The 57274-nt window shown below is 60.9% G+C and carries 48 protein-coding genes and 1 tRNA gene (1 of these 49 cut by a window edge); 21 read left to right on the top strand and 28 right to left on the bottom strand.

What is annotated here, in order from left to right; translation table 11 throughout:
- Window positions 1–536: the 5' portion of a DUF1499 domain-containing protein gene (locus EDC38_RS12860; RefSeq protein ID WP_123638993.1), read on the bottom strand. Its footprint begins 199 nt before the window's first position; 536 of the gene's 735 nt are visible here — the first part of the coding sequence; it begins with the start codon at window positions 534–536; the stop codon falls past the left edge of the window.
- A 107-nt stretch (window positions 537–643) separates the two neighbouring features.
- Between EDC38_RS12860 and EDC38_RS12855 the strand changes: the two genes are divergently transcribed.
- Complete coding sequence (locus EDC38_RS12855) at window positions 644–1360, top strand: DUF6445 family protein (protein ID WP_123638992.1); 717 nt, start codon at window positions 644–646, stop codon at window positions 1358–1360.
- A 104-nt stretch (window positions 1361–1464) separates the two neighbouring features.
- Here the strand turns inward: EDC38_RS12855 and EDC38_RS12850 are convergent, their stop codons facing one another.
- Window positions 1465–2997, bottom strand: a complete 1533-nt coding sequence (locus EDC38_RS12850; protein WP_123638991.1) for an alpha-N-arabinofuranosidase — start codon at window positions 2995–2997, stop codon at window positions 1465–1467.
- Window positions 2998–3143: 146 nt separating this feature from the next.
- A complete protein-coding gene (locus EDC38_RS12845) occupies window positions 3144–3923 on the bottom strand; it encodes a 4'-phosphopantetheinyl transferase family protein (RefSeq protein ID WP_123638990.1) in 780 nt (259 codons plus the stop codon).
- Window positions 3924–4062: 139 nt separating this feature from the next.
- Between EDC38_RS12845 and EDC38_RS12840 the strand changes: the two genes are divergently transcribed.
- From EDC38_RS12840 to EDC38_RS12830, 3 genes are read left to right on the top strand one after another with little or no spacing between them, the layout of a single operon-like run.
- Window positions 4063–5175: an S-(hydroxymethyl)glutathione dehydrogenase/class III alcohol dehydrogenase gene (locus EDC38_RS12840; RefSeq protein ID WP_123638989.1), complete on the top strand. Its 1113-nt coding sequence runs from the start codon at window positions 4063–4065 to the stop codon at window positions 5173–5175.
- 10 nt (window positions 5176–5185) lie between these two features.
- Complete coding sequence (gene fghA / locus EDC38_RS12835) at window positions 5186–6025, top strand: S-formylglutathione hydrolase (RefSeq protein ID WP_123638988.1); 840 nt, start codon at window positions 5186–5188, stop codon at window positions 6023–6025.
- A 21-nt stretch (window positions 6026–6046) separates the two neighbouring features.
- Window positions 6047–6541 (top strand): YgjV family protein, encoded by a 495-nt coding sequence (locus EDC38_RS12830; RefSeq protein ID WP_123639264.1) that lies wholly within the window; start codon window positions 6047–6049, stop codon window positions 6539–6541.
- 16 nt (window positions 6542–6557) lie between these two features.
- On the opposite strand, the gene EDC38_RS12825 is transcribed toward EDC38_RS12830, so the two are convergent.
- The 5 genes from EDC38_RS12825 to EDC38_RS12805 all read right to left on the bottom strand — a co-directional run bounded on the left by EDC38_RS12825 (window position 6558) and on the right by EDC38_RS12805 (window position 14990).
- Window positions 6558–8417 (bottom strand): DUF3413 domain-containing protein, encoded by a 1860-nt coding sequence (locus tag EDC38_RS12825; RefSeq protein ID WP_123638987.1) that lies wholly within the window; start codon window positions 8415–8417, stop codon window positions 6558–6560.
- A gap of 185 nt (window positions 8418–8602) precedes the next feature.
- Window positions 8603–10012, bottom strand: a complete 1410-nt coding sequence (locus EDC38_RS12820; RefSeq protein WP_123638986.1) for an efflux transporter outer membrane subunit — start codon at window positions 10010–10012, stop codon at window positions 8603–8605.
- Window positions 10005–13142: an efflux RND transporter permease subunit gene (locus EDC38_RS12815; RefSeq protein ID WP_123638985.1), complete on the bottom strand. Its 3138-nt coding sequence runs from the start codon at window positions 13140–13142 to the stop codon at window positions 10005–10007. The genes EDC38_RS12820 and EDC38_RS12815 overlap by 8 nt, the downstream gene beginning before the upstream one ends.
- 3 nt (window positions 13143–13145) lie before the next feature.
- Window positions 13146–14306, bottom strand: a complete 1161-nt coding sequence (locus EDC38_RS12810) for an efflux RND transporter periplasmic adaptor subunit (protein ID WP_211331128.1) — start codon at window positions 14304–14306, stop codon at window positions 13146–13148.
- A gap of 69 nt (window positions 14307–14375) precedes the next feature.
- A complete protein-coding gene (locus tag EDC38_RS12805) occupies window positions 14376–14990 on the bottom strand; it encodes a TetR/AcrR family transcriptional regulator (protein ID WP_123638984.1) in 615 nt (204 codons plus the stop codon).
- A 377-nt stretch (window positions 14991–15367) separates the two neighbouring features.
- Here EDC38_RS12805 and EDC38_RS12800 point away from each other — a divergent pair, with 377 nt between their 5' ends.
- A complete protein-coding gene (locus EDC38_RS12800; RefSeq protein WP_123638983.1) occupies window positions 15368–15643 on the top strand; it encodes a hypothetical protein in 276 nt (91 codons plus the stop codon).
- A 631-nt stretch (window positions 15644–16274) separates the two neighbouring features.
- Here EDC38_RS12800 and EDC38_RS12795 read toward each other — a convergent pair.
- A tRNA-Ile gene (locus tag EDC38_RS12795) sits at window positions 16275–16351 on the bottom strand.
- 194 nt (window positions 16352–16545) lie between these two features.
- Between EDC38_RS12795 and EDC38_RS12790 the strand changes: the two genes are divergently transcribed.
- From EDC38_RS12790 to EDC38_RS12775, 4 genes are all read left to right on the top strand, one after another.
- The gene (locus EDC38_RS12790) at window positions 16546–17424 is read left to right on the top strand and encodes a DUF3014 domain-containing protein (RefSeq protein WP_123638982.1); all 879 of its coding nucleotides are present in this window, start codon (window positions 16546–16548) and stop codon (window positions 17422–17424) included.
- 227 nt (window positions 17425–17651) lie between these two features.
- The gene (gene nagK / locus EDC38_RS12785; RefSeq protein WP_123638981.1) at window positions 17652–18551 is read left to right on the top strand and encodes an N-acetylglucosamine kinase; all 900 of its coding nucleotides are present in this window, start codon (window positions 17652–17654) and stop codon (window positions 18549–18551) included.
- Between the two features lie 38 nt (window positions 18552–18589).
- On the top strand, window positions 18590–19930 hold the full coding sequence (locus tag EDC38_RS12780; protein ID WP_425462032.1) for a sugar MFS transporter: 1341 nt from the start codon (window positions 18590–18592) through the stop codon (window positions 19928–19930).
- A gap of 72 nt (window positions 19931–20002) precedes the next feature.
- Window positions 20003–21094 carry an acyltransferase family protein gene (locus tag EDC38_RS12775; RefSeq protein WP_123638979.1) on the top strand — a complete coding sequence of 364 codons (1092 nt, stop codon included), beginning with the start codon at window positions 20003–20005 and terminating at the stop codon, window positions 21092–21094.
- A 78-nt stretch (window positions 21095–21172) separates the two neighbouring features.
- Here EDC38_RS12775 and EDC38_RS12770 read toward each other — a convergent pair whose 3' ends face one another.
- Window positions 21173–22144 carry a DUF4382 domain-containing protein gene (locus EDC38_RS12770; protein WP_123638978.1) on the bottom strand — a complete coding sequence of 324 codons (972 nt, stop codon included), beginning with the start codon at window positions 22142–22144 and terminating at the stop codon, window positions 21173–21175.
- Between the two features lie 209 nt (window positions 22145–22353).
- On the opposite strand from EDC38_RS12770, the gene EDC38_RS12765 reads away from it, so the two are divergent.
- Window positions 22354–23241, top strand: coding sequence for a DUF6502 family protein (locus EDC38_RS12765; RefSeq protein ID WP_123638977.1), 888 nt, complete (start codon window positions 22354–22356; stop codon window positions 23239–23241).
- Window positions 23238–24731 (top strand): DUF5666 domain-containing protein, encoded by a 1494-nt coding sequence (locus EDC38_RS12760; RefSeq protein WP_123638976.1) that lies wholly within the window; start codon window positions 23238–23240, stop codon window positions 24729–24731. The genes EDC38_RS12765 and EDC38_RS12760 overlap by 4 nt, the downstream gene beginning before the upstream one ends.
- On the opposite strand, the gene nagA is transcribed toward EDC38_RS12760, so the two are convergent.
- From nagA to EDC38_RS12725, 7 genes are all read right to left on the bottom strand, one after another.
- Window positions 24732–25874, bottom strand: coding sequence for an N-acetylglucosamine-6-phosphate deacetylase (nagA, locus tag EDC38_RS12755; RefSeq protein WP_123638975.1), 1143 nt, complete (start codon window positions 25872–25874; stop codon window positions 24732–24734).
- A 54-nt stretch (window positions 25875–25928) separates the two neighbouring features.
- Entirely contained in the window at window positions 25929–26975 is a 1047-nt protein-coding gene (locus EDC38_RS12750; RefSeq protein WP_123638974.1) for an SIS domain-containing protein, read from the bottom strand.
- Window positions 26976–27133: 158 nt separating this feature from the next.
- A complete protein-coding gene (locus EDC38_RS12745) occupies window positions 27134–28174 on the bottom strand; it encodes a LacI family DNA-binding transcriptional regulator (RefSeq protein ID WP_123638973.1) in 1041 nt (346 codons plus the stop codon).
- A 108-nt stretch (window positions 28175–28282) separates the two neighbouring features.
- Window positions 28283–29566 carry an ATP-binding protein gene (locus EDC38_RS12740; protein WP_123638972.1) on the bottom strand — a complete coding sequence of 428 codons (1284 nt, stop codon included), beginning with the start codon at window positions 29564–29566 and terminating at the stop codon, window positions 28283–28285.
- 27 nt (window positions 29567–29593) lie between these two features.
- Window positions 29594–30292 carry a winged helix-turn-helix domain-containing protein gene (locus tag EDC38_RS12735; RefSeq protein ID WP_024462448.1) on the bottom strand — a complete coding sequence of 233 codons (699 nt, stop codon included), beginning with the start codon at window positions 30290–30292 and terminating at the stop codon, window positions 29594–29596.
- 31 nt (window positions 30293–30323) lie between these two features.
- Window positions 30324–30701, bottom strand: coding sequence for a DUF3019 domain-containing protein (locus EDC38_RS12730; RefSeq protein ID WP_123638971.1), 378 nt, complete (start codon window positions 30699–30701; stop codon window positions 30324–30326).
- A gap of 40 nt (window positions 30702–30741) precedes the next feature.
- The gene (locus tag EDC38_RS12725) at window positions 30742–31734 is read right to left on the bottom strand and encodes a MipA/OmpV family protein (RefSeq protein WP_170162926.1); all 993 of its coding nucleotides are present in this window, start codon (window positions 31732–31734) and stop codon (window positions 30742–30744) included.
- A 293-nt stretch (window positions 31735–32027) separates the two neighbouring features.
- Between EDC38_RS12725 and EDC38_RS12720 the strand changes: the two genes are divergently transcribed.
- The 3 genes from EDC38_RS12720 to EDC38_RS12710 all read left to right on the top strand — a co-directional run bounded on the left by EDC38_RS12720 (window position 32028) and on the right by EDC38_RS12710 (window position 35874).
- Window positions 32028–34112 (top strand): beta-propeller domain-containing protein, encoded by a 2085-nt coding sequence (locus EDC38_RS12720; protein WP_123638969.1) that lies wholly within the window; start codon window positions 32028–32030, stop codon window positions 34110–34112.
- A 16-nt stretch (window positions 34113–34128) separates the two neighbouring features.
- On the top strand, window positions 34129–34578 hold the full coding sequence (locus EDC38_RS12715; RefSeq protein WP_123638968.1) for a DUF6174 domain-containing protein: 450 nt from the start codon (window positions 34129–34131) through the stop codon (window positions 34576–34578).
- Window positions 34579–34749: 171 nt separating this feature from the next.
- Window positions 34750–35874, top strand: a complete 1125-nt coding sequence (locus EDC38_RS12710) for a hypothetical protein (RefSeq protein WP_123638967.1) — start codon at window positions 34750–34752, stop codon at window positions 35872–35874.
- A 108-nt stretch (window positions 35875–35982) separates the two neighbouring features.
- On the opposite strand, the gene EDC38_RS12705 is transcribed toward EDC38_RS12710, so the two are convergent.
- The 3 genes from EDC38_RS12705 to EDC38_RS12695 all read right to left on the bottom strand — a co-directional run bounded on the left by EDC38_RS12705 (window position 35983) and on the right by EDC38_RS12695 (window position 41669).
- Window positions 35983–38322, bottom strand: a complete 2340-nt coding sequence (locus EDC38_RS12705) for a TonB-dependent receptor (protein WP_246004438.1) — start codon at window positions 38320–38322, stop codon at window positions 35983–35985.
- Between the two features lie 354 nt (window positions 38323–38676).
- A complete protein-coding gene (pgmB, locus tag EDC38_RS12700; RefSeq protein ID WP_123638966.1) occupies window positions 38677–39333 on the bottom strand; it encodes a beta-phosphoglucomutase in 657 nt (218 codons plus the stop codon).
- Window positions 39330–41669, bottom strand: a complete 2340-nt coding sequence (locus EDC38_RS12695) for a glycoside hydrolase family 65 protein (RefSeq protein ID WP_123638965.1) — start codon at window positions 41667–41669, stop codon at window positions 39330–39332. The genes pgmB and EDC38_RS12695 overlap by 4 nt, the downstream gene beginning before the upstream one ends.
- Window positions 41670–41938: 269 nt before the next feature.
- Here EDC38_RS12695 and EDC38_RS12690 point away from each other — a divergent pair, with 269 nt between their 5' ends.
- Window positions 41939–43177: an MFS transporter gene (locus EDC38_RS12690; RefSeq protein ID WP_123638964.1), complete on the top strand. Its 1239-nt coding sequence runs from the start codon at window positions 41939–41941 to the stop codon at window positions 43175–43177.
- Between the two features lie 102 nt (window positions 43178–43279).
- Window positions 43280–44296 carry a LacI family DNA-binding transcriptional regulator gene (locus tag EDC38_RS12685; RefSeq protein WP_123638963.1) on the top strand — a complete coding sequence of 339 codons (1017 nt, stop codon included), beginning with the start codon at window positions 43280–43282 and terminating at the stop codon, window positions 44294–44296.
- A 100-nt stretch (window positions 44297–44396) separates the two neighbouring features.
- Here the strand turns inward: EDC38_RS12685 and pal are convergent, their stop codons facing one another.
- From pal to EDC38_RS12655, 6 genes are all read right to left on the bottom strand, one after another.
- The gene (gene pal, locus EDC38_RS12680; protein WP_024462459.1) at window positions 44397–44870 is read right to left on the bottom strand and encodes a peptidoglycan-associated lipoprotein Pal; all 474 of its coding nucleotides are present in this window, start codon (window positions 44868–44870) and stop codon (window positions 44397–44399) included.
- Between the two features lie 254 nt (window positions 44871–45124).
- Window positions 45125–46405 carry a glutamate-1-semialdehyde 2,1-aminomutase gene (gene hemL / locus EDC38_RS12675; RefSeq protein ID WP_123638962.1) on the bottom strand — a complete coding sequence of 427 codons (1281 nt, stop codon included), beginning with the start codon at window positions 46403–46405 and terminating at the stop codon, window positions 45125–45127.
- Entirely contained in the window at window positions 46402–47037 is a 636-nt protein-coding gene (gene thiE, locus EDC38_RS12670; protein ID WP_123638961.1) for a thiamine phosphate synthase, read from the bottom strand. The genes hemL and thiE overlap by 4 nt, the downstream gene beginning before the upstream one ends.
- Before the next feature lie 95 nt (window positions 47038–47132).
- Window positions 47133–47966, bottom strand: coding sequence for a bifunctional hydroxymethylpyrimidine kinase/phosphomethylpyrimidine kinase (gene thiD, locus EDC38_RS12665; RefSeq protein ID WP_123638960.1), 834 nt, complete (start codon window positions 47964–47966; stop codon window positions 47133–47135).
- 34 nt (window positions 47967–48000) lie between these two features.
- Window positions 48001–48426 carry a protoporphyrinogen oxidase HemJ gene (gene hemJ, locus EDC38_RS12660; RefSeq protein ID WP_024462463.1) on the bottom strand — a complete coding sequence of 142 codons (426 nt, stop codon included), beginning with the start codon at window positions 48424–48426 and terminating at the stop codon, window positions 48001–48003.
- A gap of 47 nt (window positions 48427–48473) precedes the next feature.
- On the bottom strand, window positions 48474–50246 hold the full coding sequence (locus tag EDC38_RS12655; RefSeq protein ID WP_123638959.1) for a chloride channel protein: 1773 nt from the start codon (window positions 50244–50246) through the stop codon (window positions 48474–48476).
- A 122-nt stretch (window positions 50247–50368) separates the two neighbouring features.
- Between EDC38_RS12655 and argC the strand changes: the two genes are divergently transcribed.
- Genes argC through erpA form a run of 4 tightly spaced genes read left to right on the top strand, consistent with a single transcriptional unit; the run spans window position 50369 to window position 53071 of the window.
- Entirely contained in the window at window positions 50369–51415 is a 1047-nt protein-coding gene (argC, locus tag EDC38_RS12650; RefSeq protein ID WP_024462465.1) for an N-acetyl-gamma-glutamyl-phosphate reductase, read from the top strand.
- A 46-nt stretch (window positions 51416–51461) separates the two neighbouring features.
- Window positions 51462–52202, top strand: coding sequence for a DUF6776 family protein (locus EDC38_RS12645; RefSeq protein ID WP_123638958.1), 741 nt, complete (start codon window positions 51462–51464; stop codon window positions 52200–52202).
- 39 nt (window positions 52203–52241) lie between these two features.
- Complete coding sequence (locus tag EDC38_RS12640; protein WP_024462467.1) at window positions 52242–52658, top strand: bactofilin family protein; 417 nt, start codon at window positions 52242–52244, stop codon at window positions 52656–52658.
- 56 nt (window positions 52659–52714) lie between these two features.
- On the top strand, window positions 52715–53071 hold the full coding sequence (erpA, locus tag EDC38_RS12635) for an iron-sulfur cluster insertion protein ErpA (protein ID WP_123638957.1): 357 nt from the start codon (window positions 52715–52717) through the stop codon (window positions 53069–53071).
- Here the strand turns inward: erpA and EDC38_RS12630 are convergent.
- Both EDC38_RS12630 and EDC38_RS12625 read right to left on the bottom strand, forming a co-directional pair.
- A complete protein-coding gene (locus EDC38_RS12630) occupies window positions 53064–54215 on the bottom strand; it encodes an anhydro-N-acetylmuramic acid kinase (RefSeq protein WP_123638956.1) in 1152 nt (383 codons plus the stop codon). The genes erpA and EDC38_RS12630 overlap by 8 nt on opposite strands.
- Window positions 54215–55633, bottom strand: coding sequence for a peptidoglycan DD-metalloendopeptidase family protein (locus EDC38_RS12625; protein ID WP_123638955.1), 1419 nt, complete (start codon window positions 55631–55633; stop codon window positions 54215–54217). Before EDC38_RS12625 ends, EDC38_RS12630 begins: the two co-directional genes overlap by 1 nt.
- A 211-nt stretch (window positions 55634–55844) precedes the next feature.
- Here EDC38_RS12625 and tyrS point away from each other — a divergent pair, with 211 nt between their 5' ends.
- On the top strand, window positions 55845–57152 hold the full coding sequence (gene tyrS / locus EDC38_RS12620; protein ID WP_123638954.1) for a tyrosine--tRNA ligase: 1308 nt from the start codon (window positions 55845–55847) through the stop codon (window positions 57150–57152).
- Window positions 57153–57274 lie beyond the last annotated feature (122 nt).

Genomic DNA, 57274 nt, shown 5'->3' with positions numbered 1-57274 from the left:
TCGTCGAGCTGTTCGGCGCCGGCCAGATCCCAGGCCTGACCTTCCACAACCGCTTGGGCCGCTTCGAACACGTCGGCCACGGGCCGCTCGACGATCAGGGGTTGCAGTTCAGGGTAGGCCTCACGTTGCTGCTTGGCCGTCTTCTCGCCAGCGTACTCCGCCGGGTTGGGGGCGTTTTCCCGCAAGGGCAGTATCGCCACAAACGCCGGCGGGTTGTCGAGGTCGGTGGTGATGTCGTGAATCGGGGGCACTGACTGGGCGGTCTGCCACTGGCTGAACGGCAGGTAAAAGCTGAACAGCCCCACCACGGCGGAAATCGCCAGAGCTGAGGTGAATCGTCCTTCGGGCTTCCGCCAGATCGCGTAGCCGATGATCAGCGGCACGCTGGCAATACCCACATAGGCACCCCAGCGCAGCAGGGTAAACGCCTGCCCGAGATCCAGCCAGCCATTGCGAAAGCTCGGGCCGGCGATGAATACCAGAAACAGCGCCGCAAAGCCGCTTGAGAGTGCCACGATACCGAGTAGTTTTTTCATAGAACCGCCCTGTTGTTGTAAGAGGTGTTGTCCGGATCAAAGACCACGTAAACTGTTCCGGTAAATACGGAGAGCCCCTATTTTCGATCACAAAGCGGATGGCGTCTATGGCTGTGTCCCCGGAACCCTCAGTACAGTTTAACCCCGAAGCCCGGATCAGAGTGGACCAGGTGGGTGCAGAGCGTCAACCCGTGGTCTGCATTGATGATTTTCTGTTGGGCGCCGGGGCGCTTCGCGAGGACGCGGTGGCGAAAAAGGGCTTCGACAACAACACCGGTTTTTACCCCGGCCTGCGCGCCGCGGCGCCAGGTAGCTACTATCAGGCATTGCAGAACAGCCTGCCGGGGCTGATTGAGCGCGTGTTCGGCATTCACTCCGGGCAGATTGCCAGTGTCGAGTGCTCCTACTCTCTGGTGACCACCCGGCCGGATGATCTGCACCCGGTGCAGCGTATCCCGCACTTTGATTCCAATCGGCCCACCGAGCTGGCCATGATTCATTTTCTGTGTGGCCCGGAACTGGGCGGTACGTCGTTTTACCGCCACCGCGATACCGGTTTTGAATATGTGGACGCGGGCCGTCGGGAGTCTTTTCTGGGGGCGCTGGAAGCGGATGCCAAAGCCGGGCGGCTGCCGCCACCGGGTTATATCAACGGCGATACCGATCAGTTCAAGCGCATTGCGTCTTATGAGGCGGCGTTCAACCGGCTACTGTTGTACCGGTGCACGAGTCTGCATTCGGGGAATATTGCGGCGGGGTTCGATTTTGACACCGACCCCGTGAAGGGCCGGTTGTCGATCAATACGTTTTTGTTGAATGGGTAACGGCGGATGCGCCTTCGGCTTATCCGCCCTACGGCCGAGCGCAGCGGTATAAATGCGCGTAGGGCGGATAAGCGCAGCGCATCCGCCGTCACCCAAGTCTGACGTTACAGCTCCAGGGTCACCAACGACTTCGCCGGCATCTCCACAATCAACTTGCCTTTCTCAACCCGGGCGCCGTCAAAGCTTACCGGTACCAGATTGTTCGGGTTGTCGAAGGTGTTGTGGGCGTTCATCGCCTCGGCGGTCAGAATCCGGCCGAACTTCACGGCACTCACGTCCATCCCTTTCAGATCGATCTCAACGGTGCGTGCCTCATTGGGATCAATGTTGGTCAGGCTGATGTGGGTGCGGCCGTCTTTGTCCCGCGACGCGGTGGCGCTCAGAGCCGGGAGGCTCTCACCCTCGTAACGGTACTTGCCTTTGTTCAGCTTGATCGGCAGAGCCACCGCATCCCGATGTACCTTGTACATGTCGAACACATGGTAGGTCGGGGTCAGCAGCATTTTCTCACCATCGGTCAGAATCATCGCCTGAAGGACATTCACGGTCTGGGCGATGTTGGCCATCTTCACCCGGTCCAGGTGCTGGTGGAAAATGTCCAGTGTCACCGAGGCGGTCAGCGCGTCGCGCAGGGTGTTCTGCTGGTACAGGAAACCCGGGATGGAGCCTTCTTCCTGCTCGTGCCAGGTACCCCATTCGCCCACGATCAGCCACACACGCTTCTCGGGGTCGTGCTTGTCCATCATCTTCTTGTGACCGGTGATGATCTCGTCCATTTCGATGGCGCGGTCCATCAGCTCGAACCAGTCGCTTTCATCAAAGTTGACGGCCTCACCTTTTTTGGTGGTCCACGAACCCTGGATGGTGTAGTGGTGCAGGTCGAGCCCGTCGATCATGTCACCGGCGCGCTCCATGACCACATCCGTCCAGTTGTAGTCGGCCCCGGCGGCGCCAGCGGCGATGCGGAAGGGCTTTACGTTTTCATAGGGGTGCAGGAAGGTGGCAAAGCGCCGGTAGAGGTCGGCGTAATACTCGGGGCGCATGTTGCCGCCGCAACCCCAGCTTTCATTGCCCACGCCCCAGTACTCGACGTTCCAGGGTTCGGCGCGGCCATTCTCGGCGCGCAGCTTGGACATGGGGCTTTCGCCCGGGTGGTTGACGTACTGCCACCAGTTGGCCATGTCTTCCACTGTGCCGCTACCGACGTTGCCCACCACAATGGGGTCGGTTTCCAGCTCGGCCACCAGGTCCATGAACTCGTGGGTGCCCACGGAGTTGTCTTCGGTCACACCACCCCAGAGGTTGTTCACCACTGAGGGACGCTGCTCTTTCGGGCCGATGCCGTCCTCCCAGAAGTAGTAGTCGGCGAAGCAGCCGCCGGGCCAGCGCAGGTTGGGGATACCCAGGTCTTTCAGGGCATCGATCACATCATCGCGGATGATGTAGTCGCCGTTTTCATCCTGCTTCCAGAGACCATCGTAGATGCCCCGGCCCAGGTGTTCGGCGAAGTGACCGTAGATGTGTTTGCTGATGATGCCCGCGCTTTCGTCGGTATCGACAGACATTTTATGGGTGCTGACGGCGACCGCTGGCATGGCCAGGGTGGCGGACAGCAGGAAAGAGCTCAGGAGTTTCATAGGCTATCCCTTGGGCTATTGGTTATGGTCAGAGGGTTATAGTCAATCTATAATAAAGTATCATACGACAAAAGGCCTTGGCGAGTCTTTACGGTCCTTTACACCCGGAGTCGCCCCCGGAATTCCGGGGCGTCGGGTTTTGTGTTTTACTGAATCTGTATCTGGTGGCCGATGCACTCCAGTGGCTCGACATGACCGCCGGGAATGAGCTTGTAGAAGTGGGTCGATGCGTCCTGGGCCCGGTGTTGCTTCAGGGCGAGGGACAGACAGTAATCATCGTCCAGTTCATAGTGGTGGAACTGCCAGTCATGAGGGTCATCTTTCAGACTGTCGTCAAATTCCGCTGTAATCAGGCCGTTGTTGTCGATGTGAAAGCGGGCCTTGTCCAGACCGTGGGCGATGCCCAGCCCCCGGGCTTTCAGGTACGCCTCCTTGAGGGTCCAGAGCCGAAAGAAGTGCTCGCTTTGCCGGGGTTCGGGGAGGTTGGCCAGTTCCTCGGCCTCGGGTGCGGAAAAGAACCGCTCAGCCAGCTCGGTCAGGGGCTTTTGATGGTGCCGCAGCTGCAGGTCCACACCAATCAGGTTGTCGACCGTGATGCCGATGGCCAGCCAGTCGCCGCTGTGGCTGAGGTTGAAGCTCAGCTCGGACATGGGCGAGTCGTCGCTCAGTCGGGGCTTGCCACGCTCACTACGCTCGAATTGCCAGCGTTTGGGTGGAATGCTGTCGGAGTATTGGGAAAGACTGCTGCGCAGCCCCGCACGGGTAATCAGTTGCTCGTCACGAAGCTCGGGGCGGGAATAGTGTTTCAGGCCATCGAGCTCGTCCTCACTCAACCATTGCTCAAAGGTGTCTCGCTGGTCATCCAGGTGAACGCTGCGTTGATCAATGAGCCAAAGGTGAACAATGTTGTGGGGCTGCAGAATCATAGACTCAATCCGTGGGTGGGTTACCTGTTAACGTTATAGGAGCCTAACACGGCAATAGCAACCGTTACCGGGGATTGAGCGTAATCCCTCGGGTAAAAATACCCAGTAATACCCCGAATCATCCATTTTGGAGGAAAGCATGATCAAATCTCGCGCTGCCGTGGCCTGGGGCCCCGGCAAACCCCTGACGATTGAAGAAGTCGATGTGATGCCGCCCAAGGCCGGCGAAGTTCTGGTGCGGGTGGTCGCCTCCGGGGTGTGCCACACCGATGCGTTTACCCTCTCCGGGGAAGATCCAGAGGGCAACTGGCCGGCCATCCTGGGCCACGAGGGCGGCGGCATTGTGGAGCAGGTCGGTGAGGGCGTGACCGGCATCGCGGTGGGCGATCATGTCATCCCGCTCTACACCCCGGAGTGCGGCGAGTGCAAATTCTGCAAATCCGGAAAAACCAACCTGTGCGGCAAAATCCGGGCAACCCAGGGCAAAGGGGTCATGCCCGATGGCACCTCCCGGTTCTACAAAGACGGCCAGCCGATCCATCATTATATGGGGTGCTCCACCTTTTCCGAATACACTGTGTTGCCGGAAATTTCCCTGGCCAAGGTCAACAAGGAAGCCCCTCTGGAAGAGGTGTGTCTGCTCGGCTGCGGTGTGACTACCGGTATGGGCGCGGTGCTCAATACCGCCAAGGTGGAACCGGGCTCGACGGTGGCGATTTTTGGCCTCGGCGGCATTGGCCTGTCGGCCATCATCGGCTCGACCATGGCCAAGGCCGGGCGGATCATCGCCATCGATATCAACGAGCGGAAGTTCGAGCTGGCGAAAAAACTCGGTGCCACGGACTGTATCAACCCGAAAGATTACGATAAGCCCATTCAGGAAGTGATTATTGATCTGACCGACGGCGGTGTGGACTACTCGTTCGAGTGCATCGGCAATGTGAACGTCATGCGCTCGGCGCTGGAGTGCTGCCACAAGGGCTGGGGTGAGTCGGTGATTATCGGTGTTGCCGGTGCCGGCCAGGAGATCAGTACTCGACCGTTCCAGTTGGTCACCGGCCGGGTATGGCGCGGCTCCGCCTTTGGTGGTGTCAAGGGGCGCAGCGAGTTGCCGGGCATTGTCGAGCAGTACATGCGCGGCGATTTCAAGCTGGATGACTTCATTACCCACACCATGCCGCTGGAAAAAATCAACGACGCCTTTGATCTGATGCACAAGGGCGAAAGCATCCGCAGCGTCATTCACTTTTAAGGAGCTTGATATGACATTGGAGCGGCTCAGTAGCAACAAGAGTTTCGGCGGTTGGAACCAGCAGTACAGCCACGCCTCCGAGGTACTCAACTGCACTATGCGCTTTGCGATCTTTCTGCCGCCCCAGGCCGAGGAGCGCAAAGTGCCGGTGGTGTACTGGCTGTCGGGTTTGACCTGTACCGATGAAAACTTTATGCACAAAGCCGGCGCCCAGCGGGTCGCGGCCGAGCTGGGGGTGGCGATCGTCGCCCCCGACACCAGCCCTCGTGGCGAGGCGGTGCCGGACGACCCCGAGGGCAGTTACGACTTCGGGTTGGGCGCGGGCTTTTATGTCAACGCCACCCAGGCACCCTGGAAAACGCACTATCAGATGTACGACTACGTGGTGCACGAGTTGCCGCAGCTGATCGAGCGTGAGTTTCCGGTCACGGACCAACGCGCTATCAGCGGTCACTCCATGGGTGGCCACGGCGCGCTGGTGGTGGGGCTGCGCAACCCCGAGCGGTATAGCTCCATCTCCGCCTTTGCCCCGATCAGCAATCCGATCAATTGTCCCTGGGGACAGAAGGCCCTCGGTCGGTATCTAGGCGACGACGAGTCGACCTGGCGTGAATACGATGCCAGCGAGCTGCTCAAAGCCAAAGGCTGCGCGCTTCCCCTGTTGGTGGACCAGGGGGATGCGGACAACTTTCTGCAGGAGCAGCTAAAGCCTGAGGCGCTGGAAATTGCTGCTGAAGGGGCGGGCGCTCCGCTTACGATGCGGATGCAGCCGGGCTACGATCATAGCTACTTCTTTATCGCCAGCTTTATTGAAGATCACCTGCGCTTTCATGCACAGCTGTTTGATTAAGGTGCCAGGCCCTTGGGTGATGTGATCTATACCGTTGGCCAACTGCTCGGGTTGGTCAGCTATGGCTTGGGCGTCTACTGTTTTTTTCAGAAAGACGATCGCAAGCTGAAAGTGTTCATGTTCGTGCTGCAGTTCAATAATTGCCTGCACTTTGCGCTGATCGGTGCGCCAACGGCGGTACTGAGCTCATTTTTGTCGGTGGTGCGCACCGGACTGTCCCTGAAAACGAGTTCGCGTTTGGTGGCGTGGCTGTTTATCGCCTTCAGTGTGGCGCTGGGGTGGTGGCTGGTCGAAAAACCACTGGACTGGCTGCCGGTGATTGGCGCCTGTATCGGCACCTATGCGCTGTTCTGCCTGACCGGTATTCAGATGCGCCTGGCCTTCCTGGTGGGCGCCTGTTTCTGGTTGGCCAATAACATCGCGGTCGGCTCGATTGGGGGCACCCTGCTGGAAGTGACGCTGATCAGTGTCAACTCCAGCACCATCATCCGCTTGTGGTTGGCCAAACGTCGGTAGCTCCAGGCCTCGTGGTTCAAGGGTAAAACCGGGACTGCTCCTTCAGCGCCCGTTTGATCAGCTCCATCGGTAAGGGGGCATCGTCTATCGGCTGCAGCTGGGTGCTCAGCATTTCCATTCCGCCCGACGGGTAACTCACCAGCTGGAGCTCCTCGGTCAGAAAGGCCGCGTTCATGTAACTGTGCGCGATACTCCATTTTTTGTCGTGAGGGGTATAGAGGTGTTCACCGCTCGAATAGCTCTCGGTCGCACTTTGGGAACACCCGAGCACGTCGGTCAGCAGGGTGGGCGCGAGGTCGAAGTGCTCGGTCCGGTGTTCAACGACACTGGGCGCCTTGCCGGGCCAATGGATGACCAGTGGAACCTGGAGTTGGTAGCGTGAGAAATTGCTGCCGTGACCCCAATAGTTCATCCCGTTGTCGTTAAATTCCTGACCATGATCTGAGGTGATGACGACGAGGGTGTCTTCCATGAGCTGGCGTTTTGACAGGTCGGCCAGAACCCGATGAATCTGGTCGTCGACAAAACGTACCGTGGTTTTGTATACGTTGAAATAGGGTTCGGGGTCGAATTCATCGTCCAACGCCAATTGGTTTACGGATTCCCAGTAAGGTTCGATACGCGGGTAATCGGGCGGGACCTGATAGGAGTGCGGCGCATCGTAGAACAGGAACCCGAAAAAGGGTGAGCTGTTGTCATGGGACGAACGCCTGTCGAGAAAATCCAGCCAGTCTTGAGTGATCTGTTGATCGCGCTGCCAGGAAGTGTCCCCCGGTGTTTTCAGGCGGAGTTCTTTAATGGATGAAAACACATTACGGTCGAAGGCCGGGCTCACCAGCGTGGCCGAGCTGAGTATTTGGGATTGGTACCCGAGGGACTGCATGCGTTGAATCAATACTGGCGGGACCTGGTGGGCGGAAAACGCGTCCCAATAGCTGGCCGGTAACCCGTAAAACAGGGTGAATATGCCCGGCTTGGTGGCGTTGCCATTGCTGTAGTGATCAGTGAATACCTGTGCCGACTCCGCAAAGCGGGTGGTGTTGGGCATCCAGCGCGGATCCAGCATATCCCAGCGCAGGGAGTCCACGGCAATCACCAGGATGTTGGGGAGCTGCTCGGGTGTCGTGCACTGGAGCGCTGCCGTTGGATAGTTCAGTGCGCCCCGGCCGTCGGGTGCACTCATTTGTTCGACCACCGCAGCTTCCCGCACGGCCTGAGGGTCAACCCAACCGTGGCGGGCAAAAAAACGCTTGGCGGTCGCTGCGTGATAAAGCGGCAAATGGCGCGCGACGCGGGTGATGCGATGATCGTAGTGGGCATCCGCCCAGGCATTCCAACCGTGAGCCAGCAGTTGGCTGGTTACCAGTAGGGTGAGAGGTACCCAAAGATAGCGGCGTGGCGTCAAAATCCAAAAGCGACGAGCCAGACTCCATTGCAACAAAGCGAGCGCGACAATGGCGATGCCGCCCACCGCCCAGGTCTGCCAGGAAAATGAAAATATTTCGGTGCCACCGCCAACAATCAGTTCGAACACAAAACCCGACAGGTGAAAACGGAATTGGTGGTAAACCACGGTGTCGAGCAGCAGCAAAGCAACGCCAGCGGTGCCGATGACGATGGCTGTCGGACGCAATAATGACTGCGGCAGAATCAGTGTCAGCAGGAGCAGCGGCAGACCAAACAGCCAGGCCAACAGGGAAAACTGGGCAATCATCGCCAGGGCTACGTAGAGTCCGGTGGTGGTGTCCGCCACGGTCATCCAGGGCAGATAACGAAAACCGATCAGCAACGCAATCAGGCTGTTGGCGACAATAAACCAGCCCGCCCATCGGACGCGTTCGCGCAACGGACGGCGGTATCGGAAGAGGGATGGCACGTAAAGCTCCTTGCTGTATGCGGCGGTTTTCTTCAGGAGGGTCGTTTACAATTCAATCTAACAGAAAGCGCAGAATGCGATCGTAAAAAAGTGTATGGGGTTACGGCGGATGCACTGCGCCAACTGCGGTTCTATCCGTAGGGCGGATAAGTGCGAAGCACGCATCCGCCGTTACCCAAACTTCGTTACGACCGCGGCATACTCCAACCGCCCCCCATCGCTTTAAACAACGTCGCCGTCGCCGCCAGCCGGTCACTCATTGCCTGACTCAACGTCAACTCCGCGTCGAGCAAACCGCGCTGTGCGTCTAGCAACTCGTAAAAGCCGATACTCCCGGCTTCGTATTGCAACTCCGCCAGCTCAAGCGTTTCCTCGATCGCTTCGGCCTGGCGACGCACCGCCTCTACACGACGGTCGGAGGTTTGATAAATGACCAGGGCATCCCGGGCGTCACGAAAGCCATTGGTAATCGCCAATTGGTATTGCGCTTCGGCCTGGGCAAGTTGCGCCTCGGCGCTTTCTATCCGCGAACGGGTGCGGCCAAAATCAAACAGTGGGCCGGCGAGGTTGGCGCCCACACTCCACATTTCCGCGGGCGCGGTGAACAGGTTGTCGCTGTCGAGCGCTACGCTGCCGCCCAACGCCTGGAGGTTGAGACTGGGAAAACGCTGGGCTTTGGCCACACCCACGCGGGCATTGGCCGCCACCAGGGCCTCTTCCGCCGCGCGAATATCCGGGCGACGTTGCAGCAACTCTGAGGGCAATACCGCCGGTACGCTGTCGGGCAGCTCGATTTCGGTCAACTTGGCGTCACCGAAATTCAGTTCACTCAACAACTCCCGGGGACTGTAGCCCACCAGCATGGCCAGGGCACTGCGCAGCTCGTGTACGCGCTGCTCCTGCTGTGGCAGGCGGGCGCGGGTACTTTCCAGCGAGGCGCGCGCCTGGCGAATGCTCAGTGGGTTGCTCGCGCCACTTTCATAGCGCACTTCTTCCAAAACGAGTGTTTCCTCGCGCGTTCCCAGTGTTTCCCGGGTGATCGCCAGTTGCTGCTCGGCGGCGCGCAGGTTGAAGTAGGTGGTGACCACGTCGGTGATCAGGTTCAGGCGTACCGCTTCGGTGCCAAACACCGATTGCGCCAGCAGTGCGCTGGCCGCTTCGCGCTCGCGCGCCAGACGGCCCCACAGGTCCAGCTCGTAACTGAGTACGCCGTTTACGGCGTACCTTTCGCTGATGTATTCAGTGCCAGTTTGTGACACCGTTTCCGGCGTTCGCTCGCGGGTGGCGTTGGCCTGAGCGCTCAACGACGGCCAGCGATTGGCGTTACTCAGTCCCAGTTCGGCCCGTGCCTGCTCTATCCGCTGAATCTGCACTTGCAAGTTGAGGTTGTCATTCAGCGCTCGCTCGACCAGCGCATTCAGCGTGGCGTCGTCGAAGCGGGTCCACCACTGTTGCCAGTCGCCGGTGTCTTGCCCGAGCAACTCGTGCTCGGGCCACTGATCGGGCAGGTCCGGTGTCCGGGCCTGATAATCCGGGCCCAGTGCGCAGCCGGTGAGCAGGGCGATGGCAGCGGCCAATGAGGTGAATTTACGCATTGTGCTCACCTCCATTACGTTGTTTGCGGTTTTCATTCCAGGTCACCAGATCTTCCAATACTTTGTACGTCAGCGGTACGAACAGCAGCGCCAGCGAACTGGCCAGCACCATCCCGCCGACCACGACGGTACCGATCTCCTGGCGACTTGCGGCGCCGGCACCGGTGGCGAATACCAGGGGCAGCGAACCGATGATAAAGGTCGCGGCGGTCATAATGATGGCGCGGAAACGCTGCCGGGCGGCGGTCATGGCCGCTTCGGTGGAGCTCATGCCTTCACGGCGGTTCTGCGCGGCGAACTCGACAATCAGAATGGCGTTCTTCGCCGCCAGACCGATCAGCACCAGCAGACCCACCTGGAAGTAAATGTCATTCGGGTAGCCGCGCAACAGCGATGACAGTGCCGCTCCGAGAACCCCGAAGGGAATGGCGGTAGCCACGGCAATCGGCAGCGTCAGACGCTCGTACTGTGCGGCGAGAATCAGAAACACCATCAACAGCGCCATACCGAAGGCGGCGGTGGCGGAACCGGCGGCGGCATCCAACTGGTAGGCCTCGCCGGTCCAGCCAAGTTGAATGTTGGCGGTCTGACCGATGTCGTTCACCACCGCTTCCAGAGCGGTCTTGGCCTGGCCGGTGGTAAAGCCCGGCGCCGGGTCGGCCATCAGTTTGGCCGCCGGATAGATGTTGAAGCGGTTGATGATATCGGCCCCGGCGGTGCGCTCCAGAGTAACCAGCGAGCTCAGTGGAATCCGCTCGCCACTGTTAGAGCGCACGTAAATATGACGCAGGTCGTCGGCCTGGTTGCGGTACTCGCCCTCGGCCTGCATGTTCACCCGCCACAGACGCCCCTGATAAGAGAAGTCGTTGATGTAAGAGGAGCCCATGGTCGCCTGCAGGGTGCTGAACACTTCGTTTACCGGCACGCCCATGGCCCGGGCTTTCTCCCGATCCACTTCGGCGTGGAAGCGCGGAATGCTGGTATCGAGCGTGCTACGGGCGTTGGTCAGCTCCGGACGCGCATTGGCGGCAGCGATGACTTGTTGGGCCAGTTCGTTGATGCGTTTCGGATCGGAACTGTCCCGCACCTGCAGATAGCCTTCGACACCGCCGGTCAGCGATAGCCCCTGAATCGGCGGCGGGGTAAAGGCAATCACATTGGCTTCCTGAATACCCATGCCCATGCCGATCACCTTGCCGGCGATGTCGGAAGCGGCCTGGCCTTCCCCTTCCCGTTCATCCCAGGGAGCCAGGTTGATAAAGCCCGCCATGGCATTGCTGCGCAGGGAGCCCGCGACAATGTCGAAGCCGGCGAAGGAGGTGAACTCGTTCACTTCGTCCAGTGCAATCAGTTGTTTGGCCAAACGGTCCCGAACCTCTTCGGTGCGGCCGAGTGCGGAAGCCGGCGGCAGGTGAGCCACAGCGAGTGCCACGCCCTGGTCTTCCTGGGGCACCAGGCCCGAGGGCAGACGACCGATGGCGAACACAGTCAGGGCGCAGAACACGGCGAGCATTCCCAGCCCGATAACCCAGTGCTTCACCAGCTTGCCCACCAAGTTGACGAAACCGTTGGTCAGGCGCTCAAAGGCGTTGTTGAACAGCTGGAAGGGCTTGCTGACATCGTGGGGTTCTTTATCCAGCAGCAGAGCGCACATGGCCGGCGTCAAGGTCAACGCCACCACACCGGATACCACCACCGAGACCGCAATGGTCACCGCAAACTGTCGGTACAGCTCACCGCTGAGGCCACCCAGGAAGGCCACCGGTGCGAACACCGCCACCAGTACCAGCGTGGAGGAGATCACCGCACCGGAGACCTGCTTCATGGTTTCGATGGAGGCATCGCGGGCTTTCATCCCCTGCTCGACAATCAAGCGCTCAACGTTTTCCATCACGATAATGGCGTTGTCCACCACGATCCCGATGGCCAGCACCAACCCGAACAGGGTCAACATATTTACCGAGAAACCCATCGCCTGCATACCGGCGAAAGTGCCGATCAGCGAGACCGGAATGGCCGCCACAGGAATCAGGGTGGCGCGAATGTGCTGCAGGAACAGGAAGGTCACCAGAACCACCAGCACCACCGCGATCAGCAGCGTCAGAATCACCTCGTTGACCGACACCTGCACAAACTCCGTGGTGTCGTAGGGCACTTTGTAGGCCATGCCGGCGGGGAAATCATCGGCAATGTTTTCCAGCGCCGCGTGCACGCGCTCGGCGGTTTCCAGTGCGTTGGCGCCCGGTTGCAGATAGATGCCCATGGGCACCGCCGCTTCCCCGTTGTAGGTGGCGGAGAAATCGTACCGCTCAGAACCGAGCTCCACGCGCGCCACATCCTTCAGGCGAAGGCTGGCGCCCTGGCTGTCGGTGCGTAGCGCGATCTGTTCAAACTCCTCCGGTTCCACTAACTGGCCACGGGTTGAAACACTGAAGGTAAAGGCCTGATCCTCCGGGGAGGGTTCCGCCCCGATCCGTCCCGCCGCATACTGCGCGTTCTGATCACGAATGGCGTTGGCGACCTCGGCGGTGGTCAGGTCGTATTCCGCCAGTTTGGCCGGGTCCAGCCAGATGCGCATGGAATAGTCCTGGGCACCAAACAGCGAAGCGTCGCCCACCCCTTCGAGGCGAACCAGCTCGTCCAGGACGTTCAACAGGGCATAGTTACTGATATCCAGCGTGCTCTGGCTGCCGTCCGGGGAGTGCAGTACCGCCACCATCAGGATGTTGGTCGAGCGCGATTCCACCCGCACACCCAGGTCGCGCACGATCTGGGGCAGGCGCGGCGTGGCGGCCTGTACGCGGTTGTTGACGTTGATCGCCGCCTGGTCCGGGTCCGTGCCCATGGCAAAGGAAATGGACACCTGCAGGGTGCCGGCATCGGTGCTGGTGGACTCCATGTAAATCATGTCGTCCACACCGTTGATTTCCTGCTCCAGCGGGGCCGCCACTGACTCGGCCAAGACTTCGGCGCTGGCGCCGGGGTAGGTGGCACTCACCACGACTTGGGGCGGTACCACGTTCGGATACTGCTCAACCGGGAGTACCCGCAGCGACACAATCCCCGCGATGATAATGATGATCGAAATGACCGACGCGAAAATCGGCCGGTCAATAAAGAAGCGCAACATCAATTAACCCTCCTGGTCGCTGGCATTGTCGTCGGCATTGGTGACTTGCACGGCGGCGCCGTCACTCAGTGCCACCTGACCATTGATCACCAACTGGCTGCCGGCCTCGAGTCCCTCAAGGATGAGTTGGCGACCATCGATTACCGGGCCCAGCTTCACGGTGTGGGCGGCGGCGGTGTTGTCTTCACCGATGGTGAATACTTGAGGGCCTTCCGGGCCCTGGCCCACGGCGGTGGGGTCCACCAAGATGGCGTTGTCGTAGTCCGCCAGAGCCAGGCGAATGCGCACAAACTGGCCGGGAATCAGCTCGCTGTCCGGGTTGGGGAAAACCGCACGCATCTGCACACTACCGGTCATCGGGTCGATGCGACGATCGGCGAAATCCACTTGGCCGGCGCGGGCATACTCACTGCCGTCGGGCAGCACCAGGCGGGCCTCTCGCTCGGACTCGTCGTCCCGGAGCGCTTCACGGGCGACGCGCTGGGCGATGGCGTCTTCCTCGGGCAGGGCGAAATAGATGTGCACCGGGTCGTGCTGAACGATATGGGTCAGAACGGTGCCGGCCTCTACCAGGTTGCCCTCGGTGAGCGCCTCCATACTGGTCAAGCCTGACACCGGCGCTTCTACCCGCGAGTAGCGCAACTGGCGACGGGCATTGCTCAGGGCGGACTCGGCCGCTTCCAGGCGGGCATTGGCGGCGCGGCTGTCGGCGCGGGCCTGATCGCGCTCGCGCTCACTGACCGCATTGCGCTCGAACAGACCTTTCACCCGCTCCCATTCGCGCTCGGCACGCAGTTGCTGAGCCTCGGCACTGGCCAGCTCGGCTTCGGCGGCTTTTACGGCGTCCTGATAGGTGTCGGGCTCGATCTGAAATAGCGTCTGCCCGGCTTCCACCGCCGTGCCTTCTTCATAATTGCGCGACTCCAGAATGCCGGACACCCGGGCGCGCACGCTCACTTCGGTGGCGCCGTGCACTCGGCCCGGGTACTCCACCTGATGTTGCGCCGCTTGCGCCTGCACTTCGGTGGTGGTCACCGGTGACGGTGGCCGCTCCTGCTGGCCGCCCTGCTCGGAGCTACAGGCACTGACCAGCAGGGCAAGCGCGGACAGGGCCAGGCCCCGGCGCAGTAATCCGGCGGACGGACGGGAAGTGGGGTACATCATGGTAATAAGCTCCGTTTGATAACAGCGTTAAAAACAAAAAGGTAAAGAGAGTGGCGCCAGTAACGGCGGTCAGTGCTTGAGAATGCCGTGCAGGTAAATATCGAAAATCCGGTCAAAGCGCTCACTGAGCGGTCGACGGGGCAGGGGCGTGTGGCTGAGCACCACCGCTCCGTGCATCATGTCCCCGCACACCTCCATCCACTCCTGGGCGTCGATATCGCGCACCGGGTGGCGCTCGGCGATGCGCTCGAACATGGCGACCCAGTCCTCGCGCCCGGCGAGCATGTAGGAGAAGTACAGGGAGTTCTGACATTCGGTGCGAAATTCCGCCCGCTCCTGAATGAACAGCTCAATCAGCTCCGGGTTCTTCTCGAAGTACAGCAGGTAGGCGCGCATGCCTTCGCGCAGCTGCTCCAGCGGATCCTCGGGCTGCTCGCGAGCGTGCTCGATGGAGGCCTTGAGGGTCTCCAGATTAAAGCGAAGGGCCTCGGTAAACAGCGCCTCTTTGGTGGGGAAGTAACGGTAGACCGTACCTTTCCCGACCCCGGCGGCATCCGCCACGGCCTGCATATCGGCGACCTGGTAGCCCCGCTCGGCAAAAATACGGGTGGCCACGGTCAGAATCTCTTCGCGCCGCTGCTCGGCGGATTTGTGCACGCGTTTGGGCTTTTCCGGTTCGGTCATGAGTCTCTCGATAATAGGACGGACTGGTCAGTCCGTTAATGATACGAGCCAGCACGACTCCGGATCAATCAAAGGAGTGTCAATAAACGTTAAGTCTGGGGGAGTGGTGGGCCCAGCAGGGTGTAGCCGAGCGTTCGGGCGCAGATTTGGTGCTTCCGGCGGATCCGGCGAGGTGGCTTCTATCGGACAAATGGCTGTGTCGACCATTCAAGGCGCTTGAGTGCGCGGTTTGAGGTCTTATTGGCTCCTAAACAAAACAGAAGCGAATGAGGAGCGACTAAGTGCGCTGAAGTAACTGCTCAAGATAATTGCACTGGTGTGTATTACGGGTAAGACTGTGTTTAATCTTGAGTCCACAGTATTGGCTGAGGTTTTTCATGGAGTTTCACAAATCATATTCGTTTTGGATTATTCTTGTCAGCGTTTTAGTAGCTTTAATTGGAGTCATTACCAGTGATGAAGACTGGATTTTCAGAACGGTTGCGCTGGTAGGGATCCCTTTGTCCGTAGCTGAGATCTGTAAATTTTTCCAAGGGAAAGATATGTACATCCCAGGTGCCGTTGCTCACCCAGATGAAAAGTTATACAGATTCATTGCGCTTTTTTTCAACTCTGTCTTACTCGTTGGGTTTTTATTAGTGTTATATCAGTAATTACCCAACACCGGGCCCCGTTAACTCGGCCTAGTCCGCCTCATCAGCGGTCGATCCCTAGACCTTGTGAGTGATTGGCGGTAGCTGCTTCCTGCCCATGTCAACACCCGCCTATTCTTTCCGCGGTTGAGGGTGTGAGGATGAAGCTCAGGCAGGAGATAGAGAGCAGCCAACCTACCTCTCGGGAGGCTCCCACAGGGGATGCTTGGCGGTTGGTAGCGAATGAGGCGGCTTCAACGTCCACAAACGTAACCTCTCAACCAGCGCTGTCAGGGAGCTTTTCTTCCGTGATGTGCAGCGAGAATTGGAGGGGCTCCAGCGGCACAGGCCGAGACTGTCTCGAGTGCGCGACTCATTTATACGCCAACTTCAGGTCGGTTAGAGTTTAATCGGGGGCGCCTGCTGGCGCTTGTGAGCGAGAGGCCTAACCCAAGCGCGATCGGTTGATTGCGGTGACCCTACGGGGCTTTGGCGGAGTCATAAAGGCTGTAGCCCGCGTCAGCACTGGCTTAGGACTGTAGTGTGAAATACTTTTCGGGGTGGCCAAAATAGCTGTACTAGTACACCATAGTTTGGCCAAAGTGGCCAAGTTATGGTGTCAAGAACAAGGATCAGCACGACCGTAAGGGAGTGGTGGGCCCAGCAGGACTTGAACCTGCGACCAATCGATTATGAGTCGACTGCTCTAACCAACTGAGCTATGGGCCCGAAAGGGAGGCCGGCATTATAAAGACAAGGGGCGAGTGTGACCAGCCCATAGCGGGTCGTTTGATCTGCTTGTAGAGCCGGGACGGATACTGTGCTACAAATAAAGGAGACGAATGAACTGGCGGCGGTATCCTCCAGTCCAAGAACGGACCACGCAGGTGCAGCCTGCGGGCATTAACCAGAAAGGTGGGAATATGGCGAACGATGAGCATTCAACACCGGAAGCACAGCCGGGTAATCGAAAGCCCACCGCGACTATCGCCCTGGTCGTTATTGTCGTGGTGGTGATTGTGGCTCTGAGCCTGTACTTGTTTGGCCGGGAAGATGAGCCGGAACCGACACCGGAGCCGGCCCCTCCGGTTCAGCAGCCCGAACCGGAGCCAGAGCCCGAGCCGGAACCTGAGCCGGCACCTGAACCCGAACCCGAGCCGGAACCCGAGCCCGAACCGGAACCGCTGCCGGAGCTGGACCAGAGCGATGAGCCAGCACTCAATGAGCTGGAAGAGGCCACCGGCAATGACGACGTCGAGCGTCTGCTGGTCAACGAAGAGTTGATCCGCAAGGTGGTACGTGCCGCGGCGGCCGCCCGTGATGGCAAAGTGGTGCATGAATATCGTCCGGTGGTATCGCCACCGCCGCCCCTGGCCGTGGCAAAGGTCGGTGAAGCCCGTACCGACGCCGAGCAGGAATATCGACTGCTCGAAGAGAACTTCCAGCGCTATGATGCCTACGTCGCGCTCTTGACCGAGAGCGATCCCGAGCAGGTGGTGGGCTGGTACCAGCGCTACCGCCCCTTGCTGGAGGAGGCGTTTGATGAGCATGGCGTCAATAATGGAACCTTCCACGAGGTCGTGCTCAACACCATTGATGAGCTGTTGGAGGCGCCTGAGCCCCCCGGCGATATTCGCCTGCACCGGCCCAAAGTTTTCTACGAGTACCGGGATCCCGAGCTGGAGGCGCTGACGGACTTGCAGAAATTGATGATTCGCATGGGGCCGGAGCATCACCGGGCCGTCAAGCAGGCTCTGCGGGCCCTGCGCGATGAACTGGAGGCGCTGCCGGAGTCTGAGTGACCGGCTGGGCATGTTGGAAGAGCGGACCGGGCCGATGTCGCATCGGCCCGGTTTTTTTGTGGTCAGGGAAGGCAAAAAATTTGTTTGACAACGTTGTCCCGAGCAATTACAGTGAGTCTTCCAGTATTGTTCGCTGGAACTCTCTCTCACCTCTTGCGGGGTCGGCGGCGAAGCCCGCCCCCGCTTTTTTCAGCGGTGGGTTGTGATACAGAATAAGAGGTTGTTTTATGGTCAGTGCCCCAACCAATGAGCACTACTTTCTGGGAATTGATGGTGGCGGCAGCAAGTGCAAAGCCAGCATAGCGGATGCCAGTGGGCGGGTCCTTGGCAGTGCTCTGGCGGGGCCGGCCAACCCCCTGCACGGCGTGGAGCAGACGCTGCAATCCATCGAGAGTGCGGCGCGCCGAGCGCTTAGCGATGCTGGCCTGCCAACTGAAACCCTCGGCCGTCTGGTGGCGGGCGCGGGGCTGGCGGGGGTGAATCTGCCCAGTCTTTATCGGGTCATCAGTGACTGGCCCCACCCCTTTGCGGCGCTTCATCTGACCACGGATTTGCGTATTGCCCTGCTCGGTGCCCATCAGCAAGACGAAGGGGCGGTCATCGTCACCGGGACCGGGTCTTGCGGTTATGTCCGCGCCGCCGGCGTGGATCACCTGTTGGGTGGGCACGGCTTTCCCTATGGCGATCAGGGAAGCGGCGCCTGGATGGGACTGGAAGCGATCAAGGCGGTCCTGCTGGCGTCCGATGATCTCGGACCAGAAACCCAACTGATCGAGAGTGTGGCGGAGCTGCTGCAGGCGCGGGGCCTGGCAATTGTCGAGCGGATGTCCGGCAAGCCATCCAGTGACTACGCCCGCCTGGCGCCGCTGGTCTTTGACGCCGCCGAGGCCGGCGATCCGGTGGCGCTGGATATTCTTCGCAGCGGCGCGCGCTACATCAGTGCCATGGCGCGCAAGCTACTGGCGTATCAGCCACCGCGGCTGTCACTGATCGGGGGGATGGCCGAGCGCCTGGAGACCTGGCTGGATCGGGATGTGGCCGAGCAATTATCCCGCCCCCTCGGGCCACCGGAAGCGGGAGCGCTGTTGTTTGCACGCCAGCAGAGCGCACTGGCCAATACCGCCTGAACGCCATCAACACAATACGATAACAATTCTGAACGTCGATTCGCGAGGCTGCTATGACCACTGACACCACTGCCCGGGCTCCGGCCACTTCCAGTGCCCTCATTCCGATGACCATTATCGGGGTGTTGTTTTTCGTGTTTGGCTTTGTCACCTGGCTGAACGGTGCACTGATTCCCTTTCTGAAAATCGTCTGTGAGCTCAATGAGTTTCAGGCGCTGTTCGTCACCTTTGCGTTTTATATCGCCTATACCGTCATGGCGCTGCCCGCCGCGTTGGTATTGCGCCGCACCGGGTACAAGACCGGGATGGTCATCGGGTTGGCGGTGATGGCGGTGGGCTCGCTGGTGTTCATTCCCGCCGCCCAGTCCAGTCACTATGCCGTGTTTTTGTTGGCGCTGTTTATTCTGGGCACCGGGTTGACCTTGCTGCAGACGGCCGCCAATCCCTACATTGTGTGTATTGGTCCGCGCGAGAGTGCCGCCATGCGGATGAGCATCATGGGGCTGTTGAACAAGGCCGCCGGTGTGGTGGCTCCGGTTGTGTTTACGCTCTGGGTACTGACCGGCATGGACCAGTTCGATGAGGATGTGCTGTTGGCATTGAGCGCCGAGGCGCGTGCGGAACGCTTGGCGGAGCTCTCGAATCGCCTCGTGGTGCCCTATCTGTATATGGCCGGGGCGCTGCTGGCCTTGATGCTGTTTGTGCAGTTCTCATCCCTGCCGGAGTTGAACGTCGACGCCGAAAGTGACGATGAGGCCGGCGATAAGTTGGGCATCCTCAATCATCCCCAGGCGATTCTGGGTGCGATCGCGCTGTTCATGTACGTCGGGGTGGAAGTGATCGCCGGCGATACGATCGGGCTCTATGGGCGGCGAATGGATGTAGCGCACTTTGGTTCACTGACGGCCTACACCATGACGTTTATGGTCATCGGGTATGTGGTCGGCGTGCTGTGCATTCCCCGTTTTCTGAGTCAGGCCAGGGCGCTGACCGGGTCCGCCATTTTCGGTGTGCTGTTTACCGTGGGGGTACTGACCGGGTCCGGTGAAAGCGACTGGATTGCGTCAATTCTTTTCGGCTGGTTGGGCATTCCCACGGTGCCCAACACGGTCATGTTCCTGGCGCTGCTGGGGCTGGCCAATGCCTTGTGCTGGCCGGCGATCTGGCCCCTGTCGCTGGCGGATCTGGGTAAGTACACCAGCGTCGGTTCGGCGCTGCTGATCATGGGGATTGCCGGCGGTGCGGTGATCCCGCTGCTGTACGGCCATTTTGCGGAAAGCACCAGCAATCAGGCGGCCTACTGGGTCATGCTCCCCTGCTACGCCTACATTCTGTTTTATGCCCTGAAAGGGCACAAGCTGCGCCGCTGGAAATCCTGAGCGGCGCTTCCCCCTCTCCTCTGCTTGGCCGGTCCGCACTGTCGCGACCGGTCACTTTTTTGAGGTGTCTCTATGTCTGAAACTTCTGCCCATCGACGTTTTCTGGCTCTGGATGTCATGCGCGGGCTGACCCTCGCACTGATGATTCTGGTCAACACGCCCGGCTCCTGGAATGCGGTGTACGCACCGTTACTGCATGCCGACTGGCACGGTGCCACGCCCACGGATTACATCTTTCCCTTCTTTCTTTTTATCGTCGGTTCGGCCCTGTTTTTCTCGAGCCGTTCACGTACCGCGCAGCCGGTGTCGGCGCGGTTGCTGAATATTGTGCGCCGCAGTGCCCTGATTTTTCTGATCGGTGTGTTGCTCAACGCGTTTCCGTTTACGGAAGGTGTGGCGACGCTGCGCATTCCGGGCGTGCTGCAACGAATCGCGCTCGCGTACCTGTTGGCCGCACCGATTGCCCTATTTGTGCCGGGGTTGTGGCGGGGCGGGATCATGGCGGTCCTCTTGCTCGGTTACTGGGCGATATTGCAGTTGGGGGAAGATCCCTACAGTCTGCAGGGCTCGGTGGTGCGTCAGTTTGATCTGTGGGTATTCGGCGCGGAGCATATCTGGCAGGGCAAGGGGCTGGCGTTTGATCCGGAAGGCTTGTTGTCGACGCTGCCCTCGGTGGTGACGGCGCTGCTTGGCTTTGAGGCGACGCGCATTCTGGTGCTGGGTGCCTCGCGCTGGCGCAGTCTTGGGTTACTCGCTCTGGGCGGAGTGGTTCTGGTGTTGCTGGGCCTGGTCTGGCATCCGTGGTTTCCGATCAACAAATATCTGTGGACCAGCTCATTCGTGTTGCTGACCGGGGGCACCGCGCTGTTGGTGTTGGTCGCCCTGGTGTTGCTGGAGTCATGGCCAGCGGTAAAGCCCGTGTATCGCGGGTTCGCCATGCTGGGTAAGAACCCGCTGTTTATCTATGTGTTGTCGATCGTCCTGGCAAAAACCCTGTACCTGATTCCGGTGGGGGAGGGGTCGGCCTATCAGTGGTTGTATGCTTCCCTGGCGCAATGGTTCAGCCCCACCAATGCGTCGCTGTTGTTTGCCCTCCTGTTTGTCGCCGTGCACTGGCTGGTCGCCTGGTGGCTTGAGCGCAAGCGCATCGTCATTTCTATTTAAAACGGGCACGCAAAAAAAAGCCGCGAACCCCCAGAGTGTGGTTCGCGGCGCAAGCGGCGCGTCAGGCCAAAAAAAACGTCAGGCGTCAGTCTGTTCTTCAGTCTGCTCTTCGGTGGTTTCGTCTTCTGCCTGGTCGATGGTGAAGTTCACCTCGGTGGTGGTATCGGCTTCAACGGTGGCGTTGGCGGTACCGAAGAACACCAGTTCATCGACGGATTCCGGATCGTCATCAACGGCACCGCAGGTGTAGGCCAGGGTGTAATCACCCTCGGACACAAAGCCGACTTCATAGCGGTATTCACCGTCCACATCAGACACCAGAGCGGTCGTCAGCGGGTCGGTTTCGGCACCGGATACATCGGTGGGGGTGGCATCGGCACCGGAGTACACGTAGACCGAGCCGGTCTGGTTGGCGGGGTCGGCGCACTGATCGACCAGTACCTCGGCGTCGACCTGTCCGGCAATGGTGCCCACGGCGGCGTTGTCAATCAGGCGCAGCGCCGGCTTGAGGAAGGCGCCCGCCTGGCCGCCCGGCATGACCACTGATTTGCGCAGGTCAAAGTCAATGGTGAAGTTGGCGGTACCGCCGGCAACCACAGTGAAACCGCTGACCAGTTTCAGGCCGGTCTGGCTGCCACTGGGAACCCGCAGCTCCGGCATGGTGCCGTCATCCAGCTCAATGTAAGAGTCCAGCACGCCATCGTGCTCGGCATTCACCGCCAGGCGGATCCACTCGTAGTCGCCAGCGGGCACGGTTTCATCGGTCAGCAGTGACTCGGAAGCAGAGCCCTGAAGAGACAGCAGATCGATGCTCTTGGGTTCGTCGAAGGTGAATTCCAGCGCTTCGCCGTCGGCGGGTTTCAGGGAGACGCCGGAAAATTCCACCACCACCTGGGCGGCGCTGTCGATGGGAGCGTCGGTCACGTTCAGGCTCAGGCGACCTTCGTTGCTGCCGGCGCTGTTGTCGTTGGAGCTGCCACCGCAAGCCACCAGGGTGGCCAGGGATGCGGCGAGCGCCAATTGCAGTGGACGTTTTTTGAACTGTGTCATCGATATCACCTCGTTAGGGTTGATGGAATCAAAGCCTTAATGCTGATCCGGGGAGTGCCAGGCAGGCCCCAAAAGGGAGCGCTCTGTTGCTCTGCGTCTCACCCGGATCGTCTCTGATGCCGTTTTTTGACACTATAGTCCCAAAAGTGGATTATTCAATGTGATTCGTATCACATTTTTTGAATGTTTTTTGACGCTATAATCCCAACATGAGCGATAGAACCCAAAAAGCCCTGATTCGGGCGCTTTATCGAATGCTGCGTCCGATGGTGCGGTTGCTGTTGCGCCATGGGGTGTCTTATCGCCTGTTCGCCGATATCGCCCGCCATGTGTATGTCGATACCGCCCGGGAGGACTTCGCGATCCCGGGGCGCAAACAGAGCCTGTCACGCATGGCGGTATTGACGGGCATCAATCGCAAGGACATCGCCAAGCTCCAGGAGCGCTCCCATCCCCTGTCCGATGCCCCCGCCGAACAACCGACGCCCGCCGCCCGGGTTATCACCGGCTGGCTGAATGACGTACGCTTCCACACCCCGGCCGGCGAGCCGGCGATGCTTCCGGTAGAGCGGGAAGATGCTGGGCCGAGCTTTACGGCGCTGGTGCGTGAATACAGTCGCGATGTCCCCGTGCGGGCCCTGCTGGATGAGCTGGAGCGCATCGAGGCGGTGCGGCGTACTGGTGAGGGCGTGTCGCTGTTGGCGAGAGGCTATATCCCCCTGGAAGACATGCAGGAAAATATCCGGATTTTTGGGACCGCGGCGGCAGATTTGATGGCCACCATGGATCACAATATTGCGAAACAGGCACCGGGGCCGTTTATTCAGCGGACGGTCTCCTACGTCAACATCCCGGAGGAGCTGCTTGAACGCATTCGCGAGCGCAGCGCCCGGGAGGGGCAGGCCTTTCTGCTCCAGGTGAATGATTGGCTGGCCGAGTGTGATCGAGACCAGTCCCCGGAGCTTGCGGGCTCCGGCCAGGTACGGGCCGGCATTGGCCTTTACTATTTTGAGCAACGAAATGACGAGCGTTCATTTCCGGGTACCGGAGTCATCTCCGGCCAGGAAAATGCGACGCCCAGAGAGGATGATGCATGAAGCGGCTTGGTGTGGTCAGTGCAACACTGGGAGCCCTGATGATGGCGGGGTGCCTGAGCGACAGTTCGTCCGTGGCGGGGATTGAGGGTACCGGCAGTCCGACCACCGTCAGCGGCAGTGTGACTGCCTATGGCAGCGTCTACGTCAACGGTCTGCACATCGAGATCGATACCGCCGACATCTCCGTGGACGGTCAGCCGGCCGGGGTCGATGACATCACCCTGGGCATGGTGGTGGATGTCGAGCTTGACCAGTTGCAGGGGCAGGATGCGGTTGCCGCAGCGGTCCGCTATAACCGCACCCTGCGCGGTCCGGTGGACGCTCTGGTATCAAGCAGCGATGTCCGGCGTGAAATTCAGATTCTCGGGCAGACTGTGGTGGTATATGACGATGTGCGCTTCGATGGCATTGCCTTTGACTCGCTGGAGCCTGGGGCCTACCTCGAGGTGAGTGGTCTGGTGGCCGCCGAGGGACAGTGGCGGGCGACCAAAGTCGCCAGTGCCGATCGGGGCCCACTGACCGCTCAGGGCCGGGTAGAAACCTGGCGAGCGGATCAGCAGCGCTTCCAGCTCGGAGAACAATCGGTGGACGTCTCGCAGGCTCAGGTCAGTGGCGATCTGGCTGAGGGGGACACGGTAGTCGTGCGCGGCGGCGAGCGGCGCGGCGAACTCTGGTATCCGGATCGCATTGAGTTGATCGAGCCGGCCATACCTCAGGAGGGAGGACAGTGGTACCAGGAAGGGGTTATTGAGCGGTTTGTTTCACGGGAGGCCTTCGAGGTGAACGGTATCCCGGTGGATGCCAGCGGCGCCCGAGGGCTGTCGGACCAGGTCGAGCTCGGAGACGGCGTTCGGGTGATGGTGAGCGGTACCCTGCGCAATGACAGCCTGGCCGCTGAGCGGGTACAGGTGTTGCGCCCTGGGATCAACCGGATCCGCGCCAGGGTGGATGCAATCGATCCGGACCGCGGAGAGGTCGTGTTACTCGGCGGCCGGTATCAGCTAACGGACCTGACCGCGTTTGAAAACCCGGCCGGTCGCGGCAACCCACGTGAGGGTGTCAACCTGAACAGCCTGCGGGTCGGAGAGTGGTTGGAACTCTATGCCTACTATGAGGGCGAGTCCCAGGTGGTCACGCGAGTCCAGCGGCAACCGGGCTATGTTGATACCGTCGCTCTGTCGGGCCCCGTAACCGCGATCGACCGGGATAACCGGTGGCTGACGGTGCTCGGGGTGACCGTGGCCGTTGCCGGGGCCGACGGTGAGGCGCTGTTCGATGAGTTGTCGCTGGGCGATTCGGTATCGGTGACCGGGGATGCGTCGGGCTCCCATGTGACCGCGAGGTCGCTGAGTCGCCGCGATGTGCCGGAGGATGTGCGGGGCTGTCCGCCGCCCCTGCCCGGTCAGTGCGCCGCGGCGGCGGGGCAGTTGCCTACGGCGCAGTCGACTACGGGGGCGGCCGACGCGGAGCTGCTGCAGTTCCGGTTCTGATCAGAACTGCTGTGCCGCCCCGTCAATCCAACTCTGTTTGACTCGCAGCTGGTCGTCGACGGCCAGCAGGCTGGCCCGGCACCCCGGTGCCAGCCGTCCCAACTCCCGATCCAGTCCGAGCATCTGCGCCGGGTAGAGACTCGCCATTCGCAGGGCTTCCTCCAGCGGCTGTTCCAGCTGCGCCACGGTATTGCGCACCGCGCTGAGCATATCCAGATCCGAGCCCGCCAGGGTGCCATCGGCGGTGGCGCAGCGGCCGTTGTCGGCGTGAATGGTCTCGCCCTTGAGGGTGAACTGCTTGTGCTGCGCGCCGACCGTCGGCATGGCATCGGTGACCAGTACCATTTTGCCCAGACGCTTGGCGGCGAGCGCCACTTTAAGCGTGGCGGCGTGCACGTGATAGCCATCGACGATCAGGCCACACCAACTGTCGGGATCCTCCAGCGCGGCGCCCACCACGCCGGGTTCCCGGCTGGTCATCGGGGTCATGGCGTTGAACAGGTGCGTGAAGCTGCGTACCCCGGCGGCCAGGGCGGTGCGAGTCTGCTCGTAGTCGGCGGCGGTATGCCCGGCCGCCACCATGACTCCCCGCTGACTCAAGTCGCGAATCAACTCCGGTGTGGTCCGCTCTGGAGCCAGGGTGACCAGGGTAAACCCGTTATCCAGTGAGCTCAGCAGGTCCACGGCTTCGGGGGTCAGGCGGCGGAACTTGCTCTCGTCGTGAACCCCCTTGCGGGCCGGATTCAGAAAGGGGCCCTCCAGGTGAATACCCAGTACCCCGGGCACACCTTCGGCGATGGCCTGATGGACCGCCGCAATGGCCCGGGCCACGATGTCCAGATCATCACTGATCAGGGTCGGCAGAAAGCCGGTGGTGCCGAACAGCCGGTGGGCGGCGCCAATGGTGCGCAGGGTGTCGATGGTGGGGGCATCGTTGAACAGGGCTCCGCCGCCACCGTTGACCTGGGTATCAATCAGGCCGGGAATCAGTCGGGTTCCGTGCAGGTCTTCCACCCGGTAGTCGGTCGGAACCTGATCCTCGGCGACCAGCCCCTTGATGAGGCCGCCGTCGAGCAGCAGGGCCCGGTGCTCCAGCCACTCATCACCGGTAAATATCGGAGCGCGGATCAATGCCTGCTTCATGTCGGGTCTCTCCTGGGCTTACCTTGTGCGCTTGGTGTTGTACCTTGCGCTGCGTTAGACGGTTTCCGTTACTTTGTTCAGGTGCGGTGGTTCATCGGGATGATACCCGCGCGCGATGGCCAGTGCATTGGCCATGCGGTAGAAACTCTGGATCGCCAGGATGGGGGCAATCACCGGGTGAGCCTCGGGGACCACCGGCAGCGTGTCGGCAAGGTCCGCCTCGCCGGCCACCAGAACCCGGGCGCCACGCTGGCGAAACTCCTGAACCAGTGATTCAGTGCTCTCGCGGGTCTCGTCCTGCTGGGCGAAGACCAGCACCGGAAAGTTTTCGCCCACGATGGCCATGGGGCCGTGCCGGACTTCGGCGGCGCTGAAGGCCTCGGCGTGCAGGCCACAGGTTTCCTTGAGCTTCAGGGCGGCTTCCTGGGCAATGCCAAAGCCGAGCCCCCGCCCGATCACAAACAGGTTGTGCACGGGGGTCAGCGCCTTCACGGCATCGGACCAGTCGAACGACCAGGCCCGGGCAAGCGCCTCGGGCAGTTGGCGCAGCTCCGTGCGCAGTGCCTCGCTGTCCGCCCACTCGGTGACCAGGTGAAGGAGGGCCGAGAGGCTGGCGATAAAGGATTTGGTGGCAGCGACACTCAGCTCCTGACCGGCCTGCAGAGGCAGTACCAGGTCAGCCATCTGCGCCAGGGGGGAGTCGGCGACGTTGACCAGCGCCAGGGTCAGCGCTCCGGCGGCCTTGGCGCGCTCGACATTGGCGAGCAGGTCCGGGCTTTTCCCGGACTGGGAAATGGCGATGTACAGCACGCCGTCGAGTTGCTGCGGACGCTGGTACACCGATCCGACCGAGGGCGCGGCGGAACAGGTGATCAGGCCGAGCTGGGTTTCGATCAGGTATTTGGCAAAGGTGGCCGCATGGTCCGAACTGCCCCGGGCGCAGGTGACCACGGCGCGTGGACGGTAGGCGCGCAGACGCTCGGCGGCCGCCTTGACCCGAGAGGCGTTGTCGCTGAGCTGGTGACTGACCACGGCCGCGGCTTCGCCGGCCTCGCGGTGCATCAGAGTCTGGTCCGGAGCGGGTAATGAGGCGGTGTTCATGGAAACTCCTGTCTTGATCCCGGCATGGGTCCCGGTAATCCGGTAAGCCATCACGGGATGAATGATGAGTAGTAGATGGTGTTAGACAACGTTGTCTTTTGGGGTATTCTGCACGCGTCGAGGAGGAAAGTAAAGCGGTTTGCCCAGGGTGGCCGGCGTCAGGAGGACGCCGGGGTGCGAGACGGGGGCGGACAGGTGGAGTCACGCACCACCAACTGGGGGTAAAACCCTTCGCTGTCGGTGGGTTTGTCGCCCTTGCGGTGGCGGATCTGATGGACCAACAGCTCCGCGGCCGTGCGGGCGATATCCGCATTGGGCTGACGGGCCGTGGTGAGGTTGGGCCAGGCCTGGCGCGAGAAGGGGCTGTCTTCAAAGCCCACGATGGACAGGTCCCTGGGTACATCCACACCCGCCAGACGGGCCGCGAACAGGGTGCCCGCGGCAATTTCATCGTTACAGGCAAATACCGCGGTGGGCCTCGGGGTCAGGGCCAGCAGTTGCCGGGTCCGCTTGACCCCGGATTCGAAGGCGTACTCACCCTTGATGATCAGCCTGGGATCGGCGTCAATCTGGTTTTCCTTCAGGGCCTGCTGGTAGCCCGCGAGACGTTCGACGCTGGATTTGTGCGCCTCTTCCCCGCCCAGAAACGCAATGTGTCTGTGCCCCAGGTCGATCAGGTACTGGGTGATGTTGTAGGCCGCCGTGCGGTCATCCACAAACACGCAGGGTGAAAGAGTGTCAGGCGGCTGGCTTCCCGACAGTATCCGCACAAAGCGGATGCTGCGCTCGGTCAGGGCTTCCAGAACCTCGGGCATCTCGGACATGGGGGGAGTGAGCACCAGCCCGCCCACGCGGCTGCGGTCCACCATGCCAAAAATTTCCTCCAGCAGCTCCGGGGACTTGGCGTCGCAGGGGTGGATCACCAGCTCGTAATCCTGGCGGCGGCACTCATCGAGAATACCGCGCTGCATTTCGATCACATAGTTGCTGTTGGGGTTGTCATAGATGAAGCCGATGGAGGAGGCGGCGCCGCGCAGTACCCGCGCCGACAGGTTGGGCTGGTAGTTCAACTCCTTGATGGCCTTCCAGACCTTGTCCTGAAGCTCCTGGCCGACCGTGCTTTCCCGGTTGATAACCCGGGAGACGGTTTTAAAGGATACGCCGGCGCGCTTGGCAACGTCTTTGATGGTTGGCTTCATTACCACAGAAATCCGCTTGGCTGGGTGGAGACGGCCGTCGTGGGCGGCCAAAGCCGGGCACTATATCATATCCGACAATGGCTTGATCCCGGCCCGCCCATGGCGTTGTTACGCTCCACCTTGAGGGGGCCAGTAAAGCGTGAAGCGGGCACCGCCGGTGGTGGCTCTATCCACCCGCACGGTGCCGTGGTGCCACTGCATCACCCGGTGCACGATGGCGAGCCCGAGTCCGAACCCGGCACTGTGCAGCTCCGGGGCATCGCGCAGGCGGACAAAGGACTCGAAGATCCGCTCCCGCTCTTCCTCGGGAATGCCCGGGCCGTCGTCCTCCACTTGAACCTGGGTGCCATCGGCGGCCGTAGTCAGGGTGATATCAATCCGCTCTCGGGCGTAGCGCAGGGCGTTCTGCAGCAGGTTATGCAGGGCGCGCTCCATCAGCGGCCAGTCGCAGGTCACGGGGGGTGGATGGGCCGCCGTGTGCAGGTAGAGGCGTGGCGGATGCTCCAGGTGCCCACTGAGGCGCTGCCAGAGGTCCTGCAGCAGGCCGGGCATGTCGCCCGGAGTGAGATGCAGGGTGGGCTGTTGCTCGAAGCGGGCGTAGTGCAGCAGTTGATTGACCAACTGGTCCATCTCCGTCACATCCGCTTTCAGGCTCTGCAGGCGGTTGCCCAGCGTCTGGGGGTCGCTGTTGGCATCGGCCATCTCCAGGGCGAACTTCATGCGTGCCAGGGGCGTGCGCAGCTCGTGGGAGACCGCGTGAGTCATTTCCCGTTGGGAGCGCAGCAGGTCGCGAATGCGTCGGGCCATCTGGTTGAATGCCTGGGCCAGACGTTGCGCGGCAGAATGCCCCTGCAACTCCATCACGGCGGTTTCAGGGTTGCGCCCGAGGGCTTCGGCCTGCTGTTCCAGACGGTTCAGGTCCCGGGTCAGAGGCCAGAGCCAGAAGAACACCACGGCCGCCAGGGCGCCGTAGAAGAGCAGCGCCAGCAGGGCTTCGAAACGCCGGGAGGCATCGGGGGTGACTTCCCCGATGATGATGACCTGGGGGTGTTCGGCGAGCTTGCGGTAGTGGTAGAGGTTGCCGTTGGCGTCCTCGAATGACAGCGACTCGCCGGCTTGAAGGCGCTGCTTGATCGCCTCCCCGGAAATATCGGACAACGACACCAGGCGGACATCGGTCTGTCCTTCGCGTGCCAGCCGGTGCACGAGGCTGCGGGTCTGGTCGAGCGGTCGGCCGGCGCTGCTGTGTTGCAGTACCTCGGCGAGAATGGCGCCCGGCGCCTGGGTTGGGTGTTCGGCCTGGTAGGCGCTCCAGAGTTGATCCAGAGCCCACCCCAATCCCAGGGTCGCCAGCACGATGAGCAGGTAAAGCGACAGAAAGGCTCTTTTCATGTCATGGCCGCCGCCGGTTCAGGCCGTTCACTCCGCTTCCCAGGCGTCGGCGATAAACAGATAGCCCCGGCCCCAGATGGTTTTGATGCGGGCGGGATTGTCCGGGTTATCCCCGAGCTTTTTGCGCAGTTGGGAGACGCGCACATCAATGGTCCGGTCCATGCCATCATAAGGCCGCCCATAAAGCTCCCGGAACAGAAAATCCCGACCCACCACGTCCCCGGCGCGCTGGGCGAGCAACCACAGCAGGTCGAACTCGTGACTGGAAAGCTTGATGGGAGCGCCTTCGAGTTCGACACTGCGGGAGCCGCTGTGCACCTCCAGGGTGCCGAAGCTCAGGGTCTGTGGAGTGCTCGGAATGCCGGGCTCGATGCGCCGTAGCAGTGCCCGGATACGGGCGAGAAGAATCCGCGGCTCGGCGGGTTTGATCACATAGTCATCGGCGCCGAATTCCAGTCCGAGAATCTGGTCGGCATCTTCGTTGCGGGCGGTGAGCATCATGATCGGGCCGGTGAACGCCGGGCGCAGTTCCCGACAAAGGGTCAGGCCGTCTTTGCCGGGGAGCATGATGTCCAGAATCAGTAGATCCGGTTGCAGTTGACGGACCCGCTCCGGGACCCGGTCTCCGCGATCTTCCACCGCCACCTCAAAGCCGTTGTCGGTGAGGTAGTCCCGCACCAGGGCGGCAAGGCGGTGATCGTCTTCGGCCAATAGGATCTGTTGCATGGGTGTCCGGTTCGTCTGTTATTGGAAAGCGTCAGAAAAAATTCCAGGGCTTGCGTCGGCGAGAGCGGAATTCGGTGTACTCGCGGATCACTTCGAACAGTCGGCTGGCGAGCAACTGGTCGTCCCGCTCGGCGCGTAGCTGGAAGGTCATACTCTGTTCGGTGCGTGCCTCGTAGTGGTATTCGCCCTGGTCTTTTTCCCGCCAGCAGGCCAGGGGCTGCTCGCTCTGATCGACGAACAGACACAGGGCGTCGGGATAGTCACTGTGCCAGCGAATGTCGACCCGTTGCTCGCACAGCACCTGATTTTCCGCCAGAGCGCAGATGCTCGGTTTCAGCTCCAGCGCGCTGTCCGCCGCGCTGGCGCCGGCCACACACCAGCCCGCCAGGATCCACAGGGATTGGCGCATGGGGTTATTTTGGGTACTGCCACACCTCAGTTGCCCGAGTTTAAAAATGGTATACGCCCCCGACGAAGATTTGCATCACCTTATTCTGGTCAGTCAGGGGGCTGTGGCGAACGGCTTCGCTCAGGTGCTCGTACTGAACGCTGGCCAGCCAACGCCATTGTTCGTTTACCGGTCGGTTCCAGCTCAGCCGCACAAAGGGTGCCGTGCCGCTACCGGGGCGGTAGGCGGGACGGGCACCACTCGATTCCCCCTGGGTGACGCCGTAATAGTATTCCATCACCTCGGCGCTTTTCCAGCTGAATCCGAGGCTGATGCCCAATTGGTTGGCGTCCCGGCGGGTTCCGGTGCTGACTGCAAACCGGAGCTCTTCGCCATTGTGCACACCACTGACATCGGACAGCGCCTGGAGCTGCCACTGAAACCGGCCGAAGTCACCGGAGGTTTCCACTCCGGCCAGGGCGGCGATATTCCGGTCCCGGAGCGGGGGCGGTGATACCTGCGTGGGTTCGGGGTTGGCCGGGGCCGGGCTTTCCTGCTCCCGCTGATCCTCCTGCGGGCCCTCGAACGCGTCCTCATCGGCGACCGCCGGGGGTTCGGTGGGCGCATCGGGCGCCGGGCTGAAGTTGGCGCCCAGGGTGTTCAATCCGCCCTGGAGAAAAAAGCGGCCCCAGTCGTCCTCAAAGAAGTACAGGCCATCACCGCTGGGGGTGATCAACAGGTTCACCATCCAGTCCCGCCGATCGACCAGGGTGTAGCCCAGGTCCAGGTTGTCAAAGAAGAATCGCTTGCCGTAATAGGTGACCTGGGGAATCAGCACCAGCGGCACATCATCGGCGCCGGCGATCGGGTTGGTGCGCAGTCCGGCGCCCAGCGCCAACTGGATGTCCCAGGTGCCGGTCGCGACACAGCGGGCGCTGCTGTGTTCGCAGTGCCCCGCGTCGTCGTCCGCCAGGCTGGGCGACGCCAGACTCGATGCCAGCAGCAGTGCCGCCAGAGGGCAGGCGCGGACCAGGATGTCAGTTAAGCGCGTCATCAGATCGATACTACTCTCATTTCGGGGGGTGAGTTTATCACCGAAGGTGCACGCGTGACCTTCGGGCGGAGCTGTCGAGTCTTCAGTGTGCCTGTTGTACCGGGAAAAAGCCGTCATGCCTTTGTGAGAGTGTGTAAAAACCTGTAAGCCGTGGCGCTCTTCGTCCCGCAGCCGCCGCAGAGTTACACAAAATTACACTCTTTCGCAGTTGCGCTACAGAAACCGGCCGCCCGTGGGGCTAGAGTGAAGGGATGATGCCATAAACCCCACGACTTTTTTGAGGATGGATTCGCATGAACATTCGTTCAATGACTTTGTGCGCTTTGGCGGCCAGCCCGATGCTGCTGGTGGCTTGCGGTGGTTCAAACGGCGATGGAGAGGGCCCGGGCCGATACGATACCGATTACCGTCAACTCCGCTGGGCGGATCCCGACCTGGAGCCGCTGACCAATGAGCATTCACCGGAAGCCGTGTCGCAGTTCGTGCGCAACGGGCTGCGCTTGCAGATGCGCGCCGGTGACTATAACTGGGCCGAAGAGGGCGGCGTGGCGATGCCCGATGTATCGGACAACGCCGCGGAGGGTGGCGACGATTATTCCCGCACCAACGTGCACGTCGAGGGCGTGGATGAGGCGGACCGGTTGAAGTATGACGGCCGTTACCTCTTTGTTGCCGAGTCACCCCAGTACAGCTATCACCGATTTGCCGAGAGTGTGGCGCTGGATGAGGCGGCCGGTGATGACGGGTCAGTGCCGGAGCCGCCGCCGGTTCAGGCGCTGCGCATCTATGAAACGGACCCGGAACAGGCCAGAGCCACTTACATCATGCGCTATGAGCTCGAACGGGACGCCGACTCGCCCCTGGTGCTGTCCCAGCTTTATACCCTGGAAGACGGTGACGCCACCGAGGCGGTCGTGGCCCTCAGTGACAGCCGTTATTACTACGGCGGCTGGGGCTGGATGGGCATGCCGGAGATTGCGCTGCAGGAGGGCCATACCCGGGTCGAGCTGGTGGACGTCCAGTCGCCGGAGAACCCTTCGATCCGCTGGTCTCTGGAAGTGGAGGGGACGCTGCTCAACAGTCGGAAGATCGGCGATGTGCTGTACCTGGTGTCCCGCAGCAGCCCTTACATTGAGGGGCTGGAGCCCTATGCGGGTACCGATGAAGCGCGTCAGAACAACGAACGCTTGATCAGCTCCACCCCGATGTCTGATCTGCTGCCCGGCTATCGCGTGGATGAGGCGCCGGAGCAGCCGCTGGTGAGTGAAGGGGACTGCTATTTGCCGGAAACATTGAACCCCGATGAAGGTTTCGCCGACATAGTGACCGTGAGCGCCTTCAATCTACGGGAGCAACGTCTGGTGAGCGCTGTCTGTGTCAACGCGCATTTGAGCGGGCTGTACATGTCACTGGACAGCCTTTATCTGGGAACCCGTGCCGGACTATGGCGGGAGGAGAAAACCGGGCTGCACAAGTTTGCCATTGCCGGGGGAGACATCCGCTATCGGGGCACCGGGCTGGTACCGGGACAACTGAACTGGTCGGACCCCTCCTTCAGCATGGACGAGGCGCAGGGTTACCTGCGGGTGGTGACCACCGTGTGGGAGGACTGGAGCGACCCGGAGCACTTTCTGCATGTGCTGAAAGAAGCGTCTGATTCCGACAGTCGCACCCTGGACGTGGTGGCAAGGCTGCCCAATGATGCCCAGCCGGCGCCGATCGGCAAGCCGGGGGAGGATATCTACGCCGTCCGTTTTCTGGGGGACCGGGCCTATATCGTCACCTTTGAACGCATCGACCCGCTGTATGTGCTGGATGTCTCAGATAATGAAAACCCCTCGGTGCTCGGGGAACTGGAGATTCCGGGTGTGTCCAATTACCTGCACCCCGTGGGTGAGGGATACCTGGTGTCCGTGGGTCAGGAGGCCGATGAAAACGGCGGTTTCGGCGGGGTGAAAGTTGAACTGTTTGATGTGCGCGATGACCTGAACCCGGTCAGCGTCGAGGCCGTTGAGTTGGGTGGCTCCGGGAGTTGGAGCGAGGCGCTGACCGACCTGCGGGCGTTCAATTTCCTCCCGGTCGGCACGGATCAGTTGCGCTTTACTGTTCCGGTGACCCGCCGCGACGGTTACCGCTGGCTGGATTCCGGACTGTTTTTGTTTGAGGTCAACGAGCTGACCGGTACCCAGGCCACGCTGGAGACTCGGGAACCCTTGATCGTGGAGTCGGCGACCGGCTCTGGTTATGAGTATCCCATGGGGGGCGGCAGTGACCGCAGCCGGATGCATGGCGATACCGTGTACTACCTGCACGGCAATGACATCTGGGCGCGCGACTGGGATGAGCCGGAGTCGCTAGAAGGGCCTTTCAGTTTCTGACACAGGGGAGTGATGCATGATGCACAAAGTGATGATTTCCATGAACATTGCGTCCAACGGCCAGGCTCGGGAGCCAGAGGCGCTGTTGGAGCTCCGGCGTCGCGTCCGGGATGTGAGTGCCAGCCCGGAAGAGGCGCTCCACACACACTGGCAGCTCTGGCAGATGAGCGGGTTCGATGCCTATCAATTCACGCTCAGCCGATGCGGCTCGGTAGGATGCAACGACATCCGGGTCAGAGTGGCGGCCGGCGCGGTTGTGTCGGCGCACGAGCTGGGCACCGGCAAGGCCTGCTCGACCGCCGAGGTGGGCACCGTGGATGACTATTTCCGCTGGATCGAGGCGGAGCTGTACCGCAAGCCCCGGACACCTCAGGCGGTCTATCACCCGCTGTATGGCTACCCCCTGAGCTTTTCCCTGCAGGCGGCCCACGACAGCCGGCGGGCATTGGAGCGTCAACTGGCCTAGCGCAATCACCTCAGACAACCGGGGTCGGCGAGGGACCGGTTTAGCCGATGACCCGGGCAGAGGTTGTGTACCGGGCGAACATTTTCTCCGCTAAACTGTCTTAGTACCGGTACACTGAAATGCAGATCCGGGCTTCCTCCGAATCTGACGGTGATTGCGAGAGGTGTCTCGATGCGCATACCTTGGGCCCCTGCGGCCTTTGTTCTGCTGCTCGGCGCCTGCAGCCACATGGAGCCCCTGCCTGAGTGGGTGCAGGCGCCTTCCTCCCGGGACCTTGATCAGGTCCTTTCCGGCGAACTGTTGTTCGACGAGCCGCCTGCCGATAACCAATTGCCTCCCTATGACCTGATGATGCTCTCGCCCATGATGCGGGTGGTGGCGGAAGAGGTGGCGCTGCAATATCGCCACCCGGACCAGCGGGCGGAGGCGCTGCACCGGGCGCTGCTGTCCTCTCCGATGGCCGGTGGGCTGGGCATGCGCTATACCGCACTGAATACCACCACCGCAGCGCGCGCCTTTGAGCGGCGTGAAGTGAACTGTCTCAGCTTCACCCTGATGTATGTGGCCATGGCCCGGCACATCGGCCTGAAGGCCGAGGTCAACGACGTACAGGTGCCGCCGGTTTGGGACTTACGTGATGGCGAGTCCTTCCTCCTGTTCCGCCACGTGAATGCCAAGGTCATGCTGCCCCGTGGTGAGGAACTGGTGATCGACCTGGAAATGGAGCGCTACAGCCCGGTGTTCGAGCAGCAAGTGATCGGTGACCGGCTGGTGGCCGCGCAGTTTTACAATAACCTGGGGATGGAGCGGGTGGGCGCAGGCGACCGACGCCAGGGCTTTCTGCACCTGCGCAGAGCATTGCAACTGGATGACCGGCAGAGCTACCTCTGGAACAACCTGGGAACCCTGTACAAACGCATGGGCGTGCATGGTGCCGCGGAAGTGGCCTACCGGCAAGGCCTGACACTGGCGCCGGGAGACCTATCCCTGATGAGCAATCTCGCCAGCCTGTACGAGGCCGAGGGTGAGACGGACAAAGCCGCGTATTTCCTGGAACGGGTGCGCAAGCATCGCAACAGTAACCCCTATTATCTGTATTCATTGGCTCGCGAGCAGCTTGCCAATGGCGATCTTGCCCAGGCCGAGCGATACCTGGAACAGGCGATTGCGCGCCAGGCCGAGGAGCCGAGGTTCTACGCCCTGACAGCGGAGATCTATGACCAGCGGGCCTTGCCTGAAAAAGCGGAATTGATGCGTCGCAAGGCGGAAAGCCGGAGGGAGGAGGTCTATCTGTAAGCCGGAATACCGTGGTTCAATAAGGTGACATAAAAAAGGGGACTGGCGCGAAGCGCACAGTCCCCGAAGCGATAGACACTGGCTAAGGTCTATGCAGGAGGTTACCTGTCAGAACTGATAGCCGATGGAGAACTTCACGTTGCGCGGCAGAATGTACCGGCCGTTGGCCGATACCCCAGCGGCCCGCGGGTCGCCCTCGGTCAGCGCTTCTTCATCGGTAAGGTTATCCACCGCCAGCTGGAACTCCAGATTCTCGACATTCATAATCACACCGAGATCGAACTTCTCGTAGCTGGGCAGCTTATTGATGTTGCCGTTGTCGCTGTAGCGGTCGCCGATGATGCTGGCGGTACCGTAGACCACGGCATCCACACCGTTGGCGAAGGACAAGTTGTAGCTCGGTGACAGGCGGATCTGCGAGTCCGGCTGGCGCTGGACGCTGTTGCCGGCATCGTCACCGCTCTTGATCTCGGTGTCCTGCAAGGTGGCGTTCAGGGTCAGTTCGAACTCACCGAAGTAGAGGTTACCGTCCAGTTCCACACCCATGGCTTCGGTTTCCAGGCGATCGAAATCATTCAGCGCGACGTTGCCGAACGGCTGCCCTTTGGTTTCGTTCATGAAGCCGGTGGCGTACAGAGAGTAATTGGCCTGGGACAGCTTGTAGCCCAGTTCGTACTGCTGGACATCAATGATCAGATCCGAGCCATTCTGGAAGTCACCGCGGAAGTCACGATAGGCGTCGAAGTCCGGGAATTTCACCCCGTCGTTGATGCGCACAAATACGCCCGAATTTTCGGTCAGTGCCCAGTTGGCGGCGGCGGTGTAGGTCACCTTGTCTTCTTCGGTGTCCAGGGTCAGATCCGCAATACCGTCTCGGGCGCCATCGTCTACCGAGTAGGTGGTTTCGCGGGTCACCACGCGCACACCGGCATCCAGGGTCAGGTCGCCGAGGTAGGTTTCCCCCGCCATGTAGAAGGCGTTTTCGCGGGCATCACCGATGGCGTCCACATCGTATTTGAACCCGCAGGTGGTCTGATCAAAGTCTTGGCAGGCGTCGTCCACGCTGTCCGGGCTGATCATCTGACCATTCTGGCCCAACTCATAGTATTTGGAGTTACCGATGGACCAGATTTCGTCGACTTCCCAGGTGGAGGCGTAGTAGCCCACGGTCAACTTGTAGTCGTCCCACTGCTTGGCAAGACTCAGGTCGTTGCTGAACGCTTCGATGTCTTTTTCCACCACCCAGGGACCGAACCGCTGGACCAGGGTATTGGCGGCCACTTCGTCACCCGTGATGGTGGTGCCGGCCAGTCCGCCATTGAGGCTGCCCATGGTTACCGCCGCACCGTCCGGCACGAAACCGTAGGTATCGGCATCACCCTTGGTGAGCCCGAAGCGGTCGGTGAAGGTCCAGCCGTTGGCCAGGTCCAGCTCGATCGAGCCGCCGGTCACGCTGCCGTCCCAGCCGCGCCCCTTACCCATGTCGCGCATTTCGAAGGTGGTTTCAGTGCCACCCATGCCATCGCTGCCGCTGTAGGGCACCAGTACATTGCGGTTGGCGGGGCCGACCTGAGTGTAGCTGGCGTCAATCCCGGTGGGGTTGCCGTCGCTGTCCTGCAGTGCCACCGGCAGGTACCAGGTGCCGTGATCATCGGTCGCGCGGTGGAACAGGTTGATCTTGCCGTTATCGAGTCGCTTGGTGAGGTTGATGGTGAACTGGTTGCCTTCCTCGGCATCGAACCCGGCTTCACGGATACCTTCGGAGGAGCTCACATAACCGCCGATCATGTAGTAGAGGTCGTCGCTCAGCTCGCCGCTGACCATGCCGTCCACCCGCTGCAGGCCGAAATCGGAGGTGGAGTACTTCAGCACACCCTCGGTATCCGGGCCGCCCTCTTTCAGAATGAAGTTGGTGGTCAGACCGACCTGGCCGTTGGAGTAAACCGGGTTGGGACCGCCGCGCAGGCCTTCCATGCGCTCGATGGTTTCATCCACGCGGAAGATCGTGGAGTTTTCCAGAAAGGAGAGGGTGGGCGGTGGGTAAACGGCCAGGCCGTTGACGGCAACGGTGACAAAGTCGGCATCACCGCCACTCGGGAAACCGCGAACGAAAATGTTTGCCCCGGACACGCCGCCGGAGCTCTCAACCCAGACGCCGGGGACCGTTTTCAGCAGGTCGGCGGTACTGGAGGGGGCCTTGCGCTTGATGTCTTCGGCACTGACGGTGGAAATGGCAAAGCTGGCGTCCAGCTTGCGCATGGCGGCACCCCCGGGCGTACCGGTGACCACCACTTCTTCAATGGGGCCCATGGCGGGTTGCTGCTCGGCTTCCTGGGCCTGGGCCGGAACGGCCAGCGCCAGCGCGGCCATTGAACCAAGCCACAGTACCGGGCGGCGTGAGTGCTTCAGGGCGTTGAGTGTTCGGGCCAGAGGCTTCTGGGTCATCATGGCATTTCTCCTCCCCGCGATGCGGGTCATTATTGTTGGACGTATTGTTGGTCGTTGCTGAGCGCAGCTGGGCCGGTCGCTGTTGGACGGTCCGATATTTTTTGTCTCTCTCGGTGTTGCCTGTGTTGTTCTCTCCATGGGGCACCTCTTTGGTACGCCCGGCTCGGGGCGCTTGAGGGGTATTCCACTGCGCTCGATTTTTAGCTTAGTTCAGCTAACTCCGTATTGCAATCGATTGCAAATTATTTTTACAAACGATTTCATAATAACTGGGGGATCCCTATATAACGTCTGATTCTGATACCGGTTACGGTTTTTGGCGCCAATTCGGGGCCGGGTTTCGGGCTCCGCCGCTCAGCGGCGGGCCTCAAAGCACGAATCCGGACGGAAGTCCGCCAGGCTCGGGACACACTGGTCGGCTTCCGCCAGTACCCTGTCATCGCCAATGCCAACGGCGTACATGCCGGCCCGCTTGATGGCGGTAACGCCCGCCGCGGCATCTTCAATGCCCACACACAGGGCCGGTTCAACACCCAATCCCCGAGCCGCCAGGGTAAAAATCTCCGGGTCGGGTTTGGGGTGTTTCACCCGCGCGGCATCGGCAATGTAATCAAAGCGGTGGGCGATGCCGAGTCCGTCAATCACCGCCCGGGCGTTTTTACTGGCGGAGGCCAGCGCCATTGGAATGTTCCACTCGGCCAATTGATCCAGGAGCTGCGCCGCCCCCGGTAACAGGTCCGCCGGGGTCAATTGAGTGACCAGTTGTTGGTAGCGCTGGTTTTTGCGGTCCGCCAGGGCGAGCTTTTCGTCCTCCCGATATGGGCGGGAAGCGCCCTCCAGAACAATCTCGAGCGATGCCATCCGATCCACGCCCTTGAGTCGCTCATCGGCGTCGGCCGGCAAGCGAAACCCCTCTTCTTCGGCCAGTTGCTGCCAGGCGGCCAAATGAAGGCGGGCGGTATCGGCAATTACACCATCCAAGTCAAATATAGCAGCTCGGTAAGCGGTCATCGGGTGGGACTCCTCAGTGGGGCGGCGACAGGCGCCTGGTCTTGCTCCAGGGCAATGGTGTGCTCGCCATGTTGAAGGGTGATGGGGGCGCCTTCGAGCAGTTGATAGTGCGCCTGGGAGGCATCGACGCTGACCTCAATCAGCCGGCCCTGAACCCGCACCTTGAATTGGTAGTGGCTCAGGCCCTTGGGTAAGGTGGGGTTGAACATCAACTGATGATGTTGCAACCGCATGCCACCGAAACCCTGCACGAGGCACAACCAGGTACCCCCCATGCAGGCGGTATGAATGCCGTGCTGGGTGTTGCGGTGGTGATTGTCCAGATCCATCCGCGCCACCTGTTCGAAGTAGTGGCGGGCCTTGTCCGGGTAGCCCACCGCATTGGCCAGAATGCTGTGCATGCAGGCGGACAGGGTGGAGTCGTGGGTGGTGATGGGTTCGTAAAAGTCGAAATCCCGTTTTTTCTGCTCCCGGCTGAATTGGTCGCTGAGCAGGAACAGCGCGAGCACCGTGTCCGCCTGTTTGCAGACCTGGTGACGGTAGATGGTCAGCGGGTGGTAGTGCAGCAGCAGCGGGTAGTGGTCCGCGGGCGTGTGCTCAAAGTCCCAGCGGGGTTTGTCGAGGAAACTGTCGTCCTGCAGGTGGATGCCCTGGCTTTCGTCATAGGGCAGATACATGCGCTCCGCCGCCTGCGCCCAGTCGGCCACCTCCCGCTCATCCAGTGCCATGGCCCGGTACAGCTCCTTGGCTTTTGCGGGCGCCTGGTCTTTCAGCCACTGGTACAGCTCGACCGCATAGCGCAGATGGGCCTGCGCCATGGCGTTGGTGAAAAAGTTGTTGTTCACCAGGGCGGTGTATTCGTCCGGCCCAGTGACTTCGTTGATGCAGAACTGATCGTCCCGATGGGCGTTGTAGTGCCCGATGGCGGGCCACAGTCGGGCGCTCTCCAGCACCACTTCGGCGCCGGCCTCAATCAGAAAGTCATCGTCCCCGGTGGCTTCGTGGTACTGCTTGACCGCATAGGCGACATCGGCGTTGATATGAAACTGGGCCGTGCCCGCCGGATAATAGGCGGAGCACTCTTCCCCGCCAATGGTGCGCCAGGGGAACAACGCGCCTTTGGGAATGGCCAGCTCCCGCGCCCGGGCGCGGGCGGCATCCAGAATGCTGTGTCGATAGAGCAACAGGTTGCGCGCCAGCTGCGGCTGGGTATAAAGAAAAAAGGGCAGGATATAGATTTCACTGTCCCAGAAGTAATGGCCGTCGTAGCCGTGGCCGGTGAGGCCCTTGGCGGCGATATTGGTGCCGGGGTCTCGCCCCAGAGACTGGAACAGGTGGAACAGATTGAAGCGAAGCCCCTGTTGCAAAGCGGGATCTCCGCCCACCTCGATATCCGAGCTCGCCCAGAAGGCATCCATGGCGGCGCGCTGATCCCGGGCATAGTCGTCAAACGACCGCTGCTCGCACCGGGCCAACAGGTCATTGAGGTCTGGCGCTTCGTCGCCGCCATGGCCGTAAACGACGTACTTGGTGAGCACCAGGGGCGCCTCGGGGGTCAACGTCACCTGGTATCGACAGGTGGCCCGGAAGTCGTCGGTGTCGTGTGTCGGCGCGCTCACGCTCGCTCCTTCCAGGCGGTGGCCGGCGGCGCTGCTCAGCGTGAAACCGCTACTTTTCAGGTGGTGGCTCAGGGTCAGCCGTCCGTCCTGTGCGGTCTGGATGCGGGGCTCCAGGTCTTCGATATTGACCCCGGCGCCGACCCTGGGGTCATCGCTGTCCGCGGAGGCGGCGGGGGTGGCGTCCAGGCTCGAGGTCACGCCCAGTTCGCCGGTACCGGACTCCAGCGATAGCCGATACTCCATGACGACCAACTGCCGCTCGGTCAGGGACACCAGGCGGCGGCTGGCCAACCGGAGTATCTGGCCACTCGGGGCGCGCCAGCGCCACTGACGACTGACCAGACCGTTATCCAGCTCCAGCTCGCGCTGGTGCTCTATAAGTTCACCCTCACTGAAATCGACGGCAACGCCATCCAGTGTCAGGCCCAGCTCATGGGGAAGGGCGGCGGAGGCAATTCGCTGGTTGTTTTTGGCGTAGCCATAGGCCTGCTCGCCGTAGGTGATGGGCTCTGAGTAGTACACGCCGTTCAGGTAGCACCCGGATTCGGCGGCGCCGGCGGCGAATCCTTCATCGAAGGTGCCGCGCAGGCCAACATACCCGTTGCCCAACGCAAACAGAGTGGCGTTTAGTCCGTAGTCATCGGCGTGAAAGCCGGTCTCGGTGATGCGCCAGGGGTTGAGGCCGTAGCGATCCGATGCGCGAGAGCTGTGTTGCATGGCTGTCGTTACCCGTTATCGATAGAGTGAACCGGAATGGTCTGTCGGGCCGCGGTGACGGTGGCGGCGATCCGGACGGGACCATTTAGAGCAAGTTTAGCATTCTTGCAATCGATTGCAATTGGTTATTTTGCTGCTATTATTGGGTGAACAGGGCAACAGGTGCCATCGCCGGTGCCGGGTGTGCTGTCTATCGGGGGCCGAACCCCTGGGGTTTCGGCTCAGGTCCACGCAGGCGTCTTGCGGGGCGCATTCGAAGGTTCATAACAATGAATAAACGCCTGATTATTCTGGTACTGATGCTCAACTACTTTCTGTTCGGTCTGTTGCTGAACAGTGTCGGAGTGGTGATCCTGCAATCCATTAACAGCTTCGGCGTCACCAAGGAGAGCGCGGCGCTGCTGGAAGGGTTCAAGGATATTCCCATTGCGGTGGTGTCCTTTCTGGTCGCGTCCTTTCTGCCACGGCTGGGATACCGGCGGGCGATGATGATCGGCCTGGGGGTGGTATTGCTGGCCTGTCTGTCCATGCCGATTCTGAGCAGTTTCTGGGCCACCAAAATGTTGTTTCTGGCGATCGGCTCGTCGTTTGCGCTGATCAAAGTGTCGGTCTATGCCAGCATCGGGATCCTGGCGCCGGAAAAGCAGGCCCATGCGAGCCTGATGAACGCCATCGAGGGGGTGTTCATGCTGGGGGTGTTGTCCGGCTATTGGGTGTTCAGCTTTTTCATCGACTCGGATCGTCCCGAGAGCATGAACTGGCTCAATACCTATTGGTGGCTGGCGGGCATCTGCGGGTTCAATCTGGTGGTGATGGCCTTCATCCGCTTTGGCGAAGAAAAAGTGCAGCCGGCCGCGGCCAACTTTGGTCAGGACTTTCTGGCGATGCTGAAGCTGACCGCCCGCCCCCTGGTGTACATTTTCGTGGCATCGGTCTTTCTGTACGTCCTGATCGAGCAGGGCATTGGCACCTGGTTGCCGACGTTCAACAATCAGGTGCTCAACCTGCCCAGCGCCATCAGCGTGCAGGTGACCAGCATTTTTGCGCTGTGCCTGGCCATCGGGCGACTGGGGGCGGGTGTGCTGCTGCGCGGTATCAACTGGTATGTGTTGCTCAGCGTCTGCGTGGTTGCCATGGGCCTGTTGGTGATTCTGACCTTGCCGCTGTCTTATGACGTGACGGTGGAACCGGATGTGGGCTGGCTCAATCTCCCGCTGGCCGCGTATATTTTTCCCCTGATTGGCCTGTTCATGGCGCCGATCTATCCGGCGCTGAGCTCGGTGGTGTTGAGCTCCCTGCCGCTGCATCAGCAATCGTCCATGGCAGGCTTGATCATCATTTTTTCGGCCCTGGGTGGAACGACCGGGTCGATGTTGACGGGCATTGTGTTTGGCCAGTTTACCGGACAGGTCGCGTTTTATATGGCACTGGTACCCATGGCTCTGATTCTGATTCTGCTCCGGGGCTTGAAGCGTGAAACCGACCGGGCCGACGCGCTGGAAGGGTAATCGCGGCTATACAAGTATCTGACCGGTACTTTAAGATGGTCCGGATGACAATCGTGCGGGGTGGGCCTGTCAGCCCACCTGTCGCTTGACCGGAAAATGACCATGTCCCGACGAAAACCTCAGGAACCTGTATCCATCGCAGACATCGCCCGCCGAGCGGGGGTGTCGGAGTCAACGGTATCCCGTGCCCTGAACAATAACCCCGCGGTGAATATCAAAACCCGCGAAAAGGTTCAGGCGCTCGCTCGGGAAATGAATTACAAGGTCAATACCGGCGCCCGGAATCTGCGCCTGCAGCGCAGCCATACCATTGCTCTGGTGATCAACGCCGAGAGCGTGGACGGGCAGACGTTCTCTGACCCGTTCATGATGGATATGATCGGTGCTATTGCGGATGAACTGAACGAGCATCAATACAGCCTGCTGTTCTCGAGCAATGCAGTATCACCGGAGGACTGGCATGCGCACTTGCTGGGCTCCCGTCGCGCCGACGGCATCATTGTGATCGGTCAGGGGCGTGATGATGCGCCGCTACGCCAGTTGCAGAAGGAAGGGGATGCGATTGTCGTCTGGGGCGCGCGCGAACCCGAAGCGAATTATTGCATCGTCGGCAGTGATAACTACATGGGGGGGCAGTTGGCCAGTCGTCACCTGATAGGGCGCGGTTGCCGACGGATGTTATTTCTCGGAGATGTGGCGCACCCGGAAATTCAGGGGCGTTTTCAGGGGTACTTTGATGCGCTGACCGAGGCCGGACTGTCGTCCCAGGAGCACCATGTCCAGGCGGCGTTTTCCATTGAATCCGGGTATCAGCATGTGGTTGATTTGTTGGAGGAAGGGCTCGACTTCGATGGGATTTTTGCCGCCAGCGACAATATCGCGATGGGCGCGATCAAGGCGCTGCAGGAAAAAGGTATCCGGGTGCCCGATGACGTTGCAGTAGTGGGGTTTGATGATATCCCCATTGCACCGTATTTCAATCCGCCTCTGACAACCGTGCGCCAGGATATTCATCGGGGCGGGAAACTGCTGGTCCAGAAAGTGATGGCGCTGGTGAAGGGGCAGCCGGTGACGTCCGAAGTATTGAAGACCGAGCTGGTGGTTCGCGCTTCGTCCTGACCGCCGACGGCTACCCTGTGGGTATTACAACCCTGCAGTGTTTCCATCAAAAAAAACGGCGCCGATTAGGCGCCGTTTTTTCGTCCGTTGAGTGAGCGACTTACTTCAGCTCAACACGACGGTTCTGTTCCCAAGCGCTTTCATTGCTACCCTGAACGGCTGGGCGCTCTTCACCATAGCTGACGGTTTCGATGCGGCTGGCCGGTACGCCCTGAAGAACCAGGAAGTCACGAACGGCTTTGGCGCGACGCTCGCCCAGACCCATGTTGTACTCGCGTGAACCACGCTCATCCGCATGACCTTCCAGACGAACACGGTCGCCACTTTCTTTCAGCCGCTCGGCGTGAGCAACCAGAGTGGCGCGTGCGTCGGGCTTCAGAGTGGACTTGTCGAAGTCAAAGTAAAAGGTGGTGTCCAGCTCGGGCTCGGGCTCCGGTTGGGGTTCCGGCTCGGGCTCCGGCTCGGTGACGGTGGGTTCTTCAACAGGTTCTTCTTGAGTGGAGGTGGAGCTACAGCCCACGAGCAGACCTGTGGTGGCGATCAGAATCAGAAAGCTTTTCAAAAGATTGTTCATCGTTCTCTCCCAATTTGGTGAACAGAGTTACATTCCGTAAAGAGTGTCGGTGAAACGAATAGAGTCCGTGACAACACGTTCGTTCCCTACATCGATTCCTGAAACAGCGAGCAGGCCAATCGCGCTAAGCCCAGTGCCACAAGGATTGAGGAACCTGCGTCAAGATTAAGCGCTCCACGCGCCTTAGGCAAGTCCTGGCACCAAAAATTGTGGCATGGTTAACTCTTCACCGCCTCTGTCGGGGGTTTTTCACCCTACAGACGGGTAAAAACCCGGCGAGCGGCGCTGAGTGTCTGCTCAATATCATCCTCGGTGTGCGCCGCCGACATGAACCCCGCCTCGTAAGAGGCGGGGGCCAGGTAGACGCCTTCCTCGAGCATGCCGTGATAGAAGCGGTTGAATCGTTCGGTGTCGCAGCTCATCACCTGATCGTAACGGGTCACCTCCGGCGCATCGGTGAAGAAGAAGCCGAACATGCTGCCCCGATGGTTGGTCGTGAAGGGGATGCCGGCCTCGTCTGCAACCGCCTGCATGCCGCGGGTCAGCTGCTCGGTGCGTTCGGTGATTTGCTCATAGAGCCCTTCCTGTTCCAGAGCGCGTAAGGTGGCGACGCCTGCGGCGGTGGCCAGAGGATTGCCCGACAGGGTGCCGGCCTGATAGACCGGCCCGGTCGGTGCCACCATTTCCATGATGTCTCGCCGGCCGCCGAAGGCACCGACGGGCAGGCCGCCGCCAATCACTTTGCCCAGGGTGATAAGGTCCGCCTTGACCTCAAACAGCCCTTGAGCGCCCTTGGGCCCCACTCTGAAACCGGTCATGACCTCATCGAATATCAGCACCGCGCCGGACGCATCGCAGACCTCGCGCAGAGTTTCCAGAAAGCCGGGGACCGGGGGAATGCAGTTCATATTGCCGGCGACGGGCTCGACGATGATGCAGGCAATCTCACTACCTAATTCGTGGAACACCTCACGTACCTGATCAGGGTCGTTGTACGTCAGAGTCATGGTGTGTTCGGCCAGAGCATTTGGGACGCCCGGAGAGCTCGGAACCCCGAAAGTCAGAGCGCCGGAGCCGGCCTTGATCAACAGTGAGTCGGAGTGGCCGTGGTAGCAGCCCTCGAATTTCACGATCTTGTCGCGACCGGTGAAGGCTCGGGCCAATCGAATGGCGCTCATGGTCGCTTCGGTGCCGGAGTTGACCAGGCGGACCATGTCCATATTCGGAACCCGTTCACACAGCAGATCGGCCAGCTCCGTCTCCCGGGCGGTCGGCGCGCCGAAGCTCAGCCCGTGGCGGGCCGCTTCGATGACGGCATCGGTAACCGGGGGGTAGCTGTGGCCCAGAATCATCGGTCCCCAGGACTGCACATAATCAATGTAGCGCTGGTCGTCCGCGTCCCAGAAGTAGGCCCCCTCAGCCCGCTCGACGAACCGGGGCGTGCCTCCGACGGCCTTGAAGGCGCGCACCGGAGAGTTGACCCCTCCGGGGATGTGTTTCTGGGCCAGTCTGAACAGCTCTTCGGATCGACTCATAATACGGTTTCCTCTCTACAGCAGGGTAGGGTTAGATAGGTGCGCGCCCGGCGTTCAATATCCGGTGCGCTGAACAGATCGTGGCTGACCGCCAGCCAGTCGGCGCCCGCTTCCAGTAGTGAGGCGCCGTTTTCCAGGGTGATGCCCCCGATGGCCACAACAGGCAGGCCAACCGTCGCGCGCGCCCGGGTCAGTAAGTCGGCAGGCGCGGGCGGGGCATCGGGTTTGGTTCGGGACGGGAAAAATCGCCCGAACGCGACGTAGCTGGCACCGGCGCACTTGGCGTGCTGCGCCAATGCGATGGAGTCGTGGCAGGTAATGCCGATGATCGCCCGGGAGCCTAAACGTTGTCGGGCTCGCACGGGATCACCGTCGGTTTGACCGAGGTGCACTCCGTCCGCCTGTACCCTCAGGGCCAGCTCGGGGTCATCATTGATGATCAAGCGAGCGCCGTGGTTCAGACACAGGGTGCGCAGTGCGGTGGCCTCCCGGAGGCGCCGGGCCTGATCGCCGGATTTATCCCGATATTGCAGCCATCGAACCCCGCCGCGCAACGCCGCTTCGGCGGCCGGGAGCAGTCGCTCCGCCAGGGCGGTGGTATCGGCAATGGCATACAGGGGGTGCAAGGGCATAGCGGCTCCACAGCGTGAGCGGAGCAGTTTACCGGCAAATGGCGTCGGGGCAAAATGGCGAATTGCCAGGGCGTTGGTGGGGCGGACACCGGCGCTCAACAGCCACCGCCAGGCCCCCGGTTGCCGCTCTGATTGCGGTCGGCCCAGAACAGTCGATTGGGAATGCTGTGTCCCATCCCGAGACGCCGGCTGGCGGCGAGCGCGTGCCAGGTAAAATTCTGGCCCTGCTCCACCGCATCCAGCAGCCGCAGGCCGTGGGCGAGATATGCGCTGATACTGGCCGAGAGGGTGGCGCCACCGCCGTGGCTCAAAACGCTCAGGCGCTCCCAGCGGTATTCCCGGACGAGTCCCTTTTTGTTGTACAGCCGGTTTTCGTGGTGGGCCTGGGTCCGGCGGGAGCCGGTAATCAGGGTGTACTCCCCGCCATACTCCAGGATTTCCTGCGCGCAGGCGTCCAGGGTGTCGCCCTGTTGGGCGAGTTCGTAGGCTTCCACCAGGTCCGGGGTGGCCAGGGTGCTCAAAGGCAGCAGCAGGCTTTTGGTGGCGTCCCGGAGCGCCTCGGCCTCGGCCGCAGGGCCGTCGCCCAACTGGGTGACGGGTTCCAGTACCACGGGCAGATGAGGGTAGTCCTGCAGAATGGTGTGAATGGCTTCGACATGGCTGACCTGGCCGAGGAAGCCCAGCTTGACCGCCTTGACCGGCAGGTCCTCCAGAACCGCTCTGACCTGCTCAATCAGAAAGCTGGTGGGAATGCTCCGAATGTCCTTCACATCCCGGGTGTCCCGCGCACAGAGCGCGGTTATGACGGAAGTGCAATGGCAGCCGAGGCTGGCGCAGGTTTCGATGTCTGCCTGGATGCCGGTGCAGCCGGAGGGGTCGTGGCTGGCCAGTGCCAGCACGATCGGCACCTGCTCATCTATCGGCGTCATACGGGTCCTCCTGGTACAGGCCCCCGCCCGACATTCAGTGCAATGGCTTGACCACAGCGAGGATCACAATGCCGATCAGCAGGAGCACGGGAAACTCATTGAACCAGCGAAAGAACACATGGCCACGCTGGCAGCGGTCATCCCGGAACTGCTTGATGAACTGACCGCAGATAAAATGATAGACCACCAGAACCGCAACGAGTGTCATTTTTATCCAATACCAGAGGCTGTGGGCATAATAATCCCAGTTGCCGCTGCTGAGCCACAGCCCTAAAGCCACGGTAGCAATCAGGCTGGGCGTGCCAATGCCCCGATACAGCTTGCGCTCCATGATCTTGAAGCGATCGCGACTGATCTGGTCGGTGCTCATGGCGTGGTAGACAAACAGTCGCGGCAGATAGAACAGCGCCGCAAACCAGCAGATGATGGCGATCAGGTGAAAAGCTTTGACCCAGAGCATAATGCGTTCCGTTGTCGGTTGGTGATCGGTAGCTCGGTATTCGGCTTTTACAGCCGATAGTAAGACTCCAGTTGCTCCCGGGTGACGAGCCCGGTGATTCCGCCGCCGGGTGCCGGAATATAAAGGGCATCAACCTGGGACTGGTTAAGAGCCTGCCAGGCCTCATACAGGTTGGCCAGGGGGGAAATTGCGATCATTTCCACCCGCCTGGCGGGAATGGCCAGCAGGTCCAGATGCTCGCTCGCCTCGTGCTCGTCAGGTGCGGACGCCCTGTCAGGGACGGCTTCCAGTGTTTCCAGGTGTTGAGCCAACGAAGCCGGCTCGAGCAACAGATTCTTGTCCTGGAGGACGATCCACTCGGGCTTGAGCTTCAGTAACTCGCGTGCTTCTCGCTGCGTGATTTCTCTCGGGGCCAGGCTGAATCGGCGGCTCATAAGACTGCGCACGCCGGTGCGACTCAGCAGTTGCTGCATCAGCTTGGGACGATTGCTTTTGCCTTCCTGCTCCAGCAAGGTGGAAAAAAGCCCGTCGCAGCGAAACAGCCAGCGGGTAGACAGGCTGGCCACCACGACCACCAGCATCCCGGGAAACAGGATGCCGGGATTGTAAGTCAGTTCCAGTATGGCAATGATCGCGGCCAGGGGCGCGTTGATGACCGCCGCCATCATGGCGCTCATCCCGACAATGGCGTAAACCCCAGGTTCGCTGACGGTGACCGGGAGCATGGCGGCAAAATATCCAGCGGCTCCGCCGAGGCAGGCGCCCATGACCAGCGAGGGGCCGATGACGCCGCCGGGTACGCCCAGGCCGAGCACCAGAGCGGTGATTACCAGCTTGGCGATCAGGACCAAGGCAAGGGAGGGGCCGATCAGCTCCCCGGTGAGTGCGCCGTCAATGGTGTCGTAGCCCATGCCCATCACCTCGGGAATCCACAGACCTCCCAGGCCGGCAACCAGCCCGGCGAGTGGAATCCGAAGCCACAGGGGCCAGCGGCTGGTGTGGCGGGCGCAGCCGCTGTGCAGTTTGATATAAGTGGCGGCGGCCAGTGCGATAATGATCCCCATGGCCGCCATGATGGGCAGTTCACTGAGGTGGCCGGTCAGCTGCTGGCCATCCATGAAGACAATATCGGGCCCGAAAGCCAGTTGGGTCAATGTGGTCCCGGCAACGGCCGCCAGAATGACCGGGATAAAGCCGGCGATGGTGTACTCCATGAGAACCACCTCCATGGCGAATATGACTCCCGCCATCGGAGTATTGAACGAGGCGGCGATGGCGGCGGCCACGCCGCAAGCCACCAGGGGGCGCAGGCTGTTGTTTGGCAGGTGCAGCCACTGACCCAGCTTGCTGGCGCTGGCCGCGCCCAGATGCACGGCGGGGCCCTCCCGCCCGGCGGAGTGACCACTCAGCAGGGCCAGGGCGCCGCCGATGAACTGAACCCCGGCGTTGCGAAACGACAGATACCCCTGATGGTTGTGCAGCCGGTCAAGCACATGTCCCACGCCGGTGGCTCGGGAGGGTGCCCTGACTGCATAAAGCAGGGCCAGAAGTCCAAGGGCGCCGGCCAGGGGGAGCAGAAAGCGGAACAGGGCGGGAAGGCCTTCGAAATTTTCGCCGTGGCCTGGTAGCAGGTGCCCAAGGCTACCTTCCACCAGCAGGCGAAATCCGATGATCACCGAGCCGGCGAGAATGCCGCTGGCCAGCCCCAACAAGGTCAACTGGGGCAGCGCGTCGACATGAGCCAGACGGTTGCGCCAGCGCTCGGCCGCCTGTCGGCGGCGTTGGCGAAGACGCTCAAAGGGCGGTGGCTCGGTGGGCATCAGACTCCTCAGGTGTCGGGCGACTTTCGATTTGGCGTTAAGGTCCGTATTATAGGCCGTTTAAACCCCGGGGAGCCAAGCGGTATCCTGAATGGGCGTATGGGCAGAAGAGAGGTTGACGAGTGATTAACGTAGGTATTGTAGGCGGTACCGGCTATACCGGAGTTGAGCTGCTGCGCTTGCTGGTCAAGCACCCTGAAGTAACGGTAGCGGTGATTACCTCCCGTGCCGAGGCCGGGATTGCGGTGGCCGATCTCTATCCGAATCTGCGCGGGCATACGGATCTGCGTTTTTCCGAGCCGGACGTCAAGCGTCTGGGCGAGTGCGACGTGGTTTTTTTCGCCACGCCTCACGGGGTGGCCCAGAACCTGATGCCCGCACTGCTGGAAACCAATACCCGAGTGGTGGACCTGTCGGCGGACTTCCGTCTGCGGGATACCGAGCGCTGGGGCCAGTGGTACGGTCAGGCTCACGGCTGCCCGGAATTGGTGGCCGAGGCGGTGTATGGCCTGCCAGAGGTGAATCGTGACGCCATCCGTCAGGCTCGCCTGGTGGCCTGCCCGGGCTGCTATCCCACTGCGGCCCAACTGGGGTTTCTGCCCCTCCTGGAGCAGGGGTTGGTGGCCACCGACAACTTGATCGTCAGTGCCGCCAGCGGCGCTACCGGTGCGGGGCGTCAGGCCAAGGTGGATACGCTCTTGACCGAGGTCAGTGACAGCTTCAAGGCCTACGCCGCCGGAGGCCATCGCCATCTGCCGGAGATCGAACAGGGGCTTCACGACATCCAGGGCGGCCGTGGCGAACCGGCTCGCGTGACCTTCGTGCCGCACCTGCTGCCGATGATCCGGGGCATTCACGCCACGCTGTACAGCCGAGCTCTGTCACCGGATCAGCTGCCGGATCTGCAGGCCCTGTACGAGCAGCGCTTTGCCAATGAGCCCTTTGTCGATGTGATGCCCGCCGGCGAGCACCCGCAAACCCGCTCGGTGAAAGGGTCCAATGTATGCCGTATTTCCGTTTTTCGCCCCCAGGATCGTGATACCCTCGTCGTCCTTTCGGTGATCGATAACCTGACCAAGGGGGCATCGGGGCAGGCGGTCCAGAATATGAATATTATGTTTGGCTTTGAGGAAACACTGGGGCTGGATCTGGTAGCGCTGCTGCCCTGATCGCCCGTTATTCCAACGAGTTTTCTCCAGAGTGGATTGACGTTCTATGGCGCAAGTAAAAGGCAGCAAGCAGTATCGCATGGTCGTGGTTCCCTACCGGCCGGTGAGGCGGGTGCTTCTGGCGCTGGTGCTTTTGCTGCTCGTGGGTCTGGCGGTGGCCGGGAGCTTTTACGGCGGTCATCATCTGGGGGTGACCCAGCAGGCTGATGCGGTTGCCGAACGCAACCGGTTGCGCAAAGAAGTCGCCAGTCTGACCGGTGAGGCCGAACAGTTGCGCCAACAGGTGGCCAATCTGCGCCTGGGGTCAGAGGTGGATCAGCAGGCCAGCGAAGAGATGCGGAACCAGGTCATCGCACTCAAGGAAGAAATAACGGCGCTGGAGGAGGACATCACCTTCTATCGCGGGCTGATGTCGCCCAGTGCCAACAACAGCGGGCTGACCATCGGGTCGCTCAACGTGCTGGCGACGGGTATGCCAAGGCAGTTCGAGTACAAGTTGGTGGTTCAGCAGTTGGCGACAGACCACCAGGTGCTCAGCGGCTATCTGAATTTCAATATTGTCGGGCGGCGTAACGAGACCGTGGAGACCCTGTCACTCCACCTGCTCTCTGATCAGGTGGAGTCGGAAGACATTCGCCTGCGCTTCCGGTATTTCCAGAATATTGAAGGCCGACTTACGCTTCCGGAGGGGTTCGAGCCGGAACGCATCGAGTTGGTCGCACGATCGACCGGGCGTAACCCGGAAACCGTTGAAAAGAAATTCGGCTGGTTGGTGCAGGAGCTTTAACTTAATAGGTCGTTTATGTGGGGTAAAAAAGGCAACGCTATGGCATTTTCAAACAATCACACTCTGATTTCGCGCGGTACCAAGGTTGTCGGCGACCTGCACTTTACCGGTGACCTGCAGATCGAAGGTACGGTCGAGGGTAATATCATCGCCGACAGCGGTAATGACGCCAAGTTGGTGGTCGCCGAGAAGGGCTCGGTCCAAGGGGAAATCCGGGTGCCCATGGTTATCATCAATGGCAATGTGACCGGCAATGTATTTTCCAGCAAACACGTTGAGCTCGCCGCCAAGGCGGTTGTGGAAGGCAATGTCCACTACCAGTTGATCGAAATGATCAAGGGGGCGCAGGTCAACGGCAGCCTGGTCTACAGCGGGGCCGCCGGCACCAAGAAACTGTCTGGCCCGGAATCGGCGGATGAGCCCGAGGCTGATGTGAAAGCGGTCGCCAATACTTGACTAAAACGCTCAGGTAAAGCGTATAATGCTCAAATGAGTCACGATTGGAGTCTTTGATGTCTGCGCCAGAAGTGTTTGTTCCCGGTGCCGTGCTGGAAGTAAGTCCCAGCGCTGTCGCCAAAGTGCGAAGCCTCGTGGAGGAGGAGGGTAACCCTGACCTCAAGCTCCGCGTTTACATTACCGGGGGTGGTTGCTCCGGTTTTCAGTACGGCTTTGCCTTTGACGAAGTGGCCGCAGAGGACGATGCGGTGGTTGAGCAAGAGGGCGTCAAGGTGCTGGTCGATGCCATGAGCTACCCCTACCTGATGGGTGCCAAGGTGGATTACCGGGAGGATCTGCAGGGGGCGAAGTTTGTGGTTGAAAACCCCAACGCGGCCAGCACCTGTGGCTGCGGGTCTTCGTTCTCTATCTGATTCCGGCTGACGGCCGCCCCGGATAGACCGCGCCCAGCACCTGGGGGCTGTCAGCACCCGTGACAGAGGGGAGGTTGCCGCTGAGCCCTCTCAGGTTCTGCCGGGCAAGCCACGCAAACGCCACCCCTTCCACCCAGTCTGGAGATAACCCCAACGCGCTGGTGTCGGTGATCACGCAATCGGGAAGCAGCGCTTTCAGCGCCTCCTGCAGGCGTAGATTATGGGCGCCACCACCGCACAGATATACCTCTCGACGAGCGTTCCCGACGGATAGTCCGTCAATACTGGCAGCAATCCCCTGGGCGGTAAGCATCAGCAGCGTTGCCTGAGCGTCTTCGGCCCGAATCGGCCCGGGCATCCCTTCCAGACAGTCATCCAGCCATCCCAGATGGAAGGTCTCCGGCCCCGTGCTTTTGGGTGGAGGTAGCCGGAAATAGGGGTGCTCCAACAAGCGCGACAGCAGTGTTCCCTGAATCTGTCCCTGGGCCGCCCATTGCCCGCCCTCATCAAACGCTTTGCCAAGGCTGCGCTGAATCCAGGCGTCCATCAGATTGTTGCCGGGCCCGGTGTCAAACCCAAGCACGGTCCCGTGGGCGGGCAGCCATGTCAGGTTGGCAACGCCTCCGACATTGACGATGGCGCGGTCCGCCTCTGGGGTATGAAACAGTGTCTGATGCAGCGCCGGCACCAACGGAGCGCCCTGGCCACCGGCCGCCATATCCCGGCGCCGAAAGTCGGCAACGGTGGTAATACCTGTCAGGTGGGCAATGAGGTTGGGGTCCGCGACCTGTAGGGTGAAGGCGTTCGAGGAGGGGGTGCCGTCTGGCGGGCGGTGCCTGAGGGTCTGGCCATGGCTTCCGATGGCGGAGACCCGGGTCGGGTCAATACCGGTCTGAGAGAGCAGTTCAAGTGCCGCTTGGGCAAATGCCCGCCCCAACTGTTGATCCAGAGCGCCCATGCGGTCAATTTCGCCATCGCCGGGTTGGGCCAGCTTGTGAATCGCGGCCCGGGTGTCAGGGGGGAGTGGTGAACTATGGTGAGCCAGCAGCTTCAGGGGTGGCTGGCTGAAATCCACCAGCACCGCATCAATGGCGTCGGCGCTGGTGCCGGACATCAGGCCGATGTAGAGCTCGGCGCCCGCCATCAGTTCACGCGTAGTTCGTTGCCGACGCTGGCCAGCTGGGTCTCGCGATGGTATTGCTCCAGCTCGGCCATGATTGGCTGGACCTGGGACTTGAAGCGCGCGAGTTCTGACGAGGGGACAGACTCTGCCTGGGGTAGCTCGACCGTAACCGGATTGCGTACCGAGCCGTTGACGTAGAATTCGTAGTGTAAGTGCGGGCCGGTGGCCAGGCCGGTAGAGCCGACGTAGCCGATGATCTGCCCCTGTTTTACCCGAACGCCCGAGCGGATGTTGCGGTGAAAGGCGTTCAGGTGCGCATAAAGGGTTTCGTAAGTCTGGCCGTGTTGAATGATCACGGTATTGCCGTAGCCACCCTTGCGGCCTGCCAGCTTGATACGGCCGTCACCGGACGCCTTGACGGGCGTACCCCGGGGGGCAGCATAGTCGGTACCTTTATGGGCCCGAATGGTGTTGAGCACCGGGTGGCGCCGGTTTGGATTGAAGGGTGAGCTGATGCGCGTGAACTCAACCGGCGTGCGCAAAAACGCCCGGCGCATGCTCCGGCCTTCCGGCGTGAAGTAGTTCGCGTCGCCTTCAGCACTGACGTAGCGCACCGCCCGGAAGGTTTTGCCCCGGTTGGTGAACTCGGCGGCGAGAATTGGGCCGTTGCCGATTTTCTCCCCGTCGAGGAAGTGCTCCTCGAACAGGACGCTGAAAGTGTCACCGCGGCGGATGTCCAGGATGAAGTCGATATCCCAGCCAAAAATGCCGGCCAGCTCCATGGTCAGGTTGTCTGTCATTCCCGCCCGTTGACCGGCGAGAAACAGGGAGCTGTCAATGGTGGCGCGCCGGTAGGCAATCTGTACATCCGGGGTGCGCTCAAGCTCTTCGGAAGCGAAAGCGTCGTCTTGACGGGCGAAGCGAAGGCTCCGCAGTTGGTCACGCTGATAAACCAGCTCTTCCAGCTCGCCCTCGGGGGTCAGGCCGAAGGTGATTTCATTGCCCGGCATGATCCGGCGCAGGGCGCGGGCTTCGGGTGCCTGGTCGATCAGTTCATAGAGGTCCCGGTCGCTCAGGCCGGCCCGCTTGAACAGTACGGACAGGCTGTCGCCGGACTTGACGGTGAAGGTGGTGTAAGTCAGCGTCTGGGGTTCTGGCTCAGGCTCGGGTGCCTGAGGCTGGGGGCTGTTTTCCGCCGCCTCAAACGGTGGCTGGGCCTCCAGAGAAGCCGGCTCAAGCTCGAGGACCTGACCCGTGTCCGGCAGTTTCAGCGCAATAGGCTGGCTTTGCCGCGAAGAGCTGGTGCCCTCCGAGGATGAGAAGGCCAAAAGCAGGGAAAGCCCCAATACCAGTGAGCCGGCGGCAATCACGTGCCCCCGTGGGTATTGGCGCAAAAGGGCCGCTATCGGCTTTTTGTTCGTGTTTTCAGAGGGTTCCATGGAAAACTTAAACCCGTTATGCAAGTGTGGCTGTTAGCATCAGTTATAACAGAAAACCGGTGTAATAGCACCCAGTAAAGTGATGAGCCGTTCCCGGTTCAGCCAAAATACGGCCCGCGCCCTTGTTTTTGTGCACGGATTCGGTATCTTGACAGCCCTTTTTCGGTGGCCCTCGGGGCCTGTCCTGTTCAAACATTCAGAGATGGTAGCAATGGCAGCAGTCGATCCCGGTTTGCTTCAAGACCTCCAGAGTCGCGGTTTGGTTTCCCAGACGTCGGGAGGAGACGCCCTCAAGGAGTATCTGGCAGGCGGCAGCCGGACCCTATACAGCGGCTTTGACCCCACGGCGGACAGCCTGCATATAGGCCACCTGGTGCCATTGCTGGCTCTGAAGCGTTTTCAGCGCGCGGGCCACAAGCCGATTGCCCTGGTCGGAGGCGCGACCGGCCTGGTGGGAGACCCAAGCTTCAAGGCCCAGGAGCGCAAGCTGAATACACCGGATGTGGTGGCTCAATGGGCGGACAAGCTCAAGGGACAGGTGAGCCGGTTCATCGACTTTGATTGCGGTGGGACCTCGGCCGAAGTGGTGAATAACCTCGACTGGGTTGGTCAGATGAGTGTGCTCGACTTCCTTCGGGATGTGGGTAAGCACTTTGCGGTCAACAACATGATCTCCAAAGAGTCAGTGCGCCAGCGCATCGAGCGGGAAGGGGAGGGGATCTCCTTTACCGAGTTCACCTATATGTTGCTTCAGTCCCTGGACTTTGCGGAGCTCTATCATCGGTACAACTGTACCCTGCAGATAGGGGGCAGCGACCAGTGGGGCAATATCACGGGCGGGATCGATCTCACGCGGCGTCTATATAGTGGCCAGGTTTACGGTCTGACCATGCCGCTTGTGACCAAAGCGGATGGCACCAAGTTCGGCAAGACTGAAAGTGGCACGATCTGGCTGGATCCGGCCAAGACGTCTCCTTATGCCTTCTATCAATTCTGGTTGGGGACGGCGGATGCGGACGTCTACAAGTTCCTGCGCTACTTTACCTTCCTGTCTCTGGAGGATATCGAGCGCATTGAGAATGAGGATCGGGAGCGCCAGGGGCGTCCTGAGGCTCAGCGCGTTCTGGCCGAAGAGATGACGGCCCTTATTCACGGGGACGAAGGGCTTGAGGCCGCTCGCCGAATTACCCAGGCGCTGTTCAGTCACGACCTGGGTTCTCTGGGTGAGGCGGATCTGGAGCAGCTGAAGCTGGATGGCCTGCCGTTCTCGGTGTTGAGTCGGGCGGCGTTGGCGGATGAGCCGCTGACCCAGTTGCTGGTTGACGCGGGTATGGCGACCTCGGGCAAGCAGGTGAAAGATGCGCTCGGTCGCAATGCGGTGGTCATCAATGGCCGGGAGTGTGGCGCCGACGATAACCTCAACACCTCGGCGTGCTTTGCGGAAGATGCGGCCATGTTTGGTCGCTTCTATATGTGTCGTCTGGGTAAGAAGAAGTACCACCTGTTTGAGGTCTGTTAAGGCCCTCTCCGGGGTGTGCGAAAAAACTTTCAAAAAGTACTTGCGCGCCCCGGATCATATCCGTATAGTTCGCGCCTCTTCCGGAGTGAAGGGTCAGCCAAAAGGACGAGGCGCTGCTTGAA

The organism is Marinimicrobium koreense (assembly GCF_003762925.1).
GTDB classification, from domain to species: Bacteria; Pseudomonadota; Gammaproteobacteria; order Pseudomonadales; family Cellvibrionaceae; genus Marinimicrobium; species Marinimicrobium koreense.
Note: the sequence above shows the minus strand (reverse complement) of the source record. Positions and strands in the feature narration are given on the sequence as shown.

Excerpts from the sequence above, each read along its gene's own strand:
- EDC38_RS12855 (WP_123638992.1), top strand. The coding sequence starts at position 644 with ATGGCTGTGTCCCCGGAACCCTCAGTACAGTTTAACCCCGAAGCCCGG.
- EDC38_RS12850 (WP_123638991.1), bottom strand. The coding sequence starts at position 2,997 with ATGAAACTCCTGAGCTCTTTCCTGCTGTCCGCCACCCTGGCCATGCCA.
- EDC38_RS12845 (WP_123638990.1), bottom strand. The coding sequence starts at position 3,923 with ATGATTCTGCAGCCCCACAACATTGTTCACCTTTGGCTCATTGATCAA.
- EDC38_RS12840 (WP_123638989.1), top strand. The coding sequence starts at position 4,063 with ATGATCAAATCTCGCGCTGCCGTGGCCTGGGGCCCCGGCAAACCCCTG.
- fghA (WP_123638988.1), top strand. The coding sequence starts at position 5,186 with ATGACATTGGAGCGGCTCAGTAGCAACAAGAGTTTCGGCGGTTGGAAC.
- EDC38_RS12820 (WP_123638986.1), bottom strand. The coding sequence starts at position 10,012 with ATGCGTAAATTCACCTCATTGGCCGCTGCCATCGCCCTGCTCACCGGC.
- EDC38_RS12815 (WP_123638985.1), bottom strand. The coding sequence starts at position 13,142 with ATGTTGCGCTTCTTTATTGACCGGCCGATTTTCGCGTCGGTCATTTCG.
- EDC38_RS12810 (WP_211331128.1), bottom strand. The coding sequence starts at position 14,306 with ATGATGTACCCCACTTCCCGTCCGTCCGCCGGATTACTGCGCCGGGGC.
- EDC38_RS12805 (WP_123638984.1), bottom strand. The coding sequence starts at position 14,990 with ATGACCGAACCGGAAAAGCCCAAACGCGTGCACAAATCCGCCGAGCAG.
- EDC38_RS12800 (WP_123638983.1), top strand. The coding sequence starts at position 15,368 with ATGGAGTTTCACAAATCATATTCGTTTTGGATTATTCTTGTCAGCGTT.
- EDC38_RS12790 (WP_123638982.1), top strand. The coding sequence starts at position 16,546 with ATGGCGAACGATGAGCATTCAACACCGGAAGCACAGCCGGGTAATCGA.
- nagK (WP_123638981.1), top strand. The coding sequence starts at position 17,652 with ATGGTCAGTGCCCCAACCAATGAGCACTACTTTCTGGGAATTGATGGT.
- EDC38_RS12775 (WP_123638979.1), top strand. The coding sequence starts at position 20,003 with ATGTCTGAAACTTCTGCCCATCGACGTTTTCTGGCTCTGGATGTCATG.
- EDC38_RS12770 (WP_123638978.1), bottom strand. The coding sequence starts at position 22,144 with ATGACACAGTTCAAAAAACGTCCACTGCAATTGGCGCTCGCCGCATCC.
- EDC38_RS12765 (WP_123638977.1), top strand. The coding sequence starts at position 22,354 with ATGAGCGATAGAACCCAAAAAGCCCTGATTCGGGCGCTTTATCGAATG.
- EDC38_RS12760 (WP_123638976.1), top strand. The coding sequence starts at position 23,238 with ATGAAGCGGCTTGGTGTGGTCAGTGCAACACTGGGAGCCCTGATGATG.
- nagA (WP_123638975.1), bottom strand. The coding sequence starts at position 25,874 with ATGAAGCAGGCATTGATCCGCGCTCCGATATTTACCGGTGATGAGTGG.
- EDC38_RS12750 (WP_123638974.1), bottom strand. The coding sequence starts at position 26,975 with ATGAACACCGCCTCATTACCCGCTCCGGACCAGACTCTGATGCACCGC.
- EDC38_RS12745 (WP_123638973.1), bottom strand. The coding sequence starts at position 28,174 with ATGAAGCCAACCATCAAAGACGTTGCCAAGCGCGCCGGCGTATCCTTT.
- EDC38_RS12740 (WP_123638972.1), bottom strand. The coding sequence starts at position 29,566 with ATGAAAAGAGCCTTTCTGTCGCTTTACCTGCTCATCGTGCTGGCGACC.
- EDC38_RS12735 (WP_024462448.1), bottom strand. The coding sequence starts at position 30,292 with ATGCAACAGATCCTATTGGCCGAAGACGATCACCGCCTTGCCGCCCTG.
- EDC38_RS12730 (WP_123638971.1), bottom strand. The coding sequence starts at position 30,701 with ATGCGCCAATCCCTGTGGATCCTGGCGGGCTGGTGTGTGGCCGGCGCC.
- EDC38_RS12725 (WP_170162926.1), bottom strand. The coding sequence starts at position 31,734 with ATGACGCGCTTAACTGACATCCTGGTCCGCGCCTGCCCTCTGGCGGCA.
- EDC38_RS12720 (WP_123638969.1), top strand. The coding sequence starts at position 32,028 with ATGAACATTCGTTCAATGACTTTGTGCGCTTTGGCGGCCAGCCCGATG.
- EDC38_RS12715 (WP_123638968.1), top strand. The coding sequence starts at position 34,129 with ATGATGCACAAAGTGATGATTTCCATGAACATTGCGTCCAACGGCCAG.
- EDC38_RS12710 (WP_123638967.1), top strand. The coding sequence starts at position 34,750 with ATGCGCATACCTTGGGCCCCTGCGGCCTTTGTTCTGCTGCTCGGCGCC.
- EDC38_RS12705 (WP_246004438.1), bottom strand. The coding sequence starts at position 38,322 with ATGATGACCCAGAAGCCTCTGGCCCGAACACTCAACGCCCTGAAGCAC.
- pgmB (WP_123638966.1), bottom strand. The coding sequence starts at position 39,333 with ATGACCGCTTACCGAGCTGCTATATTTGACTTGGATGGTGTAATTGCC.
- EDC38_RS12695 (WP_123638965.1), bottom strand. The coding sequence starts at position 41,669 with ATGCAACACAGCTCTCGCGCATCGGATCGCTACGGCCTCAACCCCTGG.
- EDC38_RS12690 (WP_123638964.1), top strand. The coding sequence starts at position 41,939 with ATGAATAAACGCCTGATTATTCTGGTACTGATGCTCAACTACTTTCTG.
- EDC38_RS12685 (WP_123638963.1), top strand. The coding sequence starts at position 43,280 with ATGTCCCGACGAAAACCTCAGGAACCTGTATCCATCGCAGACATCGCC.
- pal (WP_024462459.1), bottom strand. The coding sequence starts at position 44,870 with ATGAACAATCTTTTGAAAAGCTTTCTGATTCTGATCGCCACCACAGGT.
- hemL (WP_123638962.1), bottom strand. The coding sequence starts at position 46,405 with ATGAGTCGATCCGAAGAGCTGTTCAGACTGGCCCAGAAACACATCCCC.
- thiE (WP_123638961.1), bottom strand. The coding sequence starts at position 47,037 with ATGCCCTTGCACCCCCTGTATGCCATTGCCGATACCACCGCCCTGGCG.
- thiD (WP_123638960.1), bottom strand. The coding sequence starts at position 47,966 with ATGACGCCGATAGATGAGCAGGTGCCGATCGTGCTGGCACTGGCCAGC.
- hemJ (WP_024462463.1), bottom strand. The coding sequence starts at position 48,426 with ATGCTCTGGGTCAAAGCTTTTCACCTGATCGCCATCATCTGCTGGTTT.
- EDC38_RS12655 (WP_123638959.1), bottom strand. The coding sequence starts at position 50,246 with ATGCCCACCGAGCCACCGCCCTTTGAGCGTCTTCGCCAACGCCGCCGA.
- EDC38_RS12645 (WP_123638958.1), top strand. The coding sequence starts at position 51,462 with ATGGCGCAAGTAAAAGGCAGCAAGCAGTATCGCATGGTCGTGGTTCCC.
- EDC38_RS12640 (WP_024462467.1), top strand. The coding sequence starts at position 52,242 with ATGGCATTTTCAAACAATCACACTCTGATTTCGCGCGGTACCAAGGTT.
- erpA (WP_123638957.1), top strand. The coding sequence starts at position 52,715 with ATGTCTGCGCCAGAAGTGTTTGTTCCCGGTGCCGTGCTGGAAGTAAGT.
- EDC38_RS12630 (WP_123638956.1), bottom strand. The coding sequence starts at position 54,215 with ATGGCGGGCGCCGAGCTCTACATCGGCCTGATGTCCGGCACCAGCGCC.
- EDC38_RS12625 (WP_123638955.1), bottom strand. The coding sequence starts at position 55,633 with ATGGAACCCTCTGAAAACACGAACAAAAAGCCGATAGCGGCCCTTTTG.
- tyrS (WP_123638954.1), top strand. The coding sequence starts at position 55,845 with ATGGCAGCAGTCGATCCCGGTTTGCTTCAAGACCTCCAGAGTCGCGGT.